This window comes from Micromonospora sp. NBRC 110037, from assembly GCF_001652995.1.
GTDB classification, from domain to species: Bacteria; Actinomycetota; Actinomycetes; order Mycobacteriales; family Micromonosporaceae; genus Micromonospora; species Micromonospora chalcea.
In genome coordinates, this window is the sequence record NZ_BBVA01000018.1 from 1 (window position 1) to 45,280 (window position 45,280).

General features: G+C 71.6%; 36 protein-coding genes and 2 tRNA genes. 24 read left to right on the forward strand and 14 right to left on the reverse strand.

Features of this window, described 5'->3' with window-relative positions; genetic code table 11:
- Positions 1–623 precede the first annotated feature (623 nt).
- Positions 624–887, reverse strand: coding sequence for an SCO4848 family membrane protein (locus tag A4R25_RS29700; RefSeq protein WP_064448843.1), 264 nt, complete (start codon positions 885–887; stop codon positions 624–626).
- A gap of 125 nt (positions 888–1,012) precedes the next feature.
- Here A4R25_RS29700 and A4R25_RS29705 point away from each other — a divergent pair, with 125 nt between their 5' ends.
- The 4 genes from A4R25_RS29705 to A4R25_RS29720 all read left to right on the forward strand — a co-directional run bounded on the left by A4R25_RS29705 (position 1,013) and on the right by A4R25_RS29720 (position 5,366).
- Complete coding sequence (locus A4R25_RS29705) at positions 1,013–1,456, forward strand: PRC-barrel domain-containing protein (protein WP_064448820.1); 444 nt, start codon at positions 1,013–1,015, stop codon at positions 1,454–1,456.
- Positions 1,457–1,726: 270 nt separating this feature from the next.
- On the forward strand, positions 1,727–2,785 hold the full coding sequence (trpS, locus tag A4R25_RS29710) for a tryptophan--tRNA ligase (protein ID WP_064448821.1): 1,059 nt from the start codon (positions 1,727–1,729) through the stop codon (positions 2,783–2,785).
- Between the two features lie 270 nt (positions 2,786–3,055).
- Complete coding sequence (gene argS / locus A4R25_RS29715) at positions 3,056–4,774, forward strand: arginine--tRNA ligase (RefSeq protein ID WP_064448822.1); 1,719 nt, start codon at positions 3,056–3,058, stop codon at positions 4,772–4,774.
- A 70-nt stretch (positions 4,775–4,844) separates the two neighbouring features.
- Entirely contained in the window at positions 4,845–5,366 is a 522-nt protein-coding gene (locus A4R25_RS29720) for an alpha/beta hydrolase (RefSeq protein WP_064448823.1), read from the forward strand.
- 146 nt (positions 5,367–5,512) lie between these two features.
- Here A4R25_RS29720 and A4R25_RS29725 read toward each other — a convergent pair whose 3' ends face one another.
- Positions 5,513–5,800 carry a DUF4287 domain-containing protein gene (locus tag A4R25_RS29725; RefSeq protein WP_064448824.1) on the reverse strand — a complete coding sequence of 96 codons (288 nt, stop codon included), beginning with the start codon at positions 5,798–5,800 and terminating at the stop codon, positions 5,513–5,515.
- A gap of 176 nt (positions 5,801–5,976) precedes the next feature.
- Positions 5,977–7,518 carry a non-reducing end alpha-L-arabinofuranosidase family hydrolase gene (locus A4R25_RS29730; RefSeq protein ID WP_043327805.1) on the reverse strand — a complete coding sequence of 514 codons (1,542 nt, stop codon included), beginning with the start codon at positions 7,516–7,518 and terminating at the stop codon, positions 5,977–5,979.
- A 306-nt stretch (positions 7,519–7,824) separates the two neighbouring features.
- Here A4R25_RS29730 and A4R25_RS29735 point away from each other — a divergent pair, with 306 nt between their 5' ends.
- The 7 genes from A4R25_RS29735 (at position 7,825) to fxsT (ending at position 20,954) form a co-directional block, all read left to right on the forward strand.
- On the forward strand, positions 7,825–9,870 hold the full coding sequence (locus A4R25_RS29735; RefSeq protein ID WP_222948726.1) for a hypothetical protein: 2,046 nt from the start codon (positions 7,825–7,827) through the stop codon (positions 9,868–9,870).
- Between the two features lie 10 nt (positions 9,871–9,880).
- Positions 9,881–12,142 carry a hypothetical protein gene (locus tag A4R25_RS29740; RefSeq protein WP_064448826.1) on the forward strand — a complete coding sequence of 754 codons (2,262 nt, stop codon included), beginning with the start codon at positions 9,881–9,883 and terminating at the stop codon, positions 12,140–12,142.
- 273 nt (positions 12,143–12,415) lie between these two features.
- Positions 12,416–12,589, forward strand: a complete 174-nt coding sequence (locus A4R25_RS31620; RefSeq protein WP_166456745.1) for a hypothetical protein — start codon at positions 12,416–12,418, stop codon at positions 12,587–12,589.
- Between the two features lie 6 nt (positions 12,590–12,595).
- Complete coding sequence (locus A4R25_RS29745) at positions 12,596–14,899, forward strand: FxsB family cyclophane-forming radical SAM/SPASM peptide maturase (RefSeq protein WP_064448827.1); 2,304 nt, start codon at positions 12,596–12,598, stop codon at positions 14,897–14,899.
- Positions 14,887–15,702, forward strand: a complete 816-nt coding sequence (locus tag A4R25_RS29750; protein ID WP_064448828.1) for an aminoglycoside N(3)-acetyltransferase — start codon at positions 14,887–14,889, stop codon at positions 15,700–15,702. The genes A4R25_RS29745 and A4R25_RS29750 overlap by 13 nt, the downstream gene beginning before the upstream one ends.
- 129 nt (positions 15,703–15,831) lie before the next feature.
- Positions 15,832–17,022: a TIR-like protein FxsC gene (locus A4R25_RS29755; protein ID WP_064448829.1), complete on the forward strand. Its 1,191-nt coding sequence runs from the start codon at positions 15,832–15,834 to the stop codon at positions 17,020–17,022.
- Complete coding sequence (gene fxsT / locus A4R25_RS29760; protein WP_064448830.1) at positions 17,019–20,954, forward strand: FxSxx-COOH system tetratricopeptide repeat protein; 3,936 nt, start codon at positions 17,019–17,021, stop codon at positions 20,952–20,954. Before A4R25_RS29755 ends, fxsT begins: the two co-directional genes overlap by 4 nt.
- On the opposite strand, the gene A4R25_RS29765 is transcribed toward fxsT, so the two are convergent.
- Together A4R25_RS29765 and A4R25_RS29770 are read right to left on the reverse strand one after the other, a co-directional pair.
- Positions 20,932–21,852, reverse strand: coding sequence for an alpha/beta fold hydrolase (locus A4R25_RS29765; RefSeq protein ID WP_064448831.1), 921 nt, complete (start codon positions 21,850–21,852; stop codon positions 20,932–20,934). The two genes, fxsT and A4R25_RS29765, sit on opposite strands and share 23 nt — an antisense overlap.
- A 41-nt stretch (positions 21,853–21,893) precedes the next feature.
- Positions 21,894–25,364 (reverse strand): AAA family ATPase, encoded by a 3,471-nt coding sequence (locus A4R25_RS29770; protein ID WP_064448832.1) that lies wholly within the window; start codon positions 25,362–25,364, stop codon positions 21,894–21,896.
- 166 nt (positions 25,365–25,530) lie between these two features.
- Here A4R25_RS29770 and A4R25_RS29775 point away from each other — a divergent pair, with 166 nt between their 5' ends.
- From A4R25_RS29775 to A4R25_RS29790, 4 genes are all read left to right on the forward strand, one after another.
- Positions 25,531–26,139 carry a class I SAM-dependent methyltransferase gene (locus A4R25_RS29775; RefSeq protein WP_064448833.1) on the forward strand — a complete coding sequence of 203 codons (609 nt, stop codon included), beginning with the start codon at positions 25,531–25,533 and terminating at the stop codon, positions 26,137–26,139.
- Between the two features lie 96 nt (positions 26,140–26,235).
- Positions 26,236–26,577, forward strand: coding sequence for a DUF1330 domain-containing protein (locus tag A4R25_RS29780; protein WP_030499352.1), 342 nt, complete (start codon positions 26,236–26,238; stop codon positions 26,575–26,577).
- 47 nt (positions 26,578–26,624) lie between these two features.
- The gene (locus A4R25_RS29785) at positions 26,625–27,626 is read left to right on the forward strand and encodes a P1 family peptidase (protein ID WP_082931193.1); all 1,002 of its coding nucleotides are present in this window, start codon (positions 26,625–26,627) and stop codon (positions 27,624–27,626) included.
- An 88-nt stretch (positions 27,627–27,714) separates the two neighbouring features.
- A complete protein-coding gene (locus A4R25_RS29790) occupies positions 27,715–29,007 on the forward strand; it encodes a hemolysin family protein (protein WP_064448835.1) in 1,293 nt (430 codons plus the stop codon).
- 15 nt (positions 29,008–29,022) lie between these two features.
- Here the strand turns inward: A4R25_RS29790 and A4R25_RS29795 are convergent, their stop codons facing one another.
- A complete protein-coding gene (locus A4R25_RS29795; RefSeq protein ID WP_043327792.1) occupies positions 29,023–29,400 on the reverse strand; it encodes a helix-turn-helix domain-containing protein in 378 nt (125 codons plus the stop codon).
- 79 nt (positions 29,401–29,479) lie between these two features.
- Here A4R25_RS29795 and A4R25_RS29800 point away from each other — a divergent pair, with 79 nt between their 5' ends.
- The 4 genes from A4R25_RS29800 to A4R25_RS29815 all read left to right on the forward strand — a co-directional run bounded on the left by A4R25_RS29800 (position 29,480) and on the right by A4R25_RS29815 (position 32,219).
- On the forward strand, positions 29,480–29,890 hold the full coding sequence (locus tag A4R25_RS29800; RefSeq protein ID WP_064448836.1) for a RidA family protein: 411 nt from the start codon (positions 29,480–29,482) through the stop codon (positions 29,888–29,890).
- A gap of 146 nt (positions 29,891–30,036) precedes the next feature.
- Entirely contained in the window at positions 30,037–30,525 is a 489-nt protein-coding gene (locus A4R25_RS29805) for a SigE family RNA polymerase sigma factor (RefSeq protein ID WP_064448837.1), read from the forward strand.
- Entirely contained in the window at positions 30,518–31,216 is a 699-nt protein-coding gene (locus A4R25_RS29810) for a hypothetical protein (RefSeq protein ID WP_064448838.1), read from the forward strand. Before A4R25_RS29805 ends, A4R25_RS29810 begins: the two co-directional genes overlap by 8 nt.
- A gap of 496 nt (positions 31,217–31,712) precedes the next feature.
- The gene (locus A4R25_RS29815) at positions 31,713–32,219 is read left to right on the forward strand and encodes a hypothetical protein (RefSeq protein WP_140946535.1); all 507 of its coding nucleotides are present in this window, start codon (positions 31,713–31,715) and stop codon (positions 32,217–32,219) included.
- Between the two features lie 104 nt (positions 32,220–32,323).
- On the opposite strand, the gene A4R25_RS29820 is transcribed toward A4R25_RS29815, so the two are convergent.
- The 3 genes from A4R25_RS29820 to A4R25_RS29830 form a co-directional block, all read right to left on the reverse strand.
- Complete coding sequence (locus A4R25_RS29820) at positions 32,324–33,391, reverse strand: polysaccharide deacetylase family protein (RefSeq protein ID WP_064448839.1); 1,068 nt, start codon at positions 33,389–33,391, stop codon at positions 32,324–32,326.
- A 276-nt stretch (positions 33,392–33,667) separates the two neighbouring features.
- Positions 33,668–33,740: transfer RNA gene (locus tag A4R25_RS29825), tRNA-Arg, on the reverse strand.
- A 35-nt stretch (positions 33,741–33,775) separates the two neighbouring features.
- Positions 33,776–33,866 (reverse strand) — tRNA-Ser (locus A4R25_RS29830).
- 436 nt (positions 33,867–34,302) lie between these two features.
- Here A4R25_RS29830 and A4R25_RS31980 point away from each other — a divergent pair.
- Positions 34,303–35,415: a hypothetical protein gene (locus tag A4R25_RS31980; RefSeq protein WP_231915668.1), complete on the forward strand. Its 1,113-nt coding sequence runs from the start codon at positions 34,303–34,305 to the stop codon at positions 35,413–35,415.
- 91 nt (positions 35,416–35,506) lie between these two features.
- Here A4R25_RS31980 and A4R25_RS29840 read toward each other — a convergent pair whose 3' ends face one another.
- Positions 35,507–36,280 (reverse strand): CPBP family intramembrane glutamic endopeptidase, encoded by a 774-nt coding sequence (locus A4R25_RS29840; RefSeq protein ID WP_030499361.1) that lies wholly within the window; start codon positions 36,278–36,280, stop codon positions 35,507–35,509.
- 122 nt (positions 36,281–36,402) lie between these two features.
- Here A4R25_RS29840 and A4R25_RS29845 point away from each other — a divergent pair, with 122 nt between their 5' ends.
- Positions 36,403–37,524: a globin domain-containing protein gene (locus A4R25_RS29845; protein WP_043327787.1), complete on the forward strand. Its 1,122-nt coding sequence runs from the start codon at positions 36,403–36,405 to the stop codon at positions 37,522–37,524.
- A gap of 66 nt (positions 37,525–37,590) precedes the next feature.
- On the opposite strand, the gene A4R25_RS29850 is transcribed toward A4R25_RS29845, so the two are convergent.
- Positions 37,591–39,123 carry a peptide deformylase gene (locus A4R25_RS29850; protein ID WP_064448840.1) on the reverse strand — a complete coding sequence of 511 codons (1,533 nt, stop codon included), beginning with the start codon at positions 39,121–39,123 and terminating at the stop codon, positions 37,591–37,593.
- Positions 39,124–39,443: 320 nt separating this feature from the next.
- Between A4R25_RS29850 and A4R25_RS29855 the strand changes: the two genes are divergently transcribed.
- On the forward strand, positions 39,444–40,226 hold the full coding sequence (locus tag A4R25_RS29855; RefSeq protein ID WP_064448844.1) for a hypothetical protein: 783 nt from the start codon (positions 39,444–39,446) through the stop codon (positions 40,224–40,226).
- Between the two features lie 4 nt (positions 40,227–40,230).
- Here the strand turns inward: A4R25_RS29855 and A4R25_RS29860 are convergent, their stop codons facing one another.
- Positions 40,231–42,009 carry a hypothetical protein gene (locus A4R25_RS29860; RefSeq protein ID WP_043327785.1) on the reverse strand — a complete coding sequence of 593 codons (1,779 nt, stop codon included), beginning with the start codon at positions 42,007–42,009 and terminating at the stop codon, positions 40,231–40,233.
- Positions 42,010–42,217: 208 nt separating this feature from the next.
- Between A4R25_RS29860 and A4R25_RS29865 the strand changes: the two genes are divergently transcribed.
- Entirely contained in the window at positions 42,218–42,922 is a 705-nt protein-coding gene (locus A4R25_RS29865) for a class I SAM-dependent methyltransferase (RefSeq protein WP_043327784.1), read from the forward strand.
- A gap of 53 nt (positions 42,923–42,975) precedes the next feature.
- Here A4R25_RS29865 and A4R25_RS29870 read toward each other — a convergent pair whose 3' ends face one another.
- Together A4R25_RS29870 and A4R25_RS29875 are read right to left on the reverse strand one after the other, a co-directional pair.
- Positions 42,976–43,509, reverse strand: a complete 534-nt coding sequence (locus tag A4R25_RS29870; RefSeq protein WP_064448841.1) for a YbhB/YbcL family Raf kinase inhibitor-like protein — start codon at positions 43,507–43,509, stop codon at positions 42,976–42,978.
- A 40-nt stretch (positions 43,510–43,549) separates the two neighbouring features.
- Entirely contained in the window at positions 43,550–44,239 is a 690-nt protein-coding gene (locus tag A4R25_RS29875) for a DNA alkylation repair protein (protein WP_064448842.1), read from the reverse strand.
- A gap of 330 nt (positions 44,240–44,569) precedes the next feature.
- Here A4R25_RS29875 and A4R25_RS30955 point away from each other — a divergent pair.
- Positions 44,570–45,280 (forward strand): transposase (locus A4R25_RS30955; protein ID WP_197494998.1); only part of this gene is annotated, 711 nt, incomplete at its 3' end.

Consider the following 45,280-nt stretch of genomic DNA (forward strand, 5'->3'; position numbering starts at 1 on the left):
GGACACAATGTCCTGGCAACAAAAGTGTTGCCAAAGGAATCCCAACCAGCAACCATTCCAAAGAACAGCCACCAGTCCGGGGTATAAAACAATTGGCACTGGCTTTACAAGCACCCTGTTGAGTTCTCAAAGAACAACCACACACCAACCACCAGGCCCCGCATCAGCAGAACCCCCAGCCGGGGCATTTCGTTCAACCACCCGCCGCTCTCGCGCCGGGCACTTTTACTACGTTACCTCACCGTCTCTGCCGTGTCAAACCGTGTGTCCCGGTCTGTCACGCTTCGTACGGGTCGGCGCCGCTGAACCCACGCAGCAGTCACCCGCTGCGTCTGATCATCGGATTTGGCAGGCCGGCCGCTGCGGTCTCCCGCTAGCTCGCCCGGTTCCCTGCCGGTCGATAACCTTACCCGGTCGGTTTCGCTCCGCCAAATCCGCCCTCCGGCGTCTTGGCGAGCATCGCCCGGACCAGGTCTTGCGGAGGCGAGAACCTCGTTCGGACCCGGCGCCAATCCCGGTTCGGTGCTTCAGGACTTTCGTCCCGTTTGCCCCGTTCCGCGCTGGCAGAGAGAAAGTTACGCGGCCACAGGTTTGATCGTCAAATCGGTGGGTAGCGGCGCGCGTCACACCCGTCCGACGGGGGCAGGGCGGCGGGAGGCACGGTAGGCGCGGATGCCCAGGACACCGACAGTCGTGCCGATCGCCAGAGAGGCGCCGATCAGCAGGGCGTGCACCCAGAGGAAACCCGTCGGACTGCCCTCGCCGACGACGCCGGCAGACCAGGCGCGCTCGTCGTTCCAGATGGCGACCGCGAACCTCGGCCAGATCGCCCAGGTCCACACTCCGACGGCGACCAGGAACAGTGACCAACCACGTGACAGGACCATGGTCGGCCAGTATGCCAGCGGGCCGTACCCGCAGGTCAGGGCGTCGGGGACGGCGAAGCGTGTTTCCGGCGTGGCCGCCGGGGCACTGTTCCCGGCGTCGAGCCGATGCGCGGGAGGTGCCACCTATGCAGCCGTTCAACCCCTGGGCCTGGCGGGACCCGTCCGCCCTGGCGGGTGGGTACGACCAGACCCGGCCCGGAGACGTACCGCGGCAGCGCGCCGCGGACACCGACGACCAGCTCGACGCCCCCGGTCCCGGTACGCCGCTCGACCTCACCGGCTACCGGGTGGAGGCGACTGACGGCCGGATCGGGTCGATCGACGAGGCGAACGAGGACGCCGACGCGCGCTACCTGGTGGTGGACACCGGGCCGTGGATCTTCGGGAAAAAGGTGCTGCTGCCGGCCGGCACCGTGGCCCGGGTCGACCACCTGGACCGCGTGGTGCACGTGGACCGCACCCGCGACCAGGTGAAGGAGTCGCCCGCGTTCGACAGCGACCACTTCGCGCACCCGGAGTACCGGGAGCGGGTCGGCAGCTACTACTCCGAGAGCTATCGACAGCAGTAAGCGCGGCAGGAGGCAGCGGCGCAGACCGGTGAGCGGTTACCGTGTCAGGCATGGTCCGGCCGCGCAGCTGCCTCCCGGAGACCCGTAGCGGTCTTCCGGGCCACGCTGTCGACGGCCGGGAGCAGATCCTCGACGTACTCCGTGCCGGCGGACTCCGATTCCGCGCCGGCGGGCGATGGCGGCGCTCGTTCTGACGAGCCCGCTCCACCGACCCGGGTGACACCCGGGTCGCTTCTCCCCGCCAGCGAACGGCACGAAAGGCGTACGACCATGTCCTCTGCACGCATGCTCACCGGAGACCGCCCGACCGGGCGGCTGCACCTCGGCCACTACGTGGGCAGCATCGCCAACCGGGTGCGGCTGCACCAGCGCTACGAGAGCTTCTTCATCATCGCCGACCTGCACATGCTCACCACTCGCAACAGCCGCGCGGACATCGAGCAGGTGGCGCACAACGCCCGCGAGATGGTCACCGACATCCTCGCCGCCGGGGTGGAGCCGGAGCGGGCCACGTTCTACCTCCAGTCGGCGATCCCCGAGGTCGGCGACCTGAACACGCTGTTCCAGAACCTGATCACGGTGCCCCGGCTGGAACGGGTGCCGTCGCTGAAGGAGATGACCCGGGACGCCGGCAAGGACGAAATGCCGTACGGCCTGCTCGGCTACCCCGTCCTCCAGGCCGCCGACATCCTCTGCGTGAAGGGGCAGGTCGTGCCGGTCGGGAAGGACAACGCCGCGCACGTCGAGGTGACGCGGGAGATCGCCCGGCGGTTCAACCATCTCTACGGCGAGGTCTTCCCGGTGCCCGACATGTTGATGTCGGAGACGCCCACGCTGGTCGGCACGGACGGCGCCGGGAAGATGAGCAAGAGCAAGGGGAACGCGATCGCGCTCTCCGACGACGCGGCGACGGTGCGCCGCAAGGTGATGGGGATGTACACCGACCCGAACCGGGTCCGCGCCGACGTGCCCGGCACCGTCGAGGGGAACCCGGTCTTCGAGTACCACGACATCTTCAACCCGGACCGGGCGCAGGTGGCGGAGTTCAAGGACCGCTACCGGGCCGGGCGGGTCGGTGACGTCGAGGTCAAGGAGGCGCTGGCGACGGCGCTCAACCGGTTCCTCGACCCGATCCGGGAGCGCCGGGCCCGGTTCGAGGCGCAGCCCGGCCTGGTCGACGAGCTGATCGTCACCGGCACCGAGCGGACCCGCGTCGAGGTGCGCCGCACGCTCGTCGAGGTCCGCCGGGCGATGGGCCTGAGCAGCGCGTACGCCCAGGTGCGGCGCCGGGCCGAGCGCTACCGCAAGGCCGTCGCCACCTCGGCCTGACGACAGACCGGCCCGGGGTACGCGCTTGCGCACGCCCCGGGCCGGCCGGTTACGCTGCCGACATGGCCAGTTCGCACGCGTACCCGATGACGTCCTCCGACGTCCGGCTCGGCGCGCTGCGACGCCGGCGGTCCCGCGACCGCCTGCGCTGAGCCTTCCCTCCTGCGACCGGCGGATCGAGCCGCCGGTCGTCATCGACCGCCCTCGCTCCGCCGTCGCGTTCCCGTCAGTTGATCCGCGCGGCGGATCCACAGCGAGATCGGCGTACCCATGGATCTTGAAAGGTTGCTCACCGACCGGCTGGCGCCGGCGTTCGCGGCGGTGGCCGGCGTGCCGGTTGACCCGGCCGTGCGGCGCTCCCAGCACGCGGACTTCCAGTCCGACGCGGCGCTGGGCCTGGCCCGGCGGCTCAGCCGGCCGCCGCGGGAGATCGCGGCGGAGGTACGGGAGCGCGCGGCGCTGGCCGACGTCTGCGCGTCGGTCGAGGTGTCCGGTCCGGGTTTCCTGAACCTGACGGTGGCCGACCACGCGCTCGGCGGGCTGGTGTCCGCGCTGGCCGCCGACCCGCGGCTCGGCGTGCCGCCGGTGGCCGAACCGGAGACGGTGGTGGTCGACTACTCGGCGCCGAACGTGGCGAAGGAGATGCACGTCGGGCACCTGCGGTCGACGGTGATCGGGGACGCGGCGGCCCGGACGCTGGAGTGGCTCGGGCACCGGGTGCTGCGCGCCAACCACCTCGGCGACTGGGGCACGCCGTTCGGCATGCTCATCGAGCACCTGCTCGACCTGGGCGAGGCCGGGGCGGCGCAGGAGCTTTCGATGGGTGACCTGGACGGGTTCTACAAGGCGGCGCGGGCGAAGTTCGACGACGACGAGGCGTTCCGGGAACGGTCGCGGCGGCGGGTGGTGGCGTTGCAGGGCGGCGACCCGGCGACGCTGCGGCTGTGGCGGCTGCTGGTGACGCAGTCGGAGAGCTACTTCCTGACCGTGTACGACCTGCTCGACGTGACGCTGACCGGCGACGACTTCCGGGGTGAGAGCAGCTACCACGACCAGCTCGCGCCGACTGTCGAGGAACTGGACCGGCTCGGGCTGCTGCGGCGCAGCGAGGGCGCGGACTGCGTGTTCCCGCCCGGATCGGTGGGCCGTGACGGCGAGCCGTTGCCGCTGATCGTGCGCAAGTCCGACGGCGGGTTCGGCTATCCGGCCACCGATCTGGCCGCGCTGCGGCACCGGACCGGCACGCTCGGCGCGACCCGGCTGCTCTACGTGGTCGGGCTGCCGCAACGGCGGCACTTCGAGATGGTGTTCGCGGTCGGCGCGCAGGCCGGCTGGCTGGCCGCGCCGGTGCGGGCCGAGCACGTCGGGTTCGGCTCGATCCTCGGCCCGGACGGGCGGATGCTGCGCAGCCGGGCCGGCGGGTCGGTGAAGCTGGTCGGGCTGCTCACCGAGGCTGTGGAGCGGGCCACCGCGCTGGCCCGGGAACGCAACCCGGAGCTGGGCGAGGCGGAGGCCGCCGAGGTGGGGCGCGCGGTGGGCATCGGCGCGATCAAGTACGCCGACCTGTCCGGGGACCGGCACAAGGACTACGTGCTGGACTGGGAGCGGATGCTGTCGCTGGACGGGAACACCGCGCCGTACCTGCAGTACGCGTACTCCCGGGTCCGGTCGATCTTCCGGCGGGCCGGCGCGGCGGCGCGGCCGGACGCGGAGGTCTCGCTTGCCGAGCCGGCCGAGCGGGCGCTCGCGATGGAACTGGTCGGCTTCGCCGCTGTGGTCGAGGAGGTGGCGGGCAGCCTGGAGTTCCACCGCCTGACCGCCTACCTGCACCGGCTGGCTGTCGCGTTCAGCGCGTTCTACGAGCGCTGCCCGGTGCTGCGGGCGGAGGGACCGCTGCGGGAGAGCCGGCTCGTGTTGTGCGAGCTGACCGCGCGGGTGCTGCGGCAGGGCCTGGACCTGCTCGGCATCCGTACCCCGGAACGGTTGTGAGGCCGCGGGGCCACCGGAAGCCCGTGCGGCGGCTAGCGTGACGCATCGATCGAACGAGAGGTAGGCGGCCATGGCGGATCGACGCGCGGTACTCGCTCCGGGACGGGGCTACGACACCCGGGGGCCGCTGTTCGTCTACATCGGGGAGGCGTTGCGCCGGCGCGGTTTCGAGGTGCATGAGGTGACCTGGCGGTCGATCGGCGATCTGCGCCACGACGCCGCGCCGGAGTGGGTCGCCGAGCAGTTGGATCCGGTCCTCGACGCCGGGGTGGATCTGCTCGTGGGCAAGTCGCTCGGTAGTTTCGCCGCCCCGCTCGCCGCTGACCGGGGCATTCCGGCGGTCTGGCTGACGCCGTTGCTGACCGACCCCGCGGTACGGGAGCCGCTGGCCCGGGCCACCGCGCCGTTCCTGCTGGCCGGCGGCACAGCCGACCCGGTCTGGGACGGAGCGGTGGCGCGGCGGCTCACCCCGTACGTGGTGGAGGTCGCCGACGCCGACCACTCGATGATGGTGCCCGGACCGCTGGCGGCCTCGGCCGAGGCGCTGGGGCGGGTCTGCACGGCGGTGGAGGAGTTCGTCGACGGCCGCTGACGGGTCAGCGGCGGCGTCGCCGCGTCCACACCACTCCCGCCACCGCAGCGATGAGCGGCAGCAGGCAGCAGAGCGTCAGGATGAACAGGTGCCACGGCTTGATCGCTCCCATGGGGCGAACGATAGGCGTCGCTGTCCACAGCCCGCTACGCTCGGGCGGCCTTGCCGTCCAGCCACAGCGTGTCGCTGTCGTCGCGGTGCGAGCCGGTGGAGCCGACGTGCTTGGCGCTGATCTTCGGCCCGTTCCTGATCACGTGGACCAGGGCCATCGCGTGTCCCCGGCCGAGGCCGTACTCGTCCTTGAGCCAGCCGACGATCACGCCGGCCTTCACGTCGGCGGCGTCGTAGCCACGCTCCCGGGCCTGGTCGACCAGGGCGCGCGGGGTCTTGCCGGTCTTGTCCTCGATCGCGTCGAGGTATGCCTGGAAGGACATCTGCTCAACCCTTCGTCCGGGAGGTGGTGACAACTCCACCCTCCCGGGCGGCGCGGGTCCGATCAACGACGGACCGGGCCACCGTCGTTGCCTCCAGGACAACGATCGGGCGAGACGCCGGAGAGCCCGGCCCGCGTGGTCGCGGGCCGGGCTCTCCACACCTCGGGGGTACGCGCTCAGCGCTGAAGCGTGAGCAGTCCGGGGCGGTAGGGCAGGAGGCCGTAGTCGCCGCCGGAGTTGGGGGAGCGGCCCTGGTAGAGCAGTTGGAGGTTGCAGGGGTCGACGGTGAAGGTCTGGTCCGCGGTGGTGCGGATCAGTTCACCGTGGCTGATGTCGTTGGTCCAGGTGGCGCCGCTGTTGGCCTTGCCGGCGAACGGGTTGGACTCGGTGGCGGCCTGCGGGGTCCAGGAGCCGTTCAGGCTGGTGGCGGTGAACGACCGGAAGTAGCGGCCCTGCGAGCCGATCGCCTCGACGATCATCAGGTAGCGGGTCTGGCCCTGCAGCTTGTAGACCTGCACGGCCTCGAACAGGTTGTTCGTGCTGTCGGACATGATCGTGGTGTAGTTCGACCCGAAGCTGCCGGGGAAGTTCCCGATCGGCATGCTGGAGCGGTAGATCTTGCCGTTGTCACCGGCGAAGAACAGGTACATGTTCTGGTCGTCGGCGATCAGCGTCTGGTCGATCGGGCCGGTGCCGGAGCCGGAGATGCTGCCGGTGAACAGCGGCTGCGCCGACGACCACCCGTTGGGGTTGGTGGGGTCGTTGGAGGTGCGGTAGGAGAACGCGGTCGGTCCCCACTGGTACGCCAGGACCCAGATGTTGCGCGGCGCGAAGTAGAACAACGTCGGCGCCACGGTCCCCGACGACATCGCGTTCTGGCTGGCCGACGCCATCTGCGACCAGTTCGAGAACAGACCGAAGTTCATCGACCCCCACGACGACCCGGTGTCGTGCGTCGTCGCGTAGACCAGGTGCTGCCCGTTGTAGGGCACCACCGTGAAGTCCTTCAACGACACCCAACCCGACCGCGGCTGCGCCAACGCGCCGGTCGACGACCACCGGTACGACGACGGCAGGTTGCACGTGCCACCCGGCGGCGGCGTGGTGGGAGGCGGCGTGGTGGGGTTGCCGCCACCACCGTCGACGCGGACGAGCTGCCACTGCTGGTTGGCGCCGTTCCAGTCGTCGTACTGGACGATGTTTCCGCCGTCGGCGGTCGAGGCGCCCTGCACCTCCACCACCTTGTTGCTGTTGCGGTTGATCAGCCGGATGTAGCCGCTGTCGGAGTCGGCCAGCCGGAACTGCTGGTTGGTGCCGTTCAGGTCGGACCACTGCACGATGCTGCCGCCGTTGGCGGTCGACCAGTTGTAGACGTCGAGCACCTTGCCGGACAGCCGGGACTTCAGCCGGTAGTAGCCGCCGCCGGAGTCGACGAACTGCCACTGCTGCTGGTTGCCGTTGTTGCGCGTCCACTGGGTGATCCGCGCGCCGTCGTTGGTGGCCAGGTTGTAGACGTCGAGCGCCTTGCCGCTGTTGCGGTTGACCAGGACGTACCAGGCGTTCGTGTCGACGCTCGCGGCGACGGCGGGCGCGGACACGGCCGCCACGGCGGCGGCGCCGACGAGGACCGCGGCAGCGCCGGTCGCGACGACTCGCGGCAGCCATCCGCGCCGTCGCGGGGGCGACACCGTCGATGGGGATCTACCAAAAGCAAACATGTTCCTCCCTCAGATCACACTTGTGAGCGCTAACAATTAGCGCTGGCGCACTGACCTCACACCCGGCCTGCCACGCGGCCGTCCGCGCCCGCTCGGCGACCCATCGCTCCCGCCGCCCCGTGCCATCGACTGTGAGCGATAACACGCCGTTCGTCAAGTCGTAACAGTCGATGGAAGGCGGGCGCGTGACGTTACCGGCCCATGTCAGCTTCTCGACCCAGCACTACCGCTGCCCGCACCACGGCTCGACAGTGCACACGGCTGGAGGGGGTGGGGGAATTGGGGCAGCCGGCGAACGAATCCGTCATGATCCGGGACTGGTTCAGCGTGCCGCGGGTGTCCGCCGAGGACCGGGCCGCGATCTTCGGCGTACGCACCCAGGACCCGCGGGTGGAGTTCGTCGCGCTGACCGTCAAGTACTGGCTGGACGCGCACGCCACCCGGTCGATGACCCGCGAGCGGGTCCTGACCGCGATGAGCGGGCGCATCACCGCCGACAACGTCTGGGACCTGGTCGCGATGCTGGCGAGACTGCGGCTGGCCGAGGCGTTCTTCGACCTGGCCGCCTCGGACGTCGACACCGACGGCGCGTTCCGCCGTCTCCTGCTCGGCCTCGACCCCGCGCTGCTCGACGCGATGCGGCACTACGCGGCCTGGAACGGGATCAACCCGAAGCTGTTCCTCGACGGGTTCGCCGTCGGCGTCGGGGAATCCGTCGCGACGGTGGTGGTCGACCTCGGCAAGCTCGTGCAGTTGATCGGCCGCCTTCAGCAGGAACAGTTCACCACGCTCATCGTGCTGACGGTCGACCCCCGCGCCGGTGTGCAACGCATCGCCGACCAGGCCACCGTCGTACGCCAGGCGCTGGCCGGGATCGTGGCCGCGCTGGACCCGACCACCGTCCCGGATCGGCTGCTGGCGCTGTGGCGCGGCTGGGCGGCCGAGTTCGCCCGCCACCTGGAGAACCTCGACCCGTTCGCCGCCGGCCGGCTGCTCGGCCGCGTCGCCGGTGACCTGTACCAGGTGCTCACCGGCCTGGTGCATCTCGCCCGGCTGCTCGGCGGCGTCGCGGTGCGCGCCGCCGTCCGGTACGTGCCGCTACTGCTCGCGGGCGCCCGCGAGGCGCGCCTGCTGACCGCACAGATGGCCGCGCTGCTGGTGGCGATCGGCCGGGCCGCGATCGCCGCCACGCCCCGGGTGGGGCTGGCCGTCCTGCGCACGCTCTTCCCGCCGAAGGTGCTCGACGCGCTGTTCCGGCAGGGCCGGGTGCTGCTCGCCGACGCCGAGCTGACGTTGAGCGTGTTCAACCAGGCGGCGCACGCCGAGGCGTTCGCGGGCGCCGGCGCGGGCACCCGGCTCGGCGCGCTGGTCAGCCTCGACGGTCGGCCGGTGCTGATGGCGAGCATGTCGGAGACGGTGTCGTCGGCCGGCCGGGCGGCGACCCGGGCCGAGCTGAGCGAGGCGCTGGACGAGATCATCAAGCGGGTCGAGGACCTGCGCGAGCTGAAGCCGCCGAAGACACCCCGGGACGTCCAGGCCGCCGTCGTGCGCGCGGCCATCGCCCGGCAACTGGAGCAGCGGCTGACCACCGCGTTCAACAGGGCGCTCCAGACCGCCGCGTACGAGGAGTTCCGCGCGCTGCGCAAGGCCGGGCAGGCGCAACCGTGGCGGCTCGGCCAGCAGGTGCACCGGCGGATGGCCGCCGAGGTCGCCCAGCTCGTCGGCCGGTCGCCGGGCCTGGAGGCGTTCGCGGAGAAGTCACTGGCGACAGTGGTCGAGGCGGTCCGCACGGCCCACCCGGAGCTGGCGCCCGCTCTGCGCGGCTCCGACGCGGTGCTGCGCCAGACCGTCGCCCAGATGCTGCTCGGCCACCCGGACCGGGATCTGCTGCTGCGCCTCGTCGGCTTCACCGGCAACCCGGCCGCGACCGGGGCGGAGAAGGCGCTCGCCGGCCACCTCGCCGAGCGGTTCCGGTGGAAGGCCTCCACCACCGTCGGGGACCTCCGCTCCGACCTGCTGCTCGTCGACCCCGAGGCGGCGCGCGTCACCAACGTCGACTGGACCTCCTCGACCAAGCTGGAACGCTTCGAGAAGACCTGGGGCACCGTCGCCGACGACCTCGGGGAGACGTTCGACGGTCGCTGGGAGGCGATCGCGGAGGCGTACCAGCGGGCCGCCAAGGGCGGGGTGCCGGCGGAGGTCGTCGCCGGCCTCGAAGAACTGACCGCGCACGCCGTACGCGAGACGGTCGTCCGCCAGGCCGCCCTCAGCCAGTTGTTCCCCGGATTCTTCGTCACCTCGCACGAGATGACGTACCAGGGGCTGCACTCCCTGTTCACACTGCCGCTGTAGAGGAGCACCGATGGGCAGAGTCGTCGTCGCCGACGCCGATCCGGCGACGCTTGGTTTCAGCACCGCGCATTCCGACAGGTACGTCTACTCCAACTACTTCGTACCGGTCCGGCTCACGTTCGGCGGTGGCGAGACGCCCATCCTGCCGTTCTACGTCAAGCAGGCGCTGATCGAGGCGATCCGCTACGGCGGGCTCGACGGCGACCGGCTGCCGCACCTGCTCAAACAACTCGGCCTCTACGACCTGTGGAAGGCCAACGAGATGGACGCCGCCACCGAGGCGCTGCCCGGCGCCGACTCGGGCATGTCGTACCGGGAGCCGCCGGCGCGACGCCAGACGCTCCTCGGCGACCAGCAGGCGGAGTTCCTCGCCGGCCTGCTCCAGTCCGACGTCGGCATCGCGTTCCTCGACCGCACCCGGATCCGGCCGGTGGGCTTCGCGCTCGGCGAGCACGTCTACGCGCTGGCGCTCGCCCCCGGTGAGGAGGCCGTGCTGGAGCAGCGCACCTACACCAAGCGCGAGCTGACCCTGGAGGAGCAGAACGAGTCGGAACAGCAGACCGACGTCGAGCTGACCAGCGCGCTCACCACCGAACTCCAGGAGGGCTTCGAGCGGCAGAAGTCGCTCACCGACACCTGGGGGCTCAACGCGAGCCACACCGGCCAGTACACCAGCCCGACCGGCATCTGGGGCACCTTCAACGCCAGCCACACCATCGGCTTCGCCACCAGCGTCACCGCGGCGAGCCAGGAGACGAGCCGCCGCGCGGTCAAGGACAGCCGGACCGCCACCTCGAAGGTCGCGGCGCGCTACCGCACCCAGCACAAGACCGATTTCAAGCTCGTCACCGAGACGGGTACGGAGTCGTCCTCGAAGCGCACCGTCCGCAACCCGAACCGGGCCACGCCGATCACGCTGCACTACTTCAAGGTGCTGCAACGGCTGGAGCTGGCCCACGAGCGGTACGGCGCACGGGTCTGCTGGGCCCCCACGATCAAGGACCCGGCGCTCGCCTTCGCCCAGAAGATCACCAGCGGGCGGCAGCGGATCCGCGACAACGCGGTCGCCGCGCTGCCCCCGATGCCGGTGAAGCCGGAGCGCCCGCCGCGTGGCGCGCCCGCCGCGGTGGAGACGCGCGTCGTGTACTCCGCCGTGGTCACGCTCGACAAGTGGGGATTCACCGGCGACATGAGCGCCGACTACGACATCGACGTCACCCTCGACGCCGGCTGGGAGTGGGACGGCAACGTCGACACGATCCGGCAGAACCTCAACCTGATCACCCGCCGCCCGCCGACCGCCATCGCGGCCCAGGTCGTCGGTGTGCCGGTGGTGACGGAGGCGGACGGCCGACCAGTCCTGCGCGTCCGCATCCATGTGGGCGCGGCCAGCTGGCTGGGCGGTCCCGGCGCGCAGGCCCAGATCGCGGCCGGGTTCCGGCGTACCCCGACGGTGGTGGACCAGACCGCCGACGACGCGGCGTACAACGCGCTGGTCGCGGGCTACCTGACCGATCTTCAGGAGTGGCAGGACCGGCGCGACGCGGCGCTGGCGGCGGCGGAGACGGCGGGGGACGAGTTCGAGGCGCGGCTGCGGGCCGGCTTCTCCCCGGTCAACGAGATGGTCTCGCAGATCGTGGAGGCGCACTTCCCGGCCAGCGTGCGGGACGAGGCGTGGGAGATCGACTTCTGGCACCGGGTCTTCGACTGGGAGCGCGCGTCGTTCGTGGCGTACCCCGGGTGGTGGTCCGGCGGCGACGCCCGCGCCCCGGAGCGCGACCCCGGTGACTTCGTCAACGCCAGCTGGGCGAAGCTCTACCTGCCGGTGCGGGCCGGCATGGAGCTGGCCGCGCTGCGGTGGATCTTCGGGAAGGTGGTGGCGACGCGCCTGGCACCGGAGGTGGAGCGGGAGCTGGAGGCGTTCGTGGACGAGCTGACGGCGTACCGGGCCGGCCATCTCGGCACCGGCGACGAGATGCCCGAGCTGAGCACCGAGTGCCAGGACGTGCCGGAGCGGGTGTACTGCCTGGCGAAGTGGACCGAGCTGATGCCCACCGACGGCACCCACCTGGAGGTGGTGCAGGGCGCCACGACCGCGGCCGACGAGGTGACCGCCAAGGAGATCAGCGACGCGGAGGCGCTGCGGGCCGCGCTGCTCGACGGCGAGGTGCAGACCAACCGGCTGCGGACCAGGGCGTACGACCAGATGACCGAGCCGGCCGACGTCGACATCCGCCTCGGCACGCCGTCCGGGAGCGGCCCCACCGCCTGAGCCGCTCGTCCACCCCGATCCCTCACCTGACCAGGGGATCGGGGTGGACGAATTCTGGCAAAGTCTGAACTTTCGATTCGTGGCCTAGATCGGTAAAAAGGCGCATAATTGATCCCTTACGCTCGCTCCCTCGGGGCGACGACGACGCCGGCCGGCGAACCGTCCAAAAAGAACCGTCTCCCACCGGTGGGTCGATGGCGCTGGATCCCTAAAGCCACTAGGTTGGCCGTCGCCGCTGTGCTCGGCCGGCATTCACAAACCTAAGGAACACTCATGACGACCGCACCCTTGCGCCAGGATGAGCCCCCGGTCTCGCTGGTCAGGGTCCGCGCGGAGCCGCTCGACCGGCTCTCCGCCGCGGACATCTCCCCCATCGTGCGCCGGGTGATGGCGGCTCACCTCGATCAGACCCGGATCCCGGCGGCGAAGTTCTCGTCGTTCATCTGATCCGCGATGGCCCCGGGGCCCGCCCGCGCGGCGCTCACCGAGTTCGTCCTCAAGGTGCACGCCAGGTGTGACCTGGCGTGCGACCACTGCTACGTCTACGAACACGCCGACCAGAGCTGGCGCCGCCGCCCGGTACGGATGACGCCGGACGTGCTCCGGGCCGCGGCCGGACGGATCGCCGAGCACGCGGCGGCCCACGGGCTGCCGGACGTCACAGTCGTCCTGCACGGCGGGGAGCCGCTGCTGCTCGGCCCCGACGGGCTGGGCCGGGTGCTCGCCGAACTGCGGCGCGTCATCGGGCCGGTCACCCGGCTCCGGATCGGCATGCAGACAAACGGCGTGCTGCTCTCCGAGCGGTTCTGCGACGTACTCGCCGAACACGACGTGGCGGTCGGCGTATCGCTCGACGGCGACCGGGCCGCCAACGACAGGCACCGGATCTACCGGTCCGGCGCCAGCAGTTACGACCAGGTGCTGCGCGCGCTCGCCCTGCTGCGCCGCCCGGCGTACCGGCGGCTCTGGTCCGGCCTGCTCTGCACGGTGGACGTGCGCAACGACCCGATCGCGGTGTACGAGGCCCTGCTCGCCCAGGAGCCCTCGCGGATCGACTTCCTGCTCCCGCACGCCACCTGGGACGACCCGCCGTGGCGGCCGGCCGCCGGGGACACCGCGTACGCCCGCTGGCTGCGCGCCGTCCACGACCGCTGGCGCGCGGACGGCCGACCGGTCCCGGTGCGCCTGTTCGACTCGCTCCTGTCCACCGCACGCGGCGGGCCCAGCGGCACCGAATGGCTGGGCCTCGACCCGGTCGACCTGGCGGTGATCGAGACGGACGGCGAGTGGGAGCAGGCGGACTCGCTCAAGACCGCGTACGACGGCGCGCCGGCCACCGGCATGACCGTCTTCTCGCACGCGGCCGACGACGTGGCAGCAAGCCCGCTCCTGGCCCGCCGCCGCTCCGGCCGGGCCGGTCTCAGCGACGAGTGCCGGCGGTGCCCGGTGGTCGACCAGTGCGGCGGCGGACTCTTCGCCCACCGGTACGGCGCCGGGCACTTCGACCATCCGAGTGTCTACTGCGCCGATCTGAAAGAGCTGATCGTGCACGTGAACGAGAACCCACCGGAACCCGTCCGGCTCGACGCCGGCCTGCCCGACGACTTCATCGACCGCCTCGCGGCGCCGACCGGCGACCGGGTCGCCATCGGCCGGCTCGTCGAGGCACAGATCGCCATCGTCCGCGCGCTGCTCGCCGAGGTGGCCGACCGCCTGCCGGCCGGCGGGGCCGGAGCCGACGGCTGGGAGGCGCTGACCGCGCTCGACCGCAGCGCGCCGGAATCAGTGGCCCGGATCGCGGCCCATCCGTACGTGCGCGCGTGGGCTGTCGACTGCCTCGCCGGCACCGGCACCGGTGCCCGCCAGGGGCCGGGCTACCTGAGCGCGCTCGCCGCCGCCGCCGCGCTCGACGCAGGCGTTCCGGTACGCCTCGACGTGCCGGTGCGATCCGGCCGCCTGCACCTGCCGACGGTCGGCACGGTGCTGCTGCCCGAGGTGGGTGACGGCACCGCACGGGTCGAGACCGGCCCGGGCTCGCTGCGGGTGCGGGCCGGGGACGTGACGGTGGCCGTGAGTCCGGGCGCGGCGGGCGGGCCCCGCTGGTGGCCGACCCGCCGTCTCGTCGCGCCGGACGTGTCGGTGCTGCTGGAGGACGGCGACCCGCACCGCGACTGCCACCGGCTGCCCGCCGATGACCGGCTCGACGACGCGGGCGCCGTGCGCTGGGCGGAGACGTTCGCGGCGGCGTGGCAGGTGATCCGGGACGAGGTGCCGGGCCACGCCGAGGAACTGCGTACCGGGCTGCGGGCGGTGGTGCCGTTGCGGCGCAGCGGCGACGGGGTCAGCGAGGCGTCGACCGCCCGGCAGGCGTTCGGCGGTGTCGCGGCCACGGAGACCGACGCCGGGTCGGTGGCGGTGCTGCTCGTGCACGAGTTCCAGCACAGCAAGATGAACGCGCTGCTGGACGTCTGCGACCTGGTCGACGGCACCGGGCCGATCGACATCACTGTGGGCTGGCGGCCCGACCCGCGTCCGGCGGAGGCCGTCCTGCACGGCATCTACGCGCACGCGGCGGTGGCCGACATCTGGCGCGTCCGGGCGGACCGCCAGGTCGACGGCGCGCAGGCGGTCTACCGGCAGTACCGGGACTGGACGGCCGAGGCGATCGGTGCGCTGCAACGGGCGGACGCGCTCACCCCGGCCGGCTCACGGCTGGTCCGGCAGGTGGCCCGCTCGATGTCCGGATGGCCGTCGTGACCACCGCCGTCCCGCCCGCGCACCGGGTCGACACGCTCGCCGCCGACCTGCGGGCGCTCGGGCTCGGCAGCGGTGACGTGGTGCTCGTGCACTGCTCCCTGCGTGCCCTCGGACCGGTGGCCGGCGGGCCGGCCACGCTGGCCGACGCGCTGCGGGCCGTCGTCGGGCCGTCCGGCACCGTCGTCGTCCCGGCGCAGACCCCCGACAACTCGGTGAGCAGCCCCGCGTACCACGCCGCGACCGCCGGACTCACCGACGAGGAACGCCGGGCGTACGAGGACCGGATGCCCGGCTTCGACCCGGCCGTCACGCCGTCGTTCGGCGTGGGCGCGTTCGCCGAGCACGTACGCCGGTTGCCCGGCGCGGTACGCAGCCCGCACCCGCAGACGTCGTTCAGCGCCTGGGGCCCCCGGGCGGAGGAGCTGATGCGCGTCCACGACCTGGACTCGCATCTCGGCGAGCGCTCGCCGCTGGCCGCGCTGGAGGCCGCCGGGGCCTGGACCCTGCTGCTCGGTGTCGGCTATTCGACATGTACCGCGTTGCACCTCGCCGAGTACCGGTTGCGCCGCCCGCCGCAGCGGCGTCCGTACCGCTGCTATGTGCTGCGCGACGGCCGCCGGGAACGGCTGGACTTCGAGGCGCCGCACCTCGACGCGAGCCCGTTCGCCGAGGTCGGAGTGGAACTCGACAGGGAACCGTTCACCCGGCGCGGGACGGTCGGGAGCGCCCCGGCACGGCTGCTGCCGATAGCCGCGGCGGTACGCGCCACGGTCGCGTGGATGGACGCCCACATCGGACGGTGAGGGCCTGGTAACCCGAGCGCAACCTCTCTACCCTGATCGATAGACGCCGTATCGTGTCGACCGGGGAGCAGCGCGTGATCATTGACGGTTGGGGGTCAGGCGCACTACCCGTGGAACGGTCGTGTCGCCGTGACCTCTGAGCGGCCCGCGCTGCCGGGCCCGCCCTATTTCTTCCTCAGCTACGTCCCCCCGCCGACGCACAACGACCGCACCCCGGGCGACCACTGGGTCCGCCGCTTCTACCACGATCTCAACCTGGCCATCGACGGCCGGCCCGGCGACCGGTTACGCCGGCAGGGTTTCGCCGACTTCATCGTGCGGCCGCCGGAGGACCGGACGGAACGAAAACGCACCGCGCTCGCCGAGGCCGAGGTGTTCGTGCCGCTGTACTCGCCGGACTATCTCAACCGGGACGACTCGCGCCGGGAACGGGAGTGGTTCCGGCAACGGCTGATCCGGGCCGGCCGCCCGCCCGACGGCGACAACATCCTCCCGGTCCTGTGGATCCCGTCGCCCGCCGCCGTCCACGCGCCCGACCAGGCCCGGGCGGTGGCGATGGCCGCCGACGTGGACGCGTACGCCGCCAACGGGATGAGCGCGCTCTGCCGGCTGCAGAAGTTCCAGCACGCCTACAAGGAGGTGCTGGGCCGGCTCGCGCAGCACATCGTCGACACCGCCGAGCAGACCCCGCTGCAGGCGGCCGAGCCGCCGACCGGCCCGACCGACCTGCCGTCGTCGCCGACCAGCGAGGTGCCGTTCCGGGCGGTGGTGATCGCGCCCGAGCAACCGCACGAGCCGGGCCGGCTCAACGGACGATCCGACACGCACGCCGGCCGGTGGCGCCCGTTCCACGGCCGGCCTCCCGTGGTCGACGACGTGACCGACGCGGTGCAGCGGCTGCGGATGCCGATCGACGTCCGCGACTTCGTACCCGATGCCGGGCTGTTCCGGGGCTGCCCGGGCGTACTCATGATCGATCCTCGGGTGGTCGAGACGCCGGACGGTGCGGAGGCCGTCCGCGCGGCCGCCGCCTCGCTGCACCGCTGGGTGGGCGTCGTGGTCATCATCGAGGACCCGGCACCCGGCCGTCGCTCCCAGGCGACGGTGCTGCTCGACCGGGCCATCGCGATCTTTCCGGCCGCGGCACGCCCCCTGGCGATCACCACGTACGACGACTGGCGGGCCGGGATCCACGGCCTGGTCGACCGGATGCGCCGCCGCTACCTGGAGGCGCGACCGGCCTACCCGCCGCCGGGACGGCCGATCAGCAAACCCCGGCTCTGGGAGAACCCGCCGCCCGACGAGGGAGTGGACACATGACCCGACGCGAGGGACAGGTCGTCACCTTCTACTCCTACAAGGGCGGCACCGGCCGGACGATGGCGCTGGCCAACGTCGCCTGGATCCTCGCCGCCAACGGCAAGCGGGTGCTCGCCGTCGACTGGGACCTGGAGTCCCCCGGCCTGTCGCGCTTCTTCGCGCCGTTCATCGACCGGGACGCGCTGGAGAGCACCGGCGGGGTGATCGACCTGATCCGCGAGTACGAGTGGGCGACCACCACCAAGCAGGACAAGGGCGACGACCGCTGGCACGAGCAGTACGCCCGCGTGCACAAGTATTCGTTCTCGCTGAACTGGTCCAACTTCCCCGGTGACGGGACGCTGGACTTCCTCGGCGCCGGCCAGCAGAACAACGACTACGCGGGCGCGCTCGCCGGGATGAACTGGGACGAGTTCTACGAGCGGCAGGGCGGCGGCTACTTCTTCGACGCGCTGCGCGCCGACATGAAACGCAACTACGACTACGTGCTCATCGACAGCCGCACCGGTTTCTCCGACGTCGCCGACATCTGCACCATCCAACTGCCGGACGTGCTGGTCACCTGCTTCACCCTCAGCGAGCAGGGCATCACCGGCGCGGCGAAGGTGGCGCGGCTGGTCGAGCACCGCTACGGGTCGCGACGGATCCGGGTGCTGCCCGTGCCGATGCGGATCGACCCGGCGGAGAAGGTCAAGGCGGACACCGGTCGGGCGGTGGCCCGGCAGCGCTTCAGCGGGCTGCCGAGCGGGATGAGCGAGGCCGACCGGGACCGGTACTGGGCCCGGATGCAGGTGCCCTACCAGGCGTTCTACGCGTACGAGGAGCTGCTCGCCACGTTCGCCGACCAACCAGGAGTCAACGGGTCGCTGCTGTCCGCGTACGAGGTGCTGGCCCGGGAGATCACCCGGGGCGAGGTGGAGTCGCTGCCGCCGATGAGCAGCGCGGTACGCGAGCGGGTGAACGCCCGGTTCACCCGTACCTCCACGTCGGTGGAGAGCGAGATCGTGCTCCGGCACGCCCCGTACGACCGGGTGTGGGCGGAGTGGATCGGCCACCTGCTGGTCTCGGCCGACGTCCGGGTGACCGACCCGTGGTTCACCGACGACGAGGTGCCCCGGACCGCCCGGGAGCTGATCATCGTCTCCGAGTCCAACGCCAACGAGGAGGCGGTGCTCGCCGCGCCGGACCGCTCGCCCGACCAGGTGCCGCTCGTCGTCTACGTGGCGGACGTACGGCGCCTGGCGAACGTGCCCGCGGCGCACACCGTCTCGGTGGCCGGCCTGGAGGCGCGGACCGCCGCCGCGCGGATCCTGCGCCTGGTCGGCCGCGAGGGGGTGCCGGCCGACCTGGAGCTGCCCACCGGTCCCCGGTTCCCCGGCCGGGACAACACCGTGTTCGAGGTGCCGGGCCGCAACAAGCGCTTCACCGGCCGCGAGGCGGACCTGCGCGAGCTGCGGACGCTGCTGCGCAGCAGCCCGAAGGTGGTGCTCTCCGGCACCGGGCCGGTGGCGTTGCAGGGCATGGGCGGCATCGGCAAGAGCCAGCTCGCGCTGGAGTACGCCCACCGTTACCGCGCCGCGTACGACATGGTGTGGTGGATCGACGCCGACCAGGTGCCGTTCATCGAGTCCGCAATCGGTGATCTCGCGCCCTACCTGGGCGTGCCGTCGTCGGAGTCGAACCGGGAGAACGCCCGTCTGGTGCTCCAGGCGCTGCGGCGCACCGACCTGCGCTGGTTGCTGATCATGGACAACGCGGACGAGATCGAGGGTGTGCTGCCGTACGTGCCGGACGGCAAGGGCCACGTCCTGATCACGTCCCGGAACCTCCAGTGGGTCGAGCGGGCCACCACCGTCCAGGTCGACGTGTTCAAGCGCGCGGAGAGCATCCAGCACCTCACCGAGCGGGTGCCGAACATGCGCGTCGACCAGGCCGACCGGATCGCCGCCCTGCTCGGCGACCTGCCGATCGCTGTCACCGCCGCCGCGGCCTGGCTCGCCGACACCGGCCACTCCGTCGACAGCTACCTCACCGAGATCGCCAAGTTCGGTCCGGGCGCGGTGATGGAGCCGAACAGCAACGTCTCGGTGGAGGCCACCTGGGAGCTGTCGCTCAACCACCTGCGCACCCGCAACCCGGCGGCCTACCGGGTGCTGCAACTCTGCTCGGTGTTCGCGCCGGAGATCTCCGCCGACCTGGTCTACAGCGACGAGTTCGCCGAAGCGCTGGTGCCGTTCCACCCGCAGGCCAAGGAGCGGCTGGTCCGCCAGCAACTGGTGCAGCAGGCCAACCGGCTCGCCCTGGTGCGGGTCGACCTGCGGGCCGAGAACCCGGCGGGCGGTGAGCGGGGCCGGGGCGGCCTGGTGCTCATGCACCGCCTGCTCCAGCACGCCGTCCGGTCCCGGATGACGGAGGCGGAACTCGACGAGGCCCGCCGGCAGGTCCACCTCGTGCTCGCCGCCGCCCGGCCCGAGGGCGAGGTGGACGACCCCGACGGGTGGCCGCGGTTCCGGGTCATCTGGCCGCACCTGGAGGCGTCCAAGGCGCCGCTGAGCAGCAAGGTTGAGGTGCGGGCGCTGATGATCGACCGGGTCCGCTACCTCCAGTTGCGCGGCGACCTGGAGACCGGCCGGCGGCTCGGGCAGGAGGTCGCGCAGACCTGGGAGCAGATGCTCGCCGAGGAGACCGACCCGCGGGCTCGCGACGACCTGCGCCGGCAGTTGCTGCACCTCCAGTTCAACCTCGCCAACATCCTCGCCTTCCTCGGCCAGTTCACCGAGTCCCGGGCGCTGGACGAGGAGGTGCTGGCAGCCCAACGGGAACTGCTCGGCGAGGACCACCCGCACACGCTGATGACCGCCGGCGGGCTCGCCCGCGACCTGCGCGGCATGGGCATGTACAACGAGGCGCTGCGTCTCGACGAGATCACGTTCAACGCGTGGAAGCGGAACTTCACCGAGGAGCACCCGCGTACGCTCGCCGCGCTCAACAACCTCGCCAGCACCCAGCGCCTGATGGGCGACTTCCGGGAGGCCCGCAAGAACGACGAGATGGTGCTGGCCGGGCGCCGCGCGATCCTCGGGGAGAACCACCCGGACACGCTCGCCTCCTCCGCGTACGTCGGCATCGACATGCGCGACGCCGGCGACTTCGAGCAGTCGGTCACCCGCCTGCGCAGCGTCCACCGGGAACTGCTGAACACGGCCGGAGCCGAACACCTGATCACCCTGCGGACGCAGACGAACCTGGCGGTGTCGCTGCGCGCGGCCGGGCACGCGGTCGAGGCGGGCAAGCTCCTCGAAGCCGCCTACGAGCTGCTGAACGAGCGGTTCGGGCCGGACAACCCGGAGACGCTCACCTGCCGGCTGAGCCTGTCGATCAACCTGCTCACCGTCGACCTGTTCCAGCGCGCCAGCCGGGAACTGACCGAGGTGCACCGCATCTACCAGCGCAACCTCGGCCCGGCGCACCCGCTGACGCTGGTCTGCATGGTCAACCTCGCCATGGTGGCCCGCCGCGCCGGGGACTTCGCCGAGGCCCGGCAGCTCGCCGGCCGGTCCGCCGACGCGCTCGCCGGCGTGCTGGGCAGCGGGCACCCGTACCCGCTCTCCGGCTGGATGAACCAGGGCATCTGCATCGCCGAACAGCCCGACCCGCCGGAAGGTCGGGAGGCCGCCGACGTGGAGGCGCTGAGCCTGCTGCGGCGCGCGTACGACGGGTTGGTCCGGATCCTCGGCCGCGACCACACGAACACGCTGCGCTGCCAGGCGAACCTGGTGGTGATGCAGGAGCGGGTGGAGAGCGGCCGGCGCGCGGAGCTGGAGGCGGTCACCCGTGAGCTGACCTACCGGCTGGGCGAGAACCACCCGGCCGTCGAGGCCGTCCGGGAGAGCCGGTTGCAGCGGCGCATCATCGACCCGCATCCGATCTGACGGTGGCCCGCTCCACCGGGTCGGCCAGCCAGGCGAGGATCTCCGGCAGCACCTCGACCGCGCCGAAGTGCGCGCTGCGCGGCTGCACGTGCAGTTGCGCGCCGGGGATCTGCTCGGCCAGCCACCGGGTGTGGCTGGCCGGGGCGAAGTTGTCGTCGGCGCCGTGCCAGAGCCGGACCGGCATCCGGATCTCGGCCAGCGTGACGCCCCAGTCGGCGCGCAGCGCCAGCACGTCGTCGATCCAGCCGTCCGGCCCCTGGCGCAGCGCCTCGGCGTAGGCGTCGGTGAGCTGTCGGCGGATCGGCACCCCGGCCACCACCCGGCGGTCGGCCTCGGTCATCTGCTCGACCAGCAGCGCGAGCAGCGAGCCCGGATCGTCCATCGTGCGCTCGGCCCGCAGCCGCAACTGCTCGGCGAGCACCGGCACGGCGCGCTCGGCGGCACCGTAGTCACGGACGTTGGCGTCGGTCATGCCGCCGAACCAGTCCAGCCCGGCCGCCCCCGCCGGGGCGAGACCGACCAGGACGGCGGTACGCCGTACCCGCTCCGGCAGCAGCGCGGCGCAGGCCAGGGCGTGCGGGCCGCCGCCGGACCGGCCGACCACCGAGAACCCGTCCAGGCCCAGGTCGTCGGCGATGGCCGCGACGTCGGCGGCGGCGTCCGCGACCCGGCGGCCGGGCAGCCGGCTGGAACCGCCGTAACCCGGCCGGTCGTAGGAGATCAGGCGTACGCCGAGGCGGTGGAGCACGATCGAGCGTGGTCGTGGACCGTTCCGGCTGCCGGGTGTGCCGTGCATCAGGAACACGGGCCAGCCGCGTTCCGCCCCGGCGATGTCGACCGCCAGATCCCTCCTTCCTGTTCGGACGATGTGCTCTCGATGCCGGGGCGAGTGTGCCAATCGGGGCCTCCGAACGGGTGGTGGCGGTACGGGTGGCGTGGTCAGACCGCCTCGGCGGCCGGGACCTGGTCGGGCTGGTCGGGCTGGTCGGTGAGGTCGGTCGCTGCGAGGACGCGCAGCGTGTCGAGGGCGGACACCAGCGAGACCTCGGCCGGCGCCCGGTCGTGCGCCCGCAGGTAGTCCACGAGCAGCCGGCACAGGCTCGCCTCGTCGAGGAACTCGTCCGGCAGCCGGTGCGTCAGCAGCTCGGCCATCGTCCGGGGCGGTATCTTCCGCCAGGCCAGGTCGCCGTACTCGGTCAACGCCATGAGCAGCCACAGCGCGGTGCGGTTGTCGACCCGCGCGGCCGCGAACTGCTCGGCCATCTCGGCCGAGACCACGCCGTCCTCCAGCGGCAGCTCCGCGAGCCGCCCCTCGATGTCGGTGAGCACCTCCCGCACCCGGGCCACGTACCGCTGCGGCAGCCGGTCGAGCCCGTGCCGCAGGATGAGCGCGTGCAGGACCGCGTGGTCGTCGGTCGTGCCGAGCGAGTCGACCAGCTCGGGGAACTCGTCGATCAGGTACGGACACGAGATGATCAGCTCCGGCGGCGCTGTCGGTGAGCTGGGCAAGCGGCTCAGCGCCACCCGGGTCAGCCCGCACACCACCTCGCGTGGCAACTGCGCGCCGTCCTCGGCGAGGCATTCCAGCAGGACCGTGGCGCTCGTGCTGGACACCGCCTCCGGGAACTCGACGGCACGCGCCCACAGTCGCCGGTAACTGCGCTCGTCGTACAGGATCAGCTGGTGCAGTGACGGCACCGGCCAGCGGCGGGTGGCCAGCTCCACCAGGTCGGCGTGGAACCGGCCCGCCTCGAAGCTGGTCGGCGCCTGGCCGCGCCACGTCCGCGCGCCGGCCTGCAACTGGCCGTAGGTGGTGACGTCGCCGAGCAGCCGGGCCTCCTCGGCCGCCACGTTCACCTTCTCCCCCCGCCGTTCCCGCCGCAGCCCGGCGACGATCCGGCCGTCGGCGTCCCGGCGCAGCCAACTGATCATCGCGAGTTGGCCCTTCTCGTCCAGGCCCGCCCGCCACAGCCGCACCGTGGACACCCAGGTCTCGTCGTCCATCAGGTCGCTGTGGCGCACCCCGTCCGGTGACACGAGCGCGGCCAGCGCGACCAGGTTCGCGGTGTACGCGGCGAGCAACCGCACCGGGTCGTACGGCGCGGGCCGGTAGCCGTCCACACCGGCCAGGTTGGTCCGCTGCCGGGCCTCGGCCAGCAGTCCGGCGACCGTCTCCACGATCGCGTCCCGGTCCCGTGGGTGCCGGAAGGCGAGTTCCCGCGCGAAGCCCACCACCGCCTCCCGCTTGACCAGCGGCTGGTGCGAGAGAAGCGCCCGGAACTGGCCGGTGTCCAGCTGATAGCCGAACCCGGCCGGGCTGAGGGTGCGCCGCCGCAGCTCGGCCAGACTCCGCAGCGCCCCGATGACGTACTCGGCGATCAGGAAGTCGCCGATGGTGGTGTGCAGGAACTCGTACGTGCGCCGGGCGTCCTCGCCCTGCACGTCGTCCGGGCCGTACACGACGAAGAAGGCGGCGGTGACCAGTTGCTCCGGGCCGAGCACGTCGCCGAGTTCGAACCGGGAGCCGTCGCCGGCCCCGGGCCCGAAACAGTCGAGGTCGGCGCGGAGCGCGGCCCGGTTCACCAGTTCCCGGTTGCGGTTGAACATGGCGAACGCGGTGATCGCGAGATCGCGCCGCAGTTGGTGTTCGCGGGCCTCCCGCTCGTGCGTCGGGAGGGCGGTCGGCGCCTTCTCGCTCACCTGCCGTCTGATGAACGCGGTGAGCAGGCCGGTGAACAGGTCGGACGATGACATGGCGCCGGGACGGCGGTCGGCCCAGTGCTCGTTGTAGTAGATGGCGAGCAGTGTGAGCAGCAAGGGCTGGCGGGCCAGCTCGCCGTGCCACAGCAGCTCGCGGGCGGAGAGCCGACGGTAGCCGGGCCGGTCCTCGTTTGCCGCGTTGACGGCGGCCAACCAGGCCGTCACCTGGGCGTCGGTCAGGTCTTCCAGCCGCACCAGCGCGGTGCCCTGCGGCACGCTGGCGCGGTCCATCACCAGCATCCGGGACGTGATGATCGGGATGACGGAGTAGCCCAGGTCCCACTGGGTCTCCTGGAACTCGGCCACCCGGTCGATGTACTGGGAGTGGGCGGTGCCGGTGACCTGGACGAGTTCGTCGAACCCGTCGAAGATCACCACCACCGTGGTGTGCTCGGTGGCCCGGCGCAGGTCCGCCCAGCGGATGCGCTCGTCCATCACCTGCTCGATCGCTGCTTCGATCTGCTCGGTCGGCGACGAGTCCCCGGACATCCGGCGCAGCGGCACCACTATCGCGGTGAACCGGCTCGCCGGCAGCCGGGCCGCGATGACCCGGGTCAGCAACGTCTTGCCGGCGCCCGGCTGACCGAGGAGCAGCAGCGGACGGTGCAGGCTCGCCGGATCGGTCAGGTATTCGGAGAGGAAACCGACCAGGTCGCCCCGGCGCGGCTGGTCGTCCCACCAGGCATCACGCTCCGGGGACGTGTGCTTGCCGTACTCGGCGGCCCGGAAGTCCGGACTGATGAACCCCTCCTCCACCGTGGGCAGACGCAGGTGGAAGTCGACGTCCTTGATCCGCAGCAGCGGCTGCCGGAACACCGCGGCCAGCGAGCCGGTGAGCCGGTCGAGCGACTCCCGGAGCAGGTCGGGGCGGTCGGCCGGGGCCGGGCCGGACAGCTCGGCGAGATTGCGGTACAGCTGCGCCAGCGCGTCCAGCCGGGCCGAGACCTCGGTGGTCAGGTTCCGGTTGTCGATCAGGTTGTGCTCGATCGCCTGCCGGAGCATCCGGAACCCGAACTCGGGGAGGTCCGCGGCGAGCCGGTCGAAACGGTCCTCGTAGTGCCACATGGCCCGGCCCACCACCCGGGACCGCAGCGACGTGAGGTCGAGCCCGCGCCGCACCGACGGCCAGGCGGCGAGGCCCTCGCAGAACGCGATGGTGGCGTCGTAGAGCTTGACGTAGGCGGCCTCGACGTCGCGCCGGGTGTCGTCCATGCCGTGGACCGAGGACGGCAGCGGGAAGTATCCGCCGTCGATCTCCTTCGGCAGCGTGTGCTGGCGACGGTCGGCCGCCACCATGCCCACCTTTTCGGCGTCGGTCAGCTCCAGCCGGTCGAAACCTGGCCCGACCTCGTCCCGGAAACCGTCGAAGAACGCGGAGAGCGCCAGCACGGTATGGCTGGCCTCCAGCAGCTTGTAATACGATTTTCCGCCGGTCGTGCGGATGCGGCCGGCCTGGTTTCCGGTGGCGTCCCGGACGAGTTGCATGAGCGCGTTCTTCGGGCCGAGCAGAGCGAGCGCCGCGCCCTGGGTGAGCGCCCCGGCGCCGAGGATCCCCGCGCTGACGACCTTGTCGGTCTCGGTGATGCGCGTGCTGCCCGGGGCCAGCAGCTTCAACGCATCTCGATAGCTGAGGCTCGAACGGCGCGGCATGCCGCCCCTTCCGCTGCTGGCGATCGGGATTCTTCAAGGATAGAAACTTCAGTGACGGAAAGCTATCGATTCCGCACCGGGCGGCTGCTTTGCGACGACTTTTCCATTCATTCATCTCATTCATCTGCTATATGCGGCCAAGGCGTCGGACCCCTATGGTCGAGCGGTGGACGACACACGGGTACGGCAGGCGTACGGGGCGGTCGCGGAGCTCTACATCGAACTGTTCGGCAGCACCGCCGCGGTGCACCCGGACGACCTCGCCCTCATCGGGCGGCACCTGGCCGGCCGGACCGGCCCGGTGCTCGACCTCGGGTGCGGACCGGGGCACCTCACCGACCACCTCCGGTCGCGGGGCGTCGACGCCACCGGGATCGACATGGTTCCCGAGTTCGTCGCGCACGCGCGGGCCACCCATCCGGGCGGCGCGTACCGGCTCGGGTCGCTGCACGACCTCGCCGTCCCGGACCACTCCGTCGACGGCATCCTCGCCTGGTACTCGCTGATCCACCTCCCGCCACCGGATCTCGACGGCGTGCTGGCCGGGTTCCGGCGCGCGATCGTGCCCGGTGGACCGCTCGTGGTCGGCATCTTCGCCGGTGACGAGGTGAGCGCCTTCGACCACAAGGTCGCCACCGCGTACCGCTGGCCGGTGGACGAGTTCTCCGCGCGGCTGCGGCAGGCCGGGTTCGCCGAGGTCGAACGCCTGACACGCCTGTACGACGAGACCCACCGCACGCACGCCGCCGTCGCGGCCGTGGCGTCCGGCGCCTGAGCGCGCGCCGTCGTCGGCGCCGGGAAAATGGGCGCGAACGTCTGCCGTCCGCTGTGTCAGGATCGGCGTTCGGAGTTCGACGGCCGGAAGGACACCATGCCCGCGTACGCCATCGCCCACCTCCAGGACGCCGCCCCGCACCCGGACATCGCCGAGTACATCGAGCGTCTCCCGGCCACCCTCGCCCCGTACGGCGGCCGTTTCCTCGTGCACGCCACGCCGCACGAGGTGAAGGAGGGCGCCTGGCCGGGCGCGGTCGTGATGCTCGGCTTCCCGGGCATCGCCGAGGCGCGCGCGTGGTGGGACTCGCCCGCGTACCAGGAGATCGCGCCCCTGCGCTCCCGGCACATCGAGGGCGACATCATCCTGGTCGAGGGCGTCCCCGACGACTACTCACCGACCGGCATCGTGCAGGCGATCCGGGCGGCGCTGCCCTGAGCCGGACCGGCCGGCGCGCCCGTGACCTCGGCGTCGTCGTCGGAACGCTGCCCACCGGACGCCACAACGCGATCACCGACGTCCCCGGCGTCCTGGTGGGGCACACCACCGTGGACGACGGCGGCGACCTGCACACCGGCGTCACGGCGATCGTGCCGAGCGGGCTCGGCCCCGGACGGTGGACGCTGCCGGCGGCGGTGTTCTCCGGCAACGGGCACGGGAAACTCGTCGGCTCGACCCAGGTGGACGAACTCGGCGTACTGGAATCCCCGGTCGTGCTGACCGCGACGCTGTCCGTGTTCCGGGCGGCGGACGCGCTGCTCGGCTGGTTGATGGAGCGCCGGCCGGACGGGGTGTCGTTCAACCCCCTGGTCGGCGAGACGAACGACGGGCACCTGTCGGACATCCGCCGCCGCCCGATCACCGAGGCCCACGTCCGGGCCGCCATCGCGCAGGCGAGCGACGGGCCGCCCGCCGAGGGCTGCGTCGGTGCCGGCGCCGGCACCGCCGCGCTGGGCTTCAAGGGCGGCATCGGCACCTCGTCCCGGACCGTGCGAACCGCCGGCCGTACGGGGACTGTCGGCGCCCTGGTCCAGTCCAACTTCGGCGGCGTCCTCACCGTGCTCGGCGTGCCGATGCCGGCCGACGAACTGGTCCCCGCCGCCGACCGGGCCGAACCGCCCGGCAACTCGTGCATGATCGTGGTGGCCACCGACGTACCGCTGGACGCGCGCCAGCTCGGGCGGGTCGCCCGCCGGGCGGTGTTCGCCATAGCCCGGGTCGGCGCGTCCTTCAGCGGCACCAGCGGCGACTACGCGATCGGGTTCACCACGTCGGATCAGCAGCCGATCCCGGACGGGGAGATCGACCCGGTGTTCGCGGCCGCGCTGGACGCGGTCGAGGAGGCGCTGCTGAACTCGCTGTTCACCGCGGTCACCACCACGGGCGTGGGTGGCCGTACCAGTCACGCGGTTCCGCACCGGGCCGTGCTCGAGCGGCTGGCGGCGGCTGGCCGGCTGATTCCGGAATCACCGGCGGAAACGCGCTGATTGCTCGCCACCCGGCCCGCCCCGCCCAGCCGCGGCGGCTACGGTTGACGCTGCCGGAGGGTCCGGCCGAGGAGGCGTCGAACTGGCCGTGGACGGCTATGGCGTGCAGGTCACGCTTGTGTTCGTGTTGGTGCTGGTGAACGCGGTGTTCGCGGGCAGCGAGATGGCGTTGGTGTCGCTGCGGGAGAGCCAACTGCAGCGCCTGGAGCGGACCTCCCGGGGCGGCCGGGTGCTGGCGAAGCTGGCGCGGGATCCGAACCGCTTCCTGGCCACCATCCAGATCGGCATCACGCTGGCCGGTTTCCTCGCCTCGGCCGCCGCCGCGGTGTCCCTCGCGGCGCCGCTGGTGGGCCCGCTGGGATTCCTCGGGTCGGCCGCCGAGCCGGTCTCGGTCGTCGTCGTCACCATCATCCTGACCTTCGTCACGCTGGTGCTCGGCGAGCTGGCGCCGAAGCGGATCGCGATGCAGCGTGCCGAGGGCTGGGCGCTGCTGGTGGCCCGCCCGATCGACGCGCTGTCGACGTTCTCCCGCCCGGCGGTGTGGCTCCTGAGCAGGTCGAGCGACGCCGTCGTACGCCTGGCCGGCGGCGACCCCCGGGCGCGCCGGGAGGAGGTCACCACCGAGGAGCTGCGGGACATGGTCGCCGCGCAGCGCAACCTCACCCCGGAGCACCGCACGATCATCTCGGGCGCGTTCGAGGTGGCCGAGCGGATCCTGCGGGAGATCCTCGTCCCGCGCCGCGACGTCGTCACGTTGTCGGCGGATCTGTCCGCGCCGCAGGCGCTGCGCGAGCTGGGCAGGTCGGGGCAGACACGCGCCCCGGTCGTGGGTCGCGGCGGACTGGACGACACCGTCGGCGTGGTGCACATGCGGGACCTGCTCGACCAGGAAGGGCCGGTCGCCGACTACGCCAGCCCGGCGGTGTACCTGCCGGAGACGCTGAAGGTGACCGAGGCGATCCGGGAGCTGCGCGCCCAACGGCAGCAGTTCGCGCTCGTGGTCGACGAGCGCGGGTCCATCGACGGCATCGTCACGATGGAGGACCTGGTCGAGGAGATCGTCGGGGAGATCTACGACGAGACCGACCGGGACGTGCAGGCCGTCGTACGGGAGGCGGACGGCGCGCTGCTGATGCCCGGCGGGTTCCCGCTGCACGACCTGGTCGACGTGGGCATCGACCTCGACGAGGCCACCCTCGAAGCCGGGGACTACACGACGGTGGCCGGCCTGGTCCTGGCGCATCTCGGCCACATCCCGAAGACCCCCGGCGAGACGGTCGAGCTGCCCGGCCTGAGCGCCGAGGTGGCGGAGGTGACGGGCCGGGCCATCACCCGGGTACGCCTGCGGACGACGCCGACGCGCGACGAGCCGGACTCCTGAGTCCGGCCGTACTCGTCACCCCAGCTCGGCGTCGAAGCTCCGGCGGGCCTGCTCGATCTGGGGCAGGTACGCGTCGGCCCAGTCGAGCAGGACGTCGATCGGCGCACGCAGGGTCTTGCCCAGCCGCGTGATCCGGTACTCCACCGCGACCGGCCGGGTCGCCACCACGTGGCGTTCGACGATGCCGTTGCGTTCGAGCCGTCGCAGCGTCGCCGTGAGCGACTTCTGTGTCACCGCCGGGATCGCGCGGCGCAGCTCGTTGAAGCGACAAGGGCGTTCGCACAGCTCGTTGAGGACGCTCAGCGACCACTTGTCCAGCACCTGATCGAGCAGCTCGCGGTGCGGGGCGTCGATGCGCAGCTCGTCGGCGCGCGCGCCTGCGGTATCGCCCATGAAACCAGGTCTCCTTGAAGTGTCCTTCGTCAACTAGGTATCAATGGTAAACCACCTAGGTCCCCATGGAGGAGACACGATGTCCGTCACCCGCTTCAGCCCTGCCGGTCTTCAGCCGCACACGCCGTACCACCACGTGGCGGTGGGCACCGGCGCCCGTCACATCCACGTCAGTGGCCAGGTCGCGCGACTGGGCGACGGCACCCCTGTCGCACCGGGCGACCTCGGTGGGCAGGTCGCGCAGGTGCTGCGCAACACCGGGCGCGCCCTCGCCGGCGCCGACGCCTCGTTCCAGGACGTGGTCCGGCTGACCTTCTACGTCACCGGCTGGACGCCGGACAAGATCGGGCCCTTCATGGCCGGCATCGAGTCGGTCGCCGAGGAACTCGGGCTGCCCCAGCCGCTTCCGCCGGCGTCGCTGATCGGCGTCGAGTCCCTCTTCGAGCCCGACGTGCTCGTGGAGCTGGAGGCGACCGCCGTCGCGGAGTGAGATGGAGCAGGCAGCATCACCGGACAGCGACCCGGGGCCGCGGTCGGCGGATTTCCGCCGGCCGCGGGTTGCCGCGTGGTCGAGGGGATCGGTGAAATCTGATGGACGCCCGCAACGTTGCGATCAGGCCGCGCGTGTAGTCGCCGATGAGGGACTTCGACGACTTTTACGCGGCGAGCTACGCGGACCTGACGGTGCAGGTGTACGCCTACTTCGGCGACCTGCACGAGGCCCAGGACGTCGTTCAGGAGGCGTTCTGCCGGGCGCTCGCCCGATGGCGGCAGGTCTCCGGCTACGACGACCCCGCCGCCTGGGTCCGGCGGGTCGCCTGGAACCTCGCGACCAGCCGCTGGCGGAGACTGCGCGTGATGCGGGCGTTTCACCGACGCCAGCGCGGCGAGCCGGTCGTCGCGGGACCGGAACCGGACCACGTCGCGCTGGTCGAGGCCCTGGCCTCGCTGCCCGCCGCGCAGCGGCGGGCAATGGTGCTTCGCTATCTCGCCGACCTGCCGGTCGCGGAGATCGCCGACCGCGAGGGGGTGCCCGAAGGCACCGTCAGGTCATGGCTGCATCGCGGTCGGGCCACGCTCGCCGCCCGGCTCGGCCCCGAACACATGGAGAAGTCGCATGCCTGAGGACATCACCGAGGAGCAGACCCGGAACGCTTTCGCCCTCATGCGCGCGGAGACTCTGACACACATCCGCCCACCGGGAACCGCGGCGGCGCAGCGGACCGTACGGAACCGGCGCCGCACCGGAATCGCCGCCCTCGCCGCCGGCGTCGGGATCGTGGTGGCGGGTGGCTTCGCCGTGACCCACCTGGCCACCAGCGAGCGATCCGCCACCCCGCCTGCGGCACCGAGCCCGTCGCCGTCCCCGTCGGAACTGCCCGCCGAACAACTCGACCGCATGGCCGCCACAGCAGCCGCCGCGCTCGGGATCACCTCCGTGGACAACAAGCAGCGCAGACGTGAGGGCAAAGGGCCCATCCTCATGATCGGCTCCGAGCCCGCCCGGCGCGGCGGCATCAGTGGCACCGGGTACAACGAGAACAAGACCGGCGTCTACGTGCTCGACGTCCTGTGCGTCGGGGTAGGGACGCTCCGGACGCGGTTCTGGGCCGCGACCTCGGGGGCGGACGAGGCCGGAAATCCGGCCCCCATCCCTCCCGACGCCGCCGAGGCGCGGGTGCCCTGCAGTGACGAGCCGGAGCGCGTAAGCCTCAGCGTGCGCGCGCCCTGGCCCAAGAAGGTCTACGTCTCGATCGAGCCGGACCAGGCGGCCGAAGGGCGCGCAGCGCACGCTTCCCTCGTCCGCGTACCGTAGCGCCGCCCGGGCCGCTCCCGCGTCTCGTCGGCGGCCGCGTCGCCCGGTTCCGCTCGTCCAGCGTCGCCGTCGCCGGCTCGGGTACGAGCGGCTACGAGCGCGCTTGGGTGAGGCCTGCGACTTCCGCGTCCATCGTCATCCGCGCATCCATGGAACGAGCCCCTCCCTCGGATAGATCCACCACCACAGGAGGCACGCGGGTGGCCAGTAGGTCACGGCCGCGACGGCGAGATACCAGGGACGCCATCCGTCGAGCAATCCGCGGTAGCCGTGGGCATCAGCCCAGCCGTACACGGCCCAACTCCACAGCGCATAGCCGGCAAGGAGGGCGAGAGACCAGCCGACCCGAACTGTTCTCCCGGGCCTCCGCCCGCGTCGGCGGAACAGCGCCTCTCGCGCACGCCAGGCCACGCGTACATCATGATCCTGCCTTGCCAAGGTCACGACCTGTTGGGGAGTTGAGACCGTGATCCGGCGGAACGACCCGCTCGCTCTGATGACGATCGTCATGTGCACGGCGGCCGGCGCTTTCGGCCTCGTAACGCCCTCCCGCATCGTCGACACCCAGCAGTTGCTGCTGATGGTTCTCACGCCGCTCGGCACGTGCGTACTGCTCATGTACCTCGCGGGGCCGGCTGCCTTCGTGGCGGTGACCCGCACGCATGTCGTCGTGGGCAACCCGCTCGTCAGATACAGCGTTCCACGGTCACTGGTCGACGGAGTACGGCTCGACGGGTTCGACATCGAGCTGCGAGTCTCCGGGCACCCGCCTGTTCCGATTGCCGCCCTGACCCCCAGCGTGGGTGGCCATCACCGGGTGCGTCCGGGCGGGTACCAGACGCGCTTGAACAAGATCGCGGCGCTCCTGGACCACACGCCGGCGACGCCCGTAGCCGGCACGATGGTGCGCCGCTACCGGTATGCGCACCTCGGTCTCTTGACGGTGGACGTGCTGGCTCTGGTCGGAATGGTGCTTCACATCAGAACCGAAACGCTCGCGTAGAAGCGAACCGTGCCCCTACGGTCCAGGGTCAGCTGGACCGTAGGGGCACCTGGTCGACCACGCCCACCCGAGCCGTTTCCGGTGACCTGGGTGGGCCACCGGGATCAGCCCGCGGTGCAGGAACGGATCTGCGGTCTGGCGCCGCTGTTGCCGTTCATCATCGTGGTGAAGCCGAAGGTGTTGCCGCTGCCGTTGGACCGCATCGTCATCACGTAACCGGTGCTGTCCCAACTGGGGGAGCCGTTCCAGGTAGTGGAGACCCGCTGCGGCGGGGTCAGAGCCACGACCACGGTCCAGTTGCTGGCCCCCTGAACCGTCACCGAGGTGTTGTACCGGTCACCCCAGACGTTGGGGGTCGTCGCCGTCGCTGTGCATCCGCCGCTGGGAGGCGGAGTGGTCGGCGGCGGAGTGGTCGGCGTGCCGGTCGGCGGCGGAGTGGTCGGCGGCGGAGTTCCGTCCGGGGCCACCGCTCGGCCGGTGCTCGGTGAGATCATGCCCGGGCAGAGGTTGCGGCTGGTCAGGTTGGCCATGATCTGCGGAATCGCGTCGCGGGTGTTCTGAATGCCGTCGTGCATCAGGATCACCTGGCCGTCCTGGAGGCGGCTGGCGTTGGAGACGATCTGGCTGACGCTGGCGCCGTTCCAGTCCTGGGAGTCGACGTCCCAGATCACCTGGCGCAGGCCGAGCGACGAGGCGACCGACTGGAGGGTCGAGTTCGTCTCCCCGTAGGGCGGGCGGAACAACTGCGGCCGGACGCCGGTCGCCGACTGGATCGCCGAGTTGGTCTGGGAGAGGTCCGACTGCATCTGGCTCTGGTTCATCGAGGTCATGTGCGCGTGGTTCCAACTGTGGTTGGCCACCCACATGCCCGCGTCGACCTGGGCCCGCGCGGCGGACTGGTTGTTCTGCACGTTCTGGCCGACGTTGAACATGGTCGCCCGTACGTTGTTCGCGCGCAGCACGGACAGCAGCGCGCTGGTGCTGCCGGTCGGCCCGTCGTCGAAGGTGAGGCCGACGTACCCGTTGCAGGTGGCGGCGCTGGACGGAGTGGCGGCGACCGCAAGGCCGGCGGCGCCCAGCGCCACAGTGGAGGCGAGCACTGCCAACCGGAAGGTGAGACGCGATTTTCGGGGAGTGGACGGGCGGCGGGAGCCGCGGATGCTGGCGTACATGCGCAGGTCCTCCTTGGGACGAGTGACACCTGACGACGCATGGCTTCAATCGACGCATGCTGATGTCGCAGTGTTCGGAGTATTGCAGCGGCGTTTCGAACAGGTCAATGATTTTCCGGAAGTTTTCCGGAAGGATCGACTCCCAGCCAGTCGCTGCGCATCCGGACCCATCAGTTGCCATCGCTCGGTGGCTGGGCGACGCGAGGCGGCATGACCGCCGGCGGAGCGCACGAAAAAGGGCCGCCCCGGTTTCCCGAAGCGGCCCCTCAACTGCTGTGCGCCCGAAGGGACTCGAACCCCTAACCTTCTGATCCGTAGTCAGATGCTCTATCCGTTGAGCTACGGGCGCTTGTGCTCGGCCAGTCTACACAACCGGCTTTCGCGCGGAGACTCCGGGATTCGAACCCGGGAGGGGCTTTAAGACCCCAACCGCATTAGCAGTGCGGCGCCATAGACCAGACTAGGCGAAGTCTCCCTGGTGACCCTGAGGTCACCGCGCCCGAGGATACAGGCCCGCACCCGCCCGGGGCAAAGCGGATGCCGGGACCGGCCCTCACGACGCGTTTCCGTCGTGTGCCAGATCACGTCCACGGCTACGCTCCATCGATATGCAGGAGCAGCCGCCGAGCGATCCGCCCCGTCGCGAGCCTGCCGCGAAGGCCCGGCGGACCCGCTCCACCCGACCCACGTTCAGCCCGCCACCCACGCCGGAGCCTCCCGCCGGGAGCGCGACGAGCGACACACCGCCACCCCGGCGTCCGCGCCGGGCCGCGCCGACTGTCGTCTTCCAGCCGCCGGCGGCCGACGCCGCAGCGCCGGCACCGCGACCACGCCCGGCCGCCGAGCCTTCGACAAACGATCCGGGTACGCCTGCCGCCGCGCAGCCCGACCCCGTGCCCGCCGAGCCGGACGTGAGTACGCCTTCCCCCGAGCCGGCCGCGCGATCACGCCGTCCGGCCGAGGAGTCGGTGCCGACCGAGCCGCCGAGCGAGGACGAGACGCCGAAGCGGACCCGCCGTGCGACCACCGCGAAGAAGGCCGTCTCGAAGAAGGCCGCTCCCCCGGTCAAGAAGGCCGCTCCCGCCGTCAAGAAGGCAACCCGGACCGCCAAGAGCGCCAAGACCCCCACGACCACGGAGGCCTCGACGGCGGCCACGGACGCCACCGCCGTCACGGCGACCCCTCCGGCACCGGAGACACCCGCGTCAGCGGTCGACGCCGCCGAGCCCGCAGCCGCAGCCGGCGATCAAGCCCTGGCCGTCGATCACCCCGCCGTCGACGAGAGTCGCAAGACCGAACCGCCCGCCCTGGACCCGCCGGAAGAAGAGCAGCCGCACGACGAGACCGAGACCTCACCGGCCACCGTCGACGGCCGGCACGCTGCGCGTACCCAGGAAAGGGGCTGGCGGGCGGTGGGGCCGCAGCTGCGCGACCACCCCGGGTTCGCGCCGGAGCTGCTGGCCCTGGCGGCGGTGGACGCGCTCGGGCCGCGCGCCCGGGAATGGGTGGCGCAGGTCCGGCGGGCCTACCCGGAGGCGGACGCCGACGGGGTGGCCCGGCTGGCGACGCGGCGGTTCGTCCGGATGGCCGGTACGGGTGGGGCGCTGGCGGCCGGCGCCGGGATGTTCGCGCCGGTCGCGGAGCTGGCAGCGGTGCTGTGGACGCAGGGGAACCTGGTGCTGCACCTGGCCGCCGCGTACGGGCGGGATCCGGCGCATCCGGATCGGGCGGCCGAGCTGCTGGTGCTGACGTTGGTGCACCCGGACGAGGGCACCGCCCGGGCGGCGCTGGTGGCGGCTCGCGCGGCCGACGAGCCGGCGGACGGGCCGTGGGGGCGGGTGGCGGAGGCGGCGTGGCGGCTGGCGACGCCGGTGGCGGCGCAGGCGGGCGGGTGGCTCGGGCTGCGGCTGGCCGCCCGGCGCCTGCCGGGTGCGGCGGCGTTGGCGGCGGCGATCGGCGGTACGGCGACGGCCGAGCGGGTGGCCGCGCGGGCGGTCGCCCGGTACCGGCCCGGCCGTACCTGATCGACGCCGGTTCGGCGAGGTGGCGGGGTCCGTCGGGCCGCGACACCGCCACCTCGCCGACCCGGCGAAGCCATCAGGCCGGCAGCCGGGATCAGAGCCAGTCGAACCAGGACTTGGGCAGCATCGCGTACCCGACGAACGCGAAGATGTCGAGCAGCGTGTGCGCGACGATCAGCGGGGCGACCCGGCGGGTGCGCAGGTAGAACAGCCCGAAGATCACACCCATGACGGCGTTGCCGACGAACGCGCCGAAGCCCTGGTAGAGGTGGTAGGAGCCGCGCAGCAGGGCGCTCGTGGCCAGCACCGCGCCGATGCGCCAGTTGAGCTGCCGCAGCCGGGTGATCAGGTAGCCGACCACGATCACCTCCTCCAGCACGGCGTTCTGCACGGCGGCGAGGATCAGCACCGGCACCGTCCACCAGAGGTCGGGCAGCGCGGCCGGGACGAGCGTGGCGTTGAGGCCGAGCTGCGCCGCCGCCCAGAACAGCGCCAGCCCGGGCAGGCCGATGAGCGCGGTCAGGCCCGCGCCCCGGGCCAGGTCCGAGCCGGGCCGCCGGAAGTCGACGCCGAGCGTCCGCGCCGGGTCGCCGGGGTCGCGCGCCAGCAGGTGTACGGCGAGCAGTACCGGCAGCAGCGCGAAGACGATCCCGAGCAGCTGGTACGTCAGGTCGAGGTAGGGCCGGGCGGACGCTGAGGTGTTCAGCGCGGCGGTCTGCTTGGACAGCCCACCGGTAGCGGTGAGCTTCGCGATCAGCGACACCAGCGCGTACACGGCCGACTGGCCGAGGGACAGACCGAGCACGAGCAGCGTCTCGGTGCCCAGCATCCGGCGGGAGACCGGGCGGGCCAGCTCGTCAACCGTCACCGGACCATGAAATCACTTCGGCGTCCCGGCCCGGCGATCGCACAGTCTGTGCGACCGACGTACACGCTCCGTGGAGATTCTATGGCTGCCGATCCGCCCGTACGGAGAAGGAGCGTGCCCCTGTGGAGAACTTCGCGCGGCTGCTGAAGGAGAGCTGGGCCCTGGTCGAGGAGGACCGGGAGCGGCTCAGCGGTCACTTCTACGCCCGGCTGTTCCTCCTCGACCCGGAGCTGCGCAAGCTCTTCCCGGTGCAGATGAACGGGCAGGGCGACCGGATCCTGGAGGCGATCGTCACCGCCACCCAGACCGTGGGCGACCCGGAGAGCTTCGACGAGTACCTGCGGGCGCTGGGCCGGGACCACCGGAAGTACCACGTGACGGCCGAGCACTACGCGACCATGGGTGTCGCGCTGCTCGACGCGCTGCGCAGCACCGCCGGGGACGGCTGGAACCTGGAGTACGACCAGGCGTGGCGGGAGGCGTACGCGAGCATCAGCGCGCGGATGCTGGCCGGCGCGGAGGCCGACGGAAACCCGCCGTACTGGCACGCCGAGGTGCTCACCCACGAGCGGCACGGCCCGGACACGGCGGTGCTGACCGTACGCGCGCTCCAGCACCCGCTGCCCTGGCAGGCGGGGCAGTACGTCAGCGTGGAGGTGCCCCGCTACCACCCGCGGGTGTGGCGGACGTACTCGGTGGCGAACGCGCCGAACGAGGAGAACGTGCTGGAGTTCCACGTGCGGACGCCGCCCGGCGCGGCCGGCTGGGTGTCCGGGGCGCTGGTGCGCCGCACCAAGCCGGGTGACCTGCTGCGGGTGGCCGCGCCGATGGGCTCGATGACGCTTGATCCGGAGTCCACCCGGGACGTCCTCTGCGTGGCCGGCGGGGTCGGGCTGGCGCCGATCAAGGCGCTGGTGGAGGAGCTGACCCGGGTCAACCGCACCCGCTGGGTGCACGTCTTCTACGGCGCGCGCCGCCCGGACGAGCTGTACGGGCTGGCCGGCCTGGAGGACCTGGTCGCGACCCACCCGTGGTTGTCGGTGACGCCGTCGTGCAGCGAGGACCCGGACTTCGGCGGCGAACTCGGTGACGTGTCCGAGGTGGTCACCCGGTACGGGCCGTGGACCACGCACGACTGTTACGTCTCCGGCTCGGCCGCGATGGTCCGGGCCACCCTGCGGGCGCTCGCCGCCGACGACGTCCCGCCGGACCACATCCGGTACGACACGTTCGGCAACCTCTGAACCTTGCTCCCCCCGAGCCGGGTCGCGTGCCCCCGCCCCCTGGGGCACGCGACCCGGCCCCCCGTTTCAGTAGCGCCAGGGGGTGCCGGTTTCGCGGTACTCCTCCACCGGCACGAGCGGCACGCCGGGCGCCATCCGGTCGACGTAGAGCCGCCCGTCCAGGTGGTCGATCTCGTGCGCGACCAGCCGCGCCATCGCGTACTCGAACGAGGTGATCACCCGGCTGCCGTCCCAGAGCGCGTGTTCCACGTCGATCCGCAGCGGCCGGGGCACCAGGCCGCGGTGGTCGAAGAAGGAGAGGCACCCCTCGTACTGCTCGTCGGTCTCGGCGGCGGTGTCCACGACGCGCGGGTTGAGCAGCACCACCGGTTCGGCCGCGCGGTCGGCGGGCCGGACCAGCGCGGCGGACCAGCCGATGCCGAGCTGGGGCGCGGCGAGGCCGACGCCCTTGCTGAACGGGTGCAGCTCGTCCAGCCGGGCCAGCATCGCGGCGAGCCGGTCGATGACCTGCCGGGCGTGCCGTTCCTCGGCCGGCAGGTCGAACTGGCGGGCCGGCTGCCGCAGCAGGTCGTCGCCGCGCTGCACGATGCCCACGGCACGCATCCGGTCGCTGGCCCGAACCCGGGCGCCGCCGGTGGGCGCGCTGTCCGGCTCGGCGTCCGCCTGCGGGCTGCGGAACCGCCACTGCATCCGGTAGCGGGCGTTGAGCGGCGGGTCGTCGGTCCCCCAGTCGAAGATCACCCGGTCGCCGTCGGAGGCACGCTGGATCGGCGTACGCAGCGGTCCTTCCTCGGCCGACAGCGAGGTCTCCGCGCCCCACACCTTGGGGTCGAGGTCCGCGGGCAGGTCGAGCCGCACCGCCAGGTGCCGGGTGGGCAGGCGTACGGCCCGCTGGAACCAGGGGCCCCACTTGTCCTGGCCGACGCGGTACGCGTACTCGATGGTGACCCGGTCGCCCGGGTAGAGCGGGAAGCGTCCCTCGTCGTTCTCGAAGAGCAGCCAGATCTCCTTGAACGCGTCCCGGTCGTGCTTGGCCCGCCAGTGCATCGGCTCGCGTCCGTTGCCGTCGTCCCGGTACGCGGTCAGTTGCAGCTCGGCGAAGGTGAGCGGGTGTTCCCGGTGGTGCCGGTTGGAGCGGCCCGGGTCGTTCGGGTAGCGGTCGACGGCGACCCGGACCAGGTAGCGGGTGACCGGTTCGGTGCCCGCGTTGTACAGCTCCCGCCGGATCGCGCAGTGGTAGCCGTCGCCGATGTGGGTGAGCGTGGCCACCTCGCGCTCGACCACGAGGCCGGTGCCGGGCGGCAGCCACTGCCCGGGGACCGGCGGGTCGCGGTGCGCTCCGCCGGCGCGGCCGTGCCGCAGCTCGTCGTACTCCCGGAAGCGCTGCCAGATCGCGCCGCTGGCCTCCAGGACGGCCTCGGCGCGGCGGGCGAAGTCCTCGGTGGGCCGGTGCCGGCGCCCTTCGACGTGGCTGACGTAGGACGGGTCGAAGCCCATCAGCGTCGCCAACTGCTTCTTGGACAGCCCTCGGCCGGTCCGGTGCCGGGCAAGTTCCGCCGCGAACGAGTCCGCGGCACGCTCGATCGGTGAGGTCGTCATCAGCTTCCTCGTGGCGGGAAGCCCATTTTCACGTTGGGTGGCCGAACGTGTACGGAAACTGCCTCATATTCGACATACACCTTGACATCTGAACGGAGCGCATCGATCCTTACACCGTGCGTCGCCGTTTCCGGCGGCGTTTTTCGTCTTCCGGGCCGGGTAGTACGCGACCGGCGCCGGAGTGACCGGGACCTCCCCGCGACACCGCGACGTCACTTCCCCTCCCGCCGAGGGAGTGGTTAGGCTAGCCTTAGCTTCGGTCGACGGCACGCGCCGGCCGACAGGGCGACCAGACAGGGGACGGCCAGGTGACTGCGGTGATGCCGGGGCGCGACGCCGCCACCCCGTTCGCCCCGGTGACCGCGACCCTGCGCGCCATGTTCGGCACCGACGACCTGCCCGGGCTCGCGCCCGGCCTGCTGGTCCGCGACGAGCTGGACCGCTGGTCCCCGGCCGCCCGGCTGATCGACGGCACGCTGCTTCCCGAGTTCCTGACCCGCGCCGGCCGCCGCTGGGGCGGCACCCCGCACGCCTGTGCCGCGCTCGCGTGGAAGTCCTACAGCTACTGGACGGCGCTCCCAGCGGTGCTCGGCTGGGCGTCGGCCCGGCGGGTGCCGCTGCTCGACCCGGCCGACGTCCTCGTGCACTTCGAGGACCACCACCAGCTGCTCACGCTGGGGCTGCGCGCGTCCACCCCGGTGGCGGTGCTGCCCGGTGACCCGCTGGCGCTGGCCGGCGCGCCCGGTGTGGTCGTGGTGCCGGACGAGGCCGCGCTGCTCGGCGCGCTGCGCGCGTCCCTGCTCGACGCGCACTTCGCCCCGCTGATCGCCGCCATCCAGGGCGAGGTGCGGATCGGCACCCGTACGCTGCTCGGCTCGGTGGCCTCCGGCATCGCGCACGGCATCCTGCGCGCGGCGGACGCGCTGCCCGGCTCGTCCGTGGCGACCGTCGGCACGCTGCTCGGCGCGCTCGACCTGAACGACCTGGTCGAACTGGTGCCCGGTCCGGCCGGCGAGCCGACAGTGCAGCGGCGCACCTGCTGCCTGGCGTTCACGCTGCCCCGGCCCAAGGTGTGCCAGGGCTGCTGCGTCCGCCAGGGCTGACGGGTCAGTCGGCCAGCGGCCGGACGTCCCACAACCACACCCCGCCGGTACGGGTGGGCGTGATCCCGCTCAGCTCCGTCATCGCCCGGCGCAGCGCGTCGGCCTGCGGCAGCCGGGGGTCGAGGATCACCGCGCCGGCCCGCCAGTAGCGCAGGTCGTCGACGGCGGCCACCCGATCCTGCGGCGTGATCGGCGGAACCGCGTCGGTGCGCCGTACCGTCTCGAAGAACGTGCTGGTGGGACGCGGCGGCGCGGTGAACAGCGCGATCCGGTCCCCGCCGGGGCGGGTGTCCGGATAGAGGAAGTAGCCGCGGGCCAGCGGCATGTCCAGCCGGGTCTCGGCGGACCAGCGCAGCGGAACCGCGTACGTGGTGTCGGGCAGCGGCAGCGTGACGATGCTGCGTCCGTCGGCGACGTAGGGGCGCCAGGCGCCGGAGGTGACGAACGCCGGGGTCGGTTCGAGGCGCTTGGCCGGCAGCGGGGTGGGCAGGATCGGCAGCAGCGCCATCGCGAGCACGGTGACGGTGGCGAACCGGATCTGCCCGCGTGCGTCCGGATGCCGGGCGGCCAGCCGGCGGACCCGCTCGGCGCCGAGCGCGAGCAGCACGCCGATGATCGGGGTGAGCGCGAGCGACCAGCGGGTGGGCACCACCGAGTGCAGGACCGGCAGGTTCTCCAGCGCGGCCCACGGGCCGGGGATGCCGGTGTCGCGTCCGTCGTAGCGGATCTCCCGGCCGAGCGAGAAGAGCGCGAACACGAGGCCGACCGCGGCCAGGCCGAGCACCACCGCGTTGCGGCGCATCCACCAGACCAGCGCGGCCACCAGGATCACCAGCGGCCAGCCGAAGAACGCGTTCTCCTCGGTGGCGTTCTTGACCAGCGGTTCACTGCCCCGGGCGTCACCGGCCACCGACTCCCGGGACCAGGCGACGTACGCGGCGAGGTCGGTGGAGTAGCCCCGGATCAGCGTGGAGAGCCCGCTGTACGCGCCGGGACCGAAGAACTGGACCCAGAGCGGGTACGCGAGCAGCGCCCCGGCGACCACCGCGGCCACGGCGAGGCCGGCGGCGAACGGGCGGGCCGCCGAGCGCAGCGCGGGACGGCCGAGTACGAGCGCCAGCACCACCACGCCGAGGCCGATGGCGGTCATCAGCAGGATCTCCAGGTTGAGGAACGCCTGCCAGACGATCACCAGGGCGAGCAGTACGCCGTTGCGCAGCCACCGGCCGGGCTCGGCCAGGCGCAGCGTCCGCCAGATGATCAGCGGCACCACGAACTGGCTGACGATGTTGGGGTGCGAGTTGGCGTGCGAGATCATCGCCGGCGCGAACGCGCAGAAGGCGGCACCCAGCCAGGCCGGACCGCTAGACCGCACGACAACTCGGGAGAGAAGGAAATACCAGGACACGCCGGTGGCGGCGAGCCCGAGGGTGAGGAAAATCAGGAATGACCAGCGCGGACCCGCCCAGAGCGTGATCGGGGTCAGCGGTAATGAAACAGATAATACGGACGTATTGGCCATGAGATTGACGACATCCGGCACATTCATCCGGTCCGAGGTGAACGGATAGGCGAAATCGGTGACGACGCGCGCACCATGCGCCATCATCCATTCGAATTGCGCCTGATCTGTCCGATTGTCCCGAATCCCGTTGCGGGGGTCCACCCACAACCGGGCGGTGACCCAGAGCGCGAGCAGCACGAAGCTGAGCACGGCGAGCACATCGATCCGCCTGCCGTGCCCCGTTTTCGCCGGGTCCGCCGCTGATTCCGGAGTAGTCATGACATTTCAGAGCGTAGTCAGGGTATGACCGGCAGGTGCAATGTTCCGCAGACTCACGTACTATGTGCCGAGTTCGCCGACCGCCGATCAGGCACCCCTCCGCATCACAATTCGGCCCCCCTCCGTCCCCCGATTTCCCCCTCAGCCATCCAGATGGTTGACTCTGACGGTCCAGGCGCGGGTCAGTCATATCGTGAGGAATCGACGCATGGCAGAAATCACTGGGGACCAGCGCGTCCAGTCCGAGGTGCTCGAAGGCCTCGCGACCGCTGTCAACCACCGGCAGTGGTTCGTCGAGCTGGCGGTGCCCTACCTCGGTGACAACCCGATCGAAATCGGCAGCGGCCTGGGCGACTACGCCTCCGCGTGGGCCGAGCAGGTGCCCCGGATCACCGCCACCGAGGCGGACCCGGACCGGCTGGTCCAGCTCAAGGAGCGGCTGGCCGACCACCCGGGCGTCGAGGTCCGGCAGATGCTGCTCCCGCACCACGAGCGTGGCGACTACAGCGCGGCCGTCTCGTACAACGTGCTGGAGCACATCGACGACCACGTGGGCGCGCTGCGCAGCATGCGCGACCTGGTCCGCCCCGGCGGCGCGGTGGTCATCATCGTGCCGGCGTTCCAGTTCGCCATGAGCCCCGCCGACATCGCCACCGGCCACGTCCGCCGCTACACGAAGAAGACGCTCGCCGCGGCCATGACCGAGGCCGGCCTCACCGTGGAGCGGATCCACTACGCCAACGCGCTCGGCCTGATCGGCTACTTCATGGCCACCAAGGTCTTCCGGCTGATGCCGAAGGAGGGCCCGATGGTGAAGGTGTACGACACGCTCGTGCTCCCCGTCACCAAGGCCGCCGAGCAGCGCGTCCGCCCGCCGTTCGGCCAGTCCGTCTTCGCTGTCGCCCGCGTGTAAGGAAGGGCCCCTTGTTAACAGACGTCTGTTAACAAGGGGCCCTTCCTTACACCTCACTCCTTGATCTGGTACGTCGGGCGGATGACCGCCCGGGCCAGGGTGTGGAACGCCAGGTTGAAGCCGACGAAGGCCGGGCTCGCCCCGGCGGGAATGTCGAGGCGGTCCACGTCCACGGCGTGCACCGCGAACACGTACCGGTGCGGGCGGTCCCCGGCGGGCGGCGCGGCGCCGCCGTAGCCGGTGTCGCCGTAGTCGTTGCGGACGCTGAACGCGCCGCCCAGGTCGCCCTCGTCAACGCCGCTGGGCAGCTCGGTGACGGACGCGGGCACGTTCACCAGCACCCAGTGCCAGAAGCCGCTGCCGGTCGGGGCGTCCGGGTCGAAGCACGTGACCACGAAGCTCTTGGTCTCGGCCGGGAAGCCCGACCAGGACAGCTGCGGGGAGACGTTCTCGCCGCCGGTGCTGCCGTGCGCGTACCGCGCGTCCATCGGCTCGCCGTTGTGCACGTCCTCGCTCGTCAGGTCGAACGACGGCACCGTCGGCAACAGCTCGTACGGGTCCGGGGCGATCGGTCGTTCCAGGGTCATCGAAACGGTCCTTCCGGGTACGCGAATGTCCTGCGCCCCTTCATACCCCGTTGTCCGGGCCGCCGTGCTGTCGGCGCACCATCTCGTTGATCCAGACCGGCGCGTACGGCGACGTGCAGCCCGGCGGCGTCGGGTAGTCCTTGAGCACCCCGAGCCGCTCGCCGATGCCGATCGCGCGTTCCCGGTACGCCGGATGCTCGATCCCGATCTGCGCGAGGCAGTGGTTCATCGCCCACTGGAGGCGCTCCGGCGCGCCGGCCATCTCCGCCTCGATCTCGTCGAGCAGACCGGCCAGGTCCAGCCCGTCCGGGTTCCGCGCCACCCGCTCGGTGGTCAGCGCCCAGCCGGCGCTCGCCACCACCGGATCGGGATCGGCCGACCAGGCCAGGCGCAGCGGCTCCGCGTGCGGGCTCTTCTTCACCACGTAGTTGACGAGCCAGTCGTGCACCTTCGGCGTACGCGCCTCGCGCAGCATCGCGTCCAGCTCGTCCCGCCCGTACGCCTTCGGCCGGCAGATCAGCAGCGCCAGCAGCCGCGCCGCGCTGTCGCCGGTCGCCCACAGCTCCCGCGCGAGGTCCTGCTGCGTCTTCAGCCGCTTCGCGACCGCCCGCAGCTTGCCCAGGTTGACCCCGTGGTCGTCGCCGTGCCGCTCGTTGACCGCGCGGATCTTCGGATCGTCGAGCGCGGCCAGCTCGGCCGTCACCTCGGCCACCGTCGTCGTCTCCGCCACCAGGCCCTCCCGCCGTATCCGTGTCCCGCAGCCTACGGCCGCGCCCGGCGCTCCCGCTGTTCCGCCGCCCCGCCGGTCAGCGTCGTCCCGTCTCATCGCGTTCCCCCGATTCCGGCAACTCGCTCGGTGGCAGGCACATCCGGTGCGGCCGAGACTCGCCGTGGGGGTCGCCGAAGAAGAGAGCACTCAAGACGCTTATGACTCTCAGTCATATTTATGGGTCTTGTGACGTGTCTGTGGGTGGTTGGGCGCGTCGTTGATGGCGCACGCCGTTGTCCTGCCTAGGTTCTGGCTTGTCGAAGGTCAGAACTTGATGGGCGGGAGAACGGCGTGCGTTCTGCCAGGGTATGGGCTGGGCTGCTCGGGGTCGAGCAGGCGGTTGTCGAGGGCGTGGAGTTCGATCCGGTCGAGTCGGTGGTGGTGGCTCGGGTGCGGGTGCGTAAGGGCGCGTCGCGGCGGTGTCCGCACTGTCGTCGGCGGTGTGCCCGCTATGACGCTGGGGTTCGTCGTCGGTGGCGGGCGTTGGATCTGGGCGTGGTGCGAGCGGTGATCGAGGCGCACGTGCCGCGGGTGTCGTGTCCGGAGCACGGGGTTGTGGTCGCGGCAGTGCCGTGGGCTCGGCATGGGGCAGGGCACACCCGGGCGTTTGACCAGATGGTGTCGTGGTTGGCGGTGCATACCGCGAAGTCGGCGGTGTCGCAGCTGATGCGCATCAGTTGGCGCACCGTCGGGGCGATCGTGGCGCGGGTGTGGGCCGACACCGGTGCCGCGGTGGACCGCCTTGAGGGACTGCGCCGTATCGGCATCGATGAGATCAGCTACAAGAAGGGCCACCGCTACCTGACCGTGGTGGTCGATCATGACACCGGCTGGCTGGTCTGGGCCTCGCCCGGCAAGAGCGCGGCGACCCTCAACGCGTTCTTCGACCTGCTCGGCGATGAGCGGGCCGCGAAGATCACGCACGTGTCCGCCGACGGCGCGGACTGGATCACCACCGTTATCCGACGGCGCTGCCCGAACGCCGTGCGCTGCGCCGATGCA

What these genes read in the sequence shown, in the direction of transcription:
- A4R25_RS29700 (WP_064448843.1), bottom strand. Translation starts at nt 887, where the DNA reads ATGGTCCTGTCACGTGGTTGGTCACTGTTCCTGGTCGCCGTCGGAGTG.
- A4R25_RS29705 (WP_064448820.1), top strand. Translation starts at nt 1,013, where the DNA reads ATGCAGCCGTTCAACCCCTGGGCCTGGCGGGACCCGTCCGCCCTGGCG.
- trpS (WP_064448821.1), top strand. Translation starts at nt 1,727, where the DNA reads ATGTCCTCTGCACGCATGCTCACCGGAGACCGCCCGACCGGGCGGCTG.
- argS (WP_064448822.1), top strand. Translation starts at nt 3,056, where the DNA reads ATGGATCTTGAAAGGTTGCTCACCGACCGGCTGGCGCCGGCGTTCGCG.
- A4R25_RS29720 (WP_064448823.1), top strand. Translation starts at nt 4,845, where the DNA reads ATGGCGGATCGACGCGCGGTACTCGCTCCGGGACGGGGCTACGACACC.
- A4R25_RS29725 (WP_064448824.1), bottom strand. Translation starts at nt 5,800, where the DNA reads ATGTCCTTCCAGGCATACCTCGACGCGATCGAGGACAAGACCGGCAAG.
- A4R25_RS29730 (WP_043327805.1), bottom strand. Translation starts at nt 7,518, where the DNA reads ATGTTTGCTTTTGGTAGATCCCCATCGACGGTGTCGCCCCCGCGACGG.
- A4R25_RS29735 (WP_222948726.1), top strand. Translation starts at nt 7,825, where the DNA reads ATGATCCGGGACTGGTTCAGCGTGCCGCGGGTGTCCGCCGAGGACCGG.
- A4R25_RS29740 (WP_064448826.1), top strand. Translation starts at nt 9,881, where the DNA reads ATGGGCAGAGTCGTCGTCGCCGACGCCGATCCGGCGACGCTTGGTTTC.
- A4R25_RS31620 (WP_166456745.1), top strand. Translation starts at nt 12,416, where the DNA reads ATGACGACCGCACCCTTGCGCCAGGATGAGCCCCCGGTCTCGCTGGTC.
- A4R25_RS29745 (WP_064448827.1), top strand. Translation starts at nt 12,596, where the DNA reads ATGGCCCCGGGGCCCGCCCGCGCGGCGCTCACCGAGTTCGTCCTCAAG.
- A4R25_RS29750 (WP_064448828.1), top strand. Translation starts at nt 14,887, where the DNA reads ATGGCCGTCGTGACCACCGCCGTCCCGCCCGCGCACCGGGTCGACACG.
- fxsT (WP_064448830.1), top strand. Translation starts at nt 17,019, where the DNA reads ATGACCCGACGCGAGGGACAGGTCGTCACCTTCTACTCCTACAAGGGC.
- A4R25_RS29770 (WP_064448832.1), bottom strand. Translation starts at nt 25,364, where the DNA reads ATGCCGCGCCGTTCGAGCCTCAGCTATCGAGATGCGTTGAAGCTGCTG.
- A4R25_RS29780 (WP_030499352.1), top strand. Translation starts at nt 26,236, where the DNA reads ATGCCCGCGTACGCCATCGCCCACCTCCAGGACGCCGCCCCGCACCCG.
- A4R25_RS29795 (WP_043327792.1), bottom strand. Translation starts at nt 29,400, where the DNA reads ATGGGCGATACCGCAGGCGCGCGCGCCGACGAGCTGCGCATCGACGCC.
- A4R25_RS29800 (WP_064448836.1), top strand. Translation starts at nt 29,480, where the DNA reads ATGTCCGTCACCCGCTTCAGCCCTGCCGGTCTTCAGCCGCACACGCCG.
- A4R25_RS29805 (WP_064448837.1), top strand. Translation starts at nt 30,037, where the DNA reads ATGAGGGACTTCGACGACTTTTACGCGGCGAGCTACGCGGACCTGACG.
- A4R25_RS29810 (WP_064448838.1), top strand. Translation starts at nt 30,518, where the DNA reads ATGCCTGAGGACATCACCGAGGAGCAGACCCGGAACGCTTTCGCCCTC.
- A4R25_RS29815 (WP_140946535.1), top strand. Translation starts at nt 31,713, where the DNA reads ATGACGATCGTCATGTGCACGGCGGCCGGCGCTTTCGGCCTCGTAACG.
- A4R25_RS29820 (WP_064448839.1), bottom strand. Translation starts at nt 33,391, where the DNA reads ATGTACGCCAGCATCCGCGGCTCCCGCCGCCCGTCCACTCCCCGAAAA.
- A4R25_RS29850 (WP_064448840.1), bottom strand. Translation starts at nt 39,123, where the DNA reads ATGACGACCTCACCGATCGAGCGTGCCGCGGACTCGTTCGCGGCGGAA.
- A4R25_RS29855 (WP_064448844.1), top strand. Translation starts at nt 39,444, where the DNA reads ATGCCGGGGCGCGACGCCGCCACCCCGTTCGCCCCGGTGACCGCGACC.
- A4R25_RS29860 (WP_043327785.1), bottom strand. Translation starts at nt 42,009, where the DNA reads ATGACTACTCCGGAATCAGCGGCGGACCCGGCGAAAACGGGGCACGGC.
- A4R25_RS29865 (WP_043327784.1), top strand. Translation starts at nt 42,218, where the DNA reads ATGGCAGAAATCACTGGGGACCAGCGCGTCCAGTCCGAGGTGCTCGAA.
- A4R25_RS29870 (WP_064448841.1), bottom strand. Translation starts at nt 43,509, where the DNA reads ATGACCCTGGAACGACCGATCGCCCCGGACCCGTACGAGCTGTTGCCG.